Below are 53,390 nucleotides of genomic sequence, written 5' to 3' on the forward strand. Positions count from 1 at the left end.
GGGCCAGGGTGCCGATGTTGCCCGGGCTGGTGGGGCGGTCGAAGACCACGACCGGGCCGTGCGGCCGCGAGGAGTCGGCGAGGCGGGCCACGCCGTCGTCCGGCATCTCGACGACGGCCACGAGCTCGGCGCCGTCCTTGCCGCTGAGCCGGGCGTGCAGGTCGGGGGACAGCACCACGCGCTCCGCGTCGGTGCTCGCCCACAGCTCGTCGGACCAGGCCGAGCCGGCGCCGTCGGCGCGCAGCAGCGCCCGCACCGTCCAGCCCTCCTCGACCGCCCGGGTGATGGGGCGTACGCCCTGCACGAGGAGCTCACGGTTGCGGTGGCGCTTGGAGCGGTTGGTCAGCAGCGCCTCCCACTGCTGGAAGCGGGCGTTCTCGCGGGTGATGCGTAGGTCCTGCATCACGCGGTCCCGTCGGCGGGCCAGGTGAGCGGGTAGTCGTCGACAGCGGCGTCGTGCTTCTTGCCCAGCCGCTTGCGCGACTTCGCCGAGAGCCGGTCACCGAAGACGGTGCCGAGGGTGTGGTCGGTCTCGTGCTGCAGGCACCGGGCAAGCAGCCCGTCGCCCTCGAACGACACCGGCTGGCCGTCGAGACCCTGGCCGTCGACGCGCGCCCAGTCGGGGCGGGCGCACGGCTCGAAGGATCCCGGGAAGGACAGGCAGCCCTCGTCGTCGCTGTCCAAGTGGCGGTCCTTGCCCTCGGGGAGGGTGAGGACGGGATTGCAGACCACGCCGACGGTGTGGACGCCCTCGTCGTCGGGGCAGTCGAAGACGAACATCGCGACGTCCTCGCCGACCTGGCAGGCGGCCAGGCCCACGCCCTCGGCGGCGTACATCGTGGCGACCATGTCGGCGGCCAGCTGCCGCAGCGCGTCGTCGTACGCCGTCACCGCGGCCTGGGGCCGGTGCATGACCGGCGTGCCCCAGCGGGTGATGGCGCGCACCGCCCCGCCCTCGGGGAGCGGGCCGTGCGGGGCCTGCACGTCGGGCTGGTCGGCCCTGTGCTTCTCGGTGCTGGGCTCGTGGTCGGGCATGCGGTGGATCCTAGCCAGCGGGGGCCGGGTGACCCGCACCACGCAGGAGCCTCTGGCCAAAGGTGTAACTCGCAGTTACATTTGGGTCATGTCCCCCAAGTTCGGCCTGCGACCCGGAGGTCGCCACGGGCTGTCGTCCCGCGAGACCCGCGATCCCATCGGCTTCGCCGTCGCCGCCGTCAACCGGCTGGCCCAGAGCGACCTCATCGACCGCGTCGGGCTGCGCAAGCAGGCCGAGCAGGCGGTCTACTCCACGACCCGCAACGGCTTCCGCGCCGCCACGGCCGCCGGGCGCACCTTCGCCCGCGTGGGCCGCAGCACCGCGGGGGAGCGGCCCGCCGCCGCGGAGTCCCGCGGGGTCTTCGACCTGACCCCGACCGACGACGAGGCGATGCTGCTCGAGGTGGTGCGCGAGCTCGCCGACGAGCTCCTGCGCCCGGCCGCGTCGGCCGCCGACGCCGCCTGCGCCGCGCCCCCGGAGGTCCTCCTCGCCGCCCAAGAGGTCGGGCTGCCGGGCCTCGGCGTGCCCGACTCGCTCGGCGGCATCATGGAGGAGCGCTCGGCCATGGCCGGCGCCCTGGTCGCCGAGGCGCTCGCCCACGGCGACATGGGCCTCGCCGTCGCCACGCTCGCACCCGGCGCGGTCGCGACCGCGATCGGCCTGTGGGGCACCGAGGCCCAGCAGCAGACCTACCTCCCGGCCTTCACCGGCAACGACGTCCCGGCGGCCGCCCTCACGATCGCCGAGCCGACCGTCCTGTTCGACCCGTTCGCGCTGGCCACGACCGCGCTGCGCGACGGCGACGGCTTCGTGCTCGACGGCGTGAAGTCGGCCGTCGTGCGTGGCGCCGAGGCCGAGCTGTTCGTCGTCGCGGCCATGCTCGACGGCACCCCCGCCCTCTTCCTCGTGGAGTCAGGGGCTGACGGCCTCGAGGTCGAGGCCGACCCGTCGATGGGCGTGCGCGCGGCGGGGCTGTCGCGCCTGCACCTCACCGGCGTACGGGTCGGCGCGGACGCGCTGCTCGGCGACACCGAGGGCGTCGCCTTCCGCGAGTGCGTGCGCCTGTCGCGACTGGCGTGGTGCGCGCTCGCCGTCGGCACCGGGCAGGCCGTGCTCGACTACGTCACCGACTACGTCAACGGGCGCGAGGCGTTCGGTGAGCCGATCAGCCACCGCCAGTCGGTGGCGTTCATGGTCGCCGACATCGCCATCGAGGTGCAGGCCATGCGCCTGCTCACCTGGAAGGCGGCCTCGCGGGCCTCGCGGGGCCAGGACTTCTCCCGCGAGGTGGGGCTGGCCCGCCAGCTCTGCAGCGAGAAGGGCATGCGGATCGGCCTCGACGGCGTGCAGCTGCTCGGCGGACACGGCTTCGTCAAGGAGCACCCGGTGGAACGGTGGTACCGCGACCTGCGGGCCGTCGGCGTGATGGAAGGCGTGGTGATGCTCTGATGATCAACCTCGAGACCCCGAGGAAGCAGGCCGGCCTGGTCGACCAGGCCCACCAGCTGGCGATGAACATGCTGCGCCCGATCTCGCGCAAGTACGACCGCGCGGAGCACGACTACCCCAAGGAGCTCGACATGCTCGCCGCGCTGATCGACGGCGTGAGCGAGACGGGCGCGACCGGCGGCGCCGGTGCGGGCGGCGTACGCCGTGACGCCTCGGCCGAGGACGCCGGCAAGGTCCGCAACGGCGCCAACCTCGCCTCCGTGCTGTCCATCGCCGAGATGTGCTGGGGCGACACCGCCCTGCTGCTGTCGATGCCGCGCCAAGGCCTGGGCAACTCGGCGATCGCGTCGGTGGCCGACGAGGAGCAGCTCGAGCGCTACAAGGGCACGTGGGCCGCGATGGCGATCACCGAGCCCGGCACCGGCTCGGACTCGGCCAACATCACCACGACGGCCGTCAAGGACGGCGACCACTACGTCATCAACGGCGAGAAGATCTATGTCACCTCCGGCGACCGCGCCGACAGCGTGGTGGTCTGGGCGACCCTCGACAAGGAGCTCGGGCGGGCGGCGATCAAGTCGTTCCTGGTCCGCAAGGACAACCCCGGGCTCAAGGTCGAGCGGCTCGAGCACAAGCTCGGCATCCGGGCCTCCGACACCGCCGCGATCACCTTCACCGACTGCCGGGTGCCGGCCGAGGACCTCCTCGGCTCCCCGGAGATCGACACCAAGTCCGGCTTCGCCGGCGCGATGGCGACCTTCGACAACACCCGCCCGCTCGTCGCAGCGATGGCTGTGGGCTGCGCCCGCGCCTCGCTCGACCTCACCCGCGACCTGCTCGACCAGGCCGGCGTCGTCATCGACTACGACCGTCCCGCCCAGGCGCAGAGCGCCGCGGCGGCGACCTTCCTGCGGCTCGAGGCCGACTGGGAGGGCGCGAAGCTGCTGATGATGCAGGCGGCCTGGATGGCGGACAACCGCAAGCCCAACTCGCTCGAGGCCTCCATGGCCAAGGCCAAGGCCGGGCGTGTGGGCTCGGACGTCACGCTGTCGTGCGTGCAGCTGTGCGGCACGCTCGGCTACAGCGAGGCCGAGCTGCTCGAGAAGTGGGCCCGCGACTCCAAGATCCTCGACATCTTCGAGGGCACGCAGCAGATCCAGCTGTTGATCGTGGCGCGCAGGGTGCTCGGGCTGTCGAGCGCCGAGCTGAAGTAGGCCGGTCAGGAGACGGACTTGAAGGGGTCGTGCTCGGCGAGCAGCTTGTCGACGCGGGCCTGGTCGATGCGGTGGAAGACCCGTGCGTCCTCCTGCTGGTCGCGGATGACCTTCGCCAAGGTGAACGCGGAGGTCGTGAGGTAGAGGGTCCCGAGGGCGAGGAAGCCCTTGATCCAGGGATCGGCCTGCATGAAGTAGATCGCGACGAGCATCGCGAACAGCGAGGCGCCGAAGGAGATGGCGGCCTGGAGGGCGAAGGCGGCGGTGTTCTTGGCGGTGGAGTCGGTCTTGGAAGGCATGGCAGGAGCCTGCTCCCGCAGACGCCGGGCCGGACCTGTCGACGTACCCGACGTCGGGTGAGTACACCTCCTCAACCGCGCCGAGTACCTTCTCCGCATGCCGGACCAGCCAGCCCACATGTCGCCCGAGGAGTTCCGTCGCCACGGCCACGCCGCCATCGACTGGATCGCCGACTACTGGGCCTCGCTCGACGACCTGCCCGTGCGCGCCCAGGTCGCGCCCGGCGACGTACGCCGTCAGCTGCCCGCGTCGGCTCCCGAGCACGGCGAGCCCTTCGACGCCCTGCTGGCCGACCTCGACCGCGTGGTCGTGCCGGGACTGACCCACTGGCAGCACCCGCGCTTCTTCGCCTACTTCCCGGCCAACTCCTCCCCGGCCGCGATCCTCGGTGACCTGCTCTCCAGCGGCATCGGCGCGCAGGGGATGATCTGGGCGACCAGCCCGGCCGTGACCGAGGTCGAGCAGGTCGTCCTCGACTGGTTCGCCGAGGCGTTGGGCCTGCCGGAGGCGTTCCGCAGCGACGGGCCCGGCGGCGGCGTCATCCAGGACACCGCGTCGACGGCGACCTTCACCGCGCTGCTCTCCGCGCTGCACCGCGCCAGTGGGGGCGAGGTCCGAGCGCACGGCGTCGGCGACGTCCGGTGGCGGGTCTACGGCTCGACGCAGGCGCACTCGTCGCTCGTCAAGGCCGCCATGATGGCCGGGCTCGGCGAGCACGCGGTGCGCACCGTCGCCGTCGACCCCGTGACCCAGGCGATCGACGTCACCGCGCTGCACGAGGCGCTCCGCGAGGACATGGAGGCGGGCATGCGCCCGGTGATGGTGCACCTCGCCGCCGGATCGACGTCGACGGGCGCGATGGACGACATCGCCGCCGTCGCCGACGTCGTCCGCGAGTCGGGTGCGTGGCTGCACGTGGACGCCGCCTGGGCCGGCGTCGCTGCCGTGTGCCCCGAGCACCGCGACTTCCTCGCCGGCGTCGAGGCAGCCGACTCCTTCGTCACCAACCCCCACAAGTGGCTGCTGACGACCTTCGACTGCAGCACCTTCTGGGTGCGCGACCGCAGCGCGCTGACGGGTGCGATGTCGATCCTCCCCGAATACCTCCGCAACGCCGCCACCGAGTCGGGCGAGGTCGTGGACTACCGCGACTGGCACCCGCAGCTGGGCCGACGGTTCCGGGCGATCAAGCTCTGGGCGGTGCTGCGCACCTACGGGCTCGAGGGCCTCCGCGCCCACGTGCGCAGCGGCATCGCGCTCGCCGACCACGTCGCGGACCTGGTGCGCGCCGACGACCGGTTCGAGATGGTCACCGACCCGTCGCTCTCGCTCGTGGTGTTCCGGCTGCGGGCCGGCGACGAGCAGACGCTCGCGGCGATGGAGGCCGTCAACGCCTCCGGCGAGGCCTACCTGAGCCACACCACGGTCAACGGGCGCGCCGCGATCCGGCTCGCGGTCGGGAGCTGGCGCACCACGGAGGCGGACGTCGACCGCACCTGGCGGGCGCTGCAGGAGGCCGCGACCGCCCAGGGCTGACAGGGTGGAGGGCATGAAGCTCTTCGCCGACACGCCCCTGCGACGCACGCTCCAGGTCATCGCGGACCTCCTCTTCGTCGCCTGGCTGGTGCTCTGGGTGTGGATCGGCTCGGCGGTCCACGACGGCACGATGGAGCTCGCGGCACCGGCGCGGCAGACCGACTCGTCGGCGACGGCGATGGCCGACCAGCTCCGCGACGCCGGCGGCCGGCTCGGCGACGCGCCGCTGGTGGGCGACGAGCTCGCGGTGCCGTTCGACAAGGCGGCGGACGCCTCCGACGGGATCGCCGCGGCGGGGCGCGACACCGTCGACGCGGTCGAGCGGCTCGCGCTCCTGCTGGGGCTGTCGGTGGCCTTGATCCCGATCATGATCGTCTCGGCGATCCACCTCCCGCGGCGGTGGCGCTTCGTGCGGGAGGCCACGGCCGGGGCGAGGTTCATCGACGCCCAGGAGGACCTCGACCTCTTCGCGCTGCGGGCGCTGGCCAACCAGCCGATGCGCGTGCTGGCGAGGGTCAGCGACGACCCGGCCGGTGCGTGGCGGGCACGCGACCCCGAGGTCGTACGACGTCTCGCCGAGCTCGAGCTCGCCGACGTCGGGCTGCGGCCGAGGACGTGGCCGCCCGCGTAGAGTCAGCCCACGTGCAGTTCCTCGACGCGAGCCCCGGCCACGACCTGACCTACGACGACGTGTTCATGGTCCCGAGGGCCTCCGCCGTCGCGAGCCGCTACGACGTCGACCTGGCCACCTCCGACGGCACCGGGGCCACGCTCCCGCTCGTCGTGGCCAACATGACCGCGATCGCCGGTCGTCGGATGGCCGAGACCGTCGCGCGCCGCGGGGGCATCGCGGTGATCCCGCAGGACATCCCCATCCCGGTCGTGGCCGACGTGGTCGCCTGGGTCAAGCGCCGCCACCGCGTCTTCGACACCCCCATCGAGCTGCGTCCCGACCAGACGGTCGCCGAGGCGCTGTCGCTGATCCCCAAGCGTGCGCACAAGGCGGCCGTCGTCGTCGAGGACGGTCGACCGGTCGGGGTCGTGTCCGAGGCCGACTGCGCCGAGGTCGACCGCTTCGCCCAGGTCTCGACCGTGATGAACCGGGCGGTCGTGACCGTCGCCGCGACGACCGACCCGCGTGAGGCCTACGACGCGATCGAGCGCGCCAAGGCGCCGTTGGCCGTCGCGGTCTCGGAGTCCGGCGAGCTCGTGGGCGTCCTCACCCGGCTCGGCGCGCTGCGCGCCACGCTCTACACGCCCGCCGTCGACGCCGAGGGCGCCCTGCGCATCGCCGCCGCGGTCGGGGTCAACGGCGACGTGGAGGACCGAGCCGCCGAGCTGCTGCGCGCCGGCGTCGACTGCCTCGTCGTCGACACCGCCCACGGCCACCAGGAGCGGATGCTGCAGGCGCTGCGTGCGGTCCGGGCGCTCTCGCCGACCGTGCCGATCGTCGCCGGCAACGTCGTCTCCGCCGACGGCACCCGCGCGCTCATCGAGGCAGGTGCCGACATCGTCAAGGTCGGCGTCGGTCCGGGCGCGATGTGCACGACGCGGATGATGACCGGCGTCGGCCGCCCGCAGTTCTCCGCGGTGCTGGAGTGCGCCGCGGCCGCCCGCGAGCTCGGCAAGCACGTGTGGGCCGACGGCGGCGTACGCCACCCGCGCGACGTCGCGCTCGCCCTGGCCGCGGGCGCCTCGTCGGTGATGATCGGCTCGTGGTTCGCCGGCACGCACGAGTCGCCCGGCGACCTGATGCACGACGCCGACGGGCGCCCGTTCAAGGTGTCGTTCGGGATGGCCTCGGCGCGCGCCGTGGCCAACCGCACGTCGGGGGAGTCGTCCTACGACCGGGCACGCAAGGGTCTCTACGAGGAGGGGATCTCGTCGTCGCGGATGTACCTCGACCCCGACCGCCCGGGAGTGGAGGACCTCATCGACCAGATCTGCTCCGGGGTGCGCTCGGCGTGCACCTACGCCGGCGCCTCCGACCTCGCCGAGCTCCACGACCGCGCCCTGGTCGGGGTGCAGTCCGCCGCGGGGTTCCACGAGGGACGTCCGCTGGACAGGTCGTGGTGAGGGTGGAGCACGTCTTCGTCATGACCTACGGCCGGTCGGGCTCGACCCTGCTGATGGGCATCCTCAACTCGATCCCCGGGTGGCTGCTGCGCGGCGAGAACCGCCACGCGATGCGCCACCTCTACGACTTCCACCGCAGCGGCCTGGCCGAGAAGGCCCGCGTCGACCCCGAGCGCGCCAGCCAGCCCACGCACCCGTGGTTCGGCATCGAGGGCTTCCCCGAGGCCGCCTCGCTCCAGCAGATCCGCGCGCTGGCCGAGGCGACGCTGCTGCGGCCGGAGCCCGACACGCGGGTCAGCGGCTTCAAGGAGATCCGCTGGTACGACGCCGACCTGCCCGACTACGTCGCGTTCCTGCGCGAGGTCTTCCCCGGCGCGCGGTTCGTGGTCAACACGCGGCACCTGCCCGACGTCGCGGCCAGCAACTACTGGACGCACAAGGACGACCCGCTCGCGCAGGTGCAGGCGATCGAGGACAAGATCCTCACCGCCGCCGCGGGGCTCGGTGACGCCGCCTACCGCGTGCATTACGACGACTACGTCGCCCACCCCGGCGTGCTGCGTGGGCTCTTCGAGTGGCTCGGCGAGGACTACGACCAGGACGCCGTCGAGGCCGTCCTCGCCACCCCGCACTCACGCCGCGGCAAGCACCGTGGCTGAACGCTTCCTGGTGGTCTGCGCGACCGCAGCCGAGGCCGTCCACCTGCCCGCCGACCTGCCGCTGGTGGTGACGGGCATGGGCAAGACGGCCGCTGCCGTCGCGACCGCCCGAGCGCTGGCGGCGTACGACGACCTCGCGGGCCTCACCGTCCTCAACGTGGGCTCCGCCGGTGCCCTGCGCCCCGGGCTGACGGGGGTGTTCGAGCCGGGCGTCGTGCTCAACCACGACCTGAGCGCCGAGGCGATCCGGGCGCTCGGCCACGACCCGCAGGAGCGGATCGAGGTGGGGGAGTCCGACGTCGTGCTGGCCACCGGTGACGTCTTCGTCAGCGACCCCGCCGTCCGCGACGCGCTCGCCCAGCGCGCCCACCTCGTCGACATGGAGGGCTACGCCGTCGCCTACGCCGCCCGTGCCGCAGGCGTGCCCGTGCGGCTCGTCAAGCACGTCTCCGACGCCGCCGACGAGGGCGCGCTGGAGTGGGCCTCGCTCGTCGACGCGTCCGCCCGCGCGCTCGGGGAGCGGGTCCGGGAGCTCGTCGGGCGCTGATCCCGTCACACCCGCCAGCACGCTTTGGGGGGAGCCCGCGCGCGGCCGGGACCAGCAGGATGGGTCCGTGCTCCCCTCCTCGACACCGGTCGGCGACCTCGCCAGCACGGCCCCGCACCACCTGCTGCTGGGCCCGGACACGCACGGCGTCACGCACTACGCCGGTGAGGTCGCCGCGGCCACCGACGCGCTGGTCGTCCGTGACGCGGCGCGGCTCGCTCCCGGGTCCGCGGTGCACGTCCACGTCACCGACCGGCTGTTCGGTCGCTTGCCCGCCTCGGCCGCAGAAGCGGTGGAGGCGCTGGCCCGGCGCCTGCGGCTGACGGTGACCCTGCACGACGTCCCGCAGCCCACGGACGGACCGGTCTTCCACGCCCGCGCAGCGGCGTACGGCCGCATCGTGCGCGCGAGCCACGCCTGGGCGACGAACTCCTGGCACGAGCACGCCCTCGTCGACCGCTGGTGCGCCGCCGGTGCTCGGGGGACGGTCATCCCGCTCCCCATCGTGCGCACGAGCGGTGGCGCTCCCCGCGGCTGCCACGCCGTCGCGGACCCGGTGCTGGGCGTCTTCGGGTTCGTCTACCCCGGCAAGGGCCACCGGCAGGTGGTGCGGGCCGCGACCGCGCTGCGGCGCGGTGGTGTCCTCGCGAGCGTCCGGGTCCTCGGTGGCGCGGCCCCGGGCCACGACGACGAGGTCGACGTGCTGCTGGCCACGAGCGCAGCGCGCGGCGTGCCCGTCGAGGTCACCGGACGCGTCCCCGACGCCGAGCTGGACCGCACGCTGCGGCAGGTGAGCGTGCCGGTGGTCGCCCATCGCAACGTGTCGGCGTCGGCGAGCATGAACTCGTGGATCGCCGCCGGCCGGCGTCCCCTCGTCCGCGACGGCGTCTACGCCCGCGAGATGGCAGCGCTGCGCCCCGGGACCGTCACCCTGTTCGACGACGCGAGCCTGGTGCCGACGCTCGCCACCGCGCTGCGCGACCCCGACTCCACGTGGCTCGCTCCCGGGACCGACCTCGGTCCCCACCTCCAGGAGACGGCGGCGGCCTACCGCACCTGGTGGGCCACGGTGCACCGATGAGCCTGCCGCCGTGGGGCACCAGCGTGCCCGGCAACCGGTGGGACCTGGCGCCCACCGGCGCGCCACGGCGGAGCGTGTCGGTGGTCGTCACGCACTACGAGCAGCAGGCCGAGCTCGACCGGACGCTGGCGGCGCTGCGTCGTCAGACCCGGCCGCCCGACGAGGTCGTGGTGGCCGACGACGGGTCCCGCTCGGCGCCGAGGGTCCCGTCGGGCGTGCGGCTGGTGCGGCAGCCCGACCACGGCTTCCGCGCGGCGGCGGCCCGCAACCTCGGCGTCGCCGCCACCACCGGTGACGTGCTGGTGCTCCTCGACGCCGACACCCACCCCGAGCCGCGGTTCGTCGAGCGGATCGTAGCGCTCCCGGAGTCCCTGCCAGAGGCCTTGGTCGTCGGACGTCGACGTCACGCCGACCTCAGCGGCACCGACATCGAGGTGGCCGTCGAGGAGGTCGCACCTGCCCTGGAGCTGCCGGAGCCCGGCTGGCTGCGGGAGGCCTACGACGACACCCGCGACCTGCTCGACGCCGACGGCTCCGGCCACCGCTTCGTCATCAGCGCCGTCCTCGCGTGCAGTCGCTGGTGGTACGACGAGATCGGTGGCTTCGACGAGTCCTTCCGGTCCTACGGTGGTGAGGACTGGGAGGTCGCCCACCGCTCGTGGACCGCGGGTGGCCTGCTCGCGCACCGTCGCGACGCCGTCGCGTGGCACGACGGCCCGCACGCCGGGGCGCGTCCCCGCGACGCCGACGCCGACCTGGCCGGCCTGGCCGAGACCGTCAACGTCGCCGACCGGACCACGGCTCCCGGCACCACGTGGCGCGGGCTGCTCCGCGGTCCGGCCGAGGTCGTGGTGACCTGCGCGCCCACGCTGCAGGCGGTGGAGCTGCTCGTCACCGTCGACTCAGTCCTCGCCGCGCTCCCGCGCGCCGCGGTCAGGCTCGGTCGCGAGCACCGCGACCTGGTGGGTGAGGACCCCCGGGTGCTGTCGGCCGACGACCCGGTGGCCGCCTCCGCGCGCGTCCACGTCGACGTACGCCGCGGCCTGAGCGGGGACGCGACCGCGTGGTCCGCGCTGGTGGCGGGCCTCGACGGCACCGTGGCCCGACGGTCCGTCGCCGACGGGTGCGCGGAGCTTCAGGACCTGCGCCTGCTGCGGCGCGCGCAGCGCTGGGCACGACCCGGGCTCGCGCCGACCGGGACACCGCTGGTGACGGGCCTGCGTCCGTGGACGGGCGAGACCAGCCTCGAGGCCTGGCTCGGCGGATGGTCGGGGCGCTGAGCGTCCCGACCACCGCCTAGCGTGAGGTGTTGGCAGTGCGTCCCTTGGTGACGCCGACGAAGGCCTGCGTCACGTCGTCGTCGCGCTCGACGCGCCACACCAGCGCGATCGTCGTCGGCTCGAGGTCGGTGACCACCCGCACGACGACGTCCTTGCGCTGGTGCAGCCGCGCGACCGACATCGGCAGGATCACCACCCCGGTGCCGGCTGCGACCGTCTCGATCGCCTCGTGCTCGGTCATCGGCGGCCACGCCAGCTGGTCGGCCGTGGGCGTCCAGCCGCTCGGGTGCGGGCGCACGAGCTGCTCGTCGACGAGGTCGGCGGTGGTGACCTCCTCGTCGGCGGCAGCCAGCAGGTGCTCGCGCGAGGCGACCGCCACCTGCAGCTCGTCGTAGAGCCGCACGCAGTGCAGGCCGTCCTGGTCGACGGGCAGCCGCACGATCGCCATGTCGAGGCTCCCGTCGCGGACGCCGTCGGTCTGCTCGGCCTCCGTGGTCGGCACCAGGTGGAGCGACTCGCGTCGGCGGTCGCGCCAGTGTCGCGCCCACTTGTCGGGGGTGGAGCCGGTCACGAAGCCGACGCGGAGGGGGGCGATCATGCGGTCGAGCCTAGGCGGCTCAGGCCTTCGAGCTCTTCTCGACCTGCCCGCTCTCGACCGACAGCACGAAGTCGTCGCCGTGCTCGGTGACGCCGGTGATGACGGCGGCCTCGACGGCCTCGATGGCGTACTTGCGACGCACGACCATCGGGTCCTGGGCCAGGTCCTTCACCAGCGCGACTGCGAGCCCGATCATGATGACGACGAACGGGAGCGCCGCGATGACCGTGATGGTCTGCAGGCCGCTGAGCGCGTCCTCGCCGCCGACGAGGAGCATCACCGCGGCGACCGCGCCGGTCGCGACGCCCCAGAAGATGACCGTCGGGCGGCTCGGGTGGATCGTGCCGCGCTCGGAGAGCGAGCCCATCACGATGGAGGCGGCGTCGGCGCCGGAGACGAAGAAGATGCCGACCAGGATCATCACGACGACCGACGAGACGGTCGCGAGCGGGTAGGCCTCGAGGGTGCTGAAGAGCTGGTTCTCCAGGCCGCCGGCGCCGGCGATGTCGGTGCCCTTCTTCTGCAGGTCGATGGCGGCGCCGCCGAAGATGCAGAACCACACGACGCTGACCAGGCTCGGCACGAGCAGCACGCCGGTGACGAACTGGCGGATGGTGCGACCGCGCGAGATGCGGGCGATGAACATGCCCACGAACGGCGTCCACGAGAGCCACCAGGCCCAGTAGAAGACGGTCCAGGCCGAGAGCCACTCGCTGGTCTCCGAGCCCTCGGCGGCGGTGCGTGCGGCCATCATCGGCAGGTCCGCGACATAGCTGCCGATGGACGTCGGCACGAGGTTGAGGATGAAGACGGTCGGGCCGACGATGAAGACGAAGAGCGCGAGCGCGACGGCGAGCACCATGTTGATGTTGGACAGCCACTGGATGCCCTTGGCCACGCCGGACACGGCGGACAGCACGAAGGCGGCGGTGAGCACGGCGATGATGCCGACGAGCACGGCGTTGCCGGTGTCGCCGAGGCCGGCGACGATCTGCAGCCCGGACTCGATCTGCAGCGCGCCGAGGCCCAGCGAGGTGGCGGAGCCGAAGAGTGTCGCGAAGATGGCGAACATGTCGATCGCCTTGCCGCCGAGGCCGTGCGCGTGGCGGCCGAGGAGGGGCTCGAAGGCGGAGCTGATCAGCTGCAGGCGGCCCTTGCGGTAGACGCCGTACGCCACCGCGAGACCCACGACGGCGTAGATCGCCCACGGGTGGAGCGTCCAGTGGAACATCGTGGTCGCCATCGCGTTCTGCGCGGCCTCGGGGCCACCGGCCTCACCGGTGCCGGGCGGCGGGGTGACGAAGTGGGTGATCGGCTCGCTGACGCCGTAGAACATCAGGCCGATGCCCATCCCGGCGCTGAACATCATCGCGACCCACGAGATGGTCCGGAACTCCGGCTCCTCGTCGTCGCGCCCGAGGGGGATGTTGCCGAACTTGCCCAGCGCCAGCCAGATCACGAAGACCACGAAGACGCTCGAGGTGAGCACGAAGAGCCACCCGGTCTTCTCCATCGTCCAGGTGAGGCCGGTCGCGGAGGCGTCGGCGAGGCTGTCGGTGCTGACGAAGCCCCAGACGAGGAACGCCAGGCTGACGACGGCGGTGACGCCGAAGACGAGCTTGTCCAGGCCCTTCTCGCGAGGCACGCTGGGCTCGATGGCGCTGTCGAGGGCCGGGTGCGGCTCGTCGACGGGGTCGGGTGCGGGCAGGTCGCGGGGATGCTCGATTCCTGTGGCCATCCCTCGACCAAAGCGAAGTCCCGCCGCTGCTGGCAAACCGGGAGTACGTCGCCTCGCTCACGACGAGAGCAGGCTCACACGCGTGCGCGGCTCAGTCCGCGTCCACGAGGTCGCCGGGCACGAGCGAGCGCGCCCAGGTCCTGGCCCGCTCCACCTCGCCCTCGCGCAGGGGCCCGGCGACGTCGTCGACGTAGAACGACTCGACGCCGATGACGTGGCCGAGGTGGTGGCGCGCCACCACCTTGCTCGCGGCCTTCGCCGCCGATCCGGGCAGGTGCCGCACCTTGGCGATGCGCGTGTCGAACGCGGCCACGGCCACGTGGGGGCTCGGGGGTAGGCCGTCGAGCCACTCGCGGATGCCTAGGGCCTCGTGGTCAGGGCCCGCGCCCTGCGTGACCGCGTCGTGGCGGGTGGTGGCCCGGCTCATCGAGAACGCGTGGGTCGGCCCGCCGACGACCAGGAGGTCGACGTCGGGCGGCAGGGGCGTGGGGGCGTCGACGACGTCGACCACCTCCACCGGGCCGGGCAGGTCCGGGGTGATGGCGTGGGCGACCGTCCGGGTGTTGCCGAACATCGACTCGTGCACGACGAGCGTGGTCATGGCGTGGGTCCTTCCTGGAGGGGGAGCGTGGATGGGAGGGGAGGGGCGGCGAGCGAGCGGAGCCACCGCTCGACGAGCCAGCCGCTCAGGCCGAGCAGCAGGAGGCTGGGGCCGGCGTCGGGGCCGAGGTGGACGTCGTCACCGGTCGCCAGCGCGACCACCGGCCCTGCCCACAGGGCGGTGAACAGGGTGACGACCTTGATGAGCGCGACCACGGCCAGCGCCGGGCCGGCGCGGTGCCCGCGGAGCAGGAGTGCACCGATGGTCACCAGGAGCGGGAGGACGATCGCCAGGTCGAGCCAGAAGACCGGGTAGGGCGTGCCGCCCACGCCCTCCGGGTCGGGTCGGGCGCCGCCCAGCGCGAAGGGAAGGAGGGCAGAGAGCCACAGGCCGGCGAACAGCACGCCCGTGACGACGAGCATCCAGCCGGTGCCGCGCCTCAGCCGCCGCGACGCGGTGGACGGGGGAGGGCTCGCGGCCATCCGGACCAGGCCGCTCACGAGCCCGGCGCCGGACAGCGCGACGATCGCCACGTAGACGAGGAACACCCGGTTCATCGGCACGCCGCTGACGTAGATGAGGTAGCTGTAGGCCAGGTAGCCGAGCAGGCCCAGCCGCACCAGCTCCAGTCGCACCGACGCGGGCCGCATCGCGAGGACGGCGAGCAGGACCGCGACGACGATGCTGCAGGCGTCCTGGGCGCGGGCGCCGAGCACGGTGGCGTCGGGGAGCGCGCGATAGGCGTGGTCGGCGAGGAGGCCGTACGCCGACGCCGCCAGCACGGCCGGGACGAGGGCGACGGTCGTCCAGAGGTGGGAGCGCGACGGTCCCGGGGACACCAGTGGGGGCGAGGACGTCCCCGACGCCCGCGGACGGGGCGCGGGTGGCGTCGCGAGCGCGGGCCAGTCGGCGCGGGCGCTCGGCACCAGCACCGCCAGGGCGGGCACGCTCCACAGCCAGAAGCCGACACCGAACGACATCAGCAGGACGTGGAACACGATGACGCCCACCCAGCCGACGCGCGCCGCGTGCGCTCCGCGCAGCAACAGGACACCGAGGGTGACCTCGCCGGCACCGAGCAGGAGGATCCACGCCAGCGGGTGCGCCGTCACCACCTCGCGCCACGCGTCGGTGACGAACGACGACCACGACCCGTCCGCGAACGTGCGGTAGGTCTCGGGGTCCCCGAGGACGATGCCGGCGTTGATGCCGCCCATCACGAGGTAGAACCCGCCGACGAAGCGTCGTACGGCAGCGGTGCCCACGTCCTGCCGGTGGGCGCGGGCGACCGTGGCGCCGCGTTCGATCGTGGTGCTCACAACGTCCTCCTGGCCCCAGCCTCGTCCGGTGCGGACCGGCGGGTCAGGGGCGGAGGTCGCGGCAGGCGGGGGACCTAGGTCCCGGGCTTGCCGGCGTCGGCGTAGGACGCCACGACCGACACGTTGAGCGGGAAGTCGACGGGGAAGTCGCGGAAGAGGAGCGAGCCCGCACCCGTCGCCGCCTCGGTGACCTCGGCCGCCACCGCGTCCGCGAGCTCCGCAGGCGCGTGCACGACGACCTCGTCGTGCAGGAAGAACACCAGGTGCGGGCGCTCGTCGAGCTCCCCTGCGCCGCCGAGGCGCCAAAGGCGGTTGCGCAGGTCGGCGATCCAGCACAGGGCCCACTCGGCGCCCGTGCCCTGCACCACGAAGTTGCGGGTGAACCGGCCGTGCGCGCGGCGTCGCCGGTCGAGGGCATCGAGGTCGTCGGGTGGCGCGTCCGGCCCCTCCTGCCACCTTCCGGGCGAGGCGCCGAGCGCCGGGCTCCCGCGGCCGAGCAGCGTGCGCACCACCTGACCGCGCTCCCCGGCCCGGGCGGCCTCGTCGACCAGGCCGAAGGCCGCGGGGTAGCGACGGGTCAGGCCGGCGACCATGCGTCCGCTCTCGCCGCTGGTGGCGCCGTACATCGCGCCGAGCAGGCCGAGCTTGGCGTCCTGCCGGGTCGCGACCGCGCCGTCGTCGACCATCCCCTGGTAGAGGTCGGCGCCGCGGGCCGCCCGCGCGAGGGCGGTGTCGCGGCTCATCCCGGCCAGCACCCGCGGCTCGAGCTGGGCCACGTCGGCCACCACGAGGACCCAGCCCTCGTCGGCGACGGCCGCCGAGCGCACCTGCATCGGGAACGACAACGCGCCCCCGCCGTTGGACGACCAGCGCCCGGTCGCCGATCCCGCCGGCTGGTAGGACGGACGGAACCGGCCGCGGCTGACCCACTCGTCGATCCACGCCCAGCCGTTGGTCTGGAACAGGTGCGCCAGCTTCTTGTAGCGCAGCAGCGGCTCGACCACCTCGTGGTCGACCGCACGCAGCGACGAGGCCCGGGTGTCGTCGACCTCGATGCCGGCGCGGCGCAGCGCCGCGAGGAGCTCCGGGCGGGAGTCCGGGTTGAGCCCCGGTGCGGCGAGCAGGCGGCGTACGTCGTCGGCGGCCGACTCCAGCAGTCGCGGCCGTGCCCCACGGGGCGGGCGCGGGCCGAGCAGCTCGACCAGCAGCCGCTCGTGGACGTCGGTGCGCCACGGCACGCCCGCGTGCGTCATCTCCGCCGCCGCGAGCGCGCCGGAGGACTCCGCTGCGACCAGCAGCCCGAGCCGCCGGCCATCGGCGGAGGCGGCGATCGCTGCGAGCTGGCGGGCGTCCTCGACGTCCGCGCGCAGGTGCTCGGCGGTGTCGTCGGCACCGAAGAGGGTGGGCTCGGTGGCCACCGCGGGACCGAGCCGGTCCCAGCGATCGGCGTCGTCCCCGTCGAGCAGGCCTGCGTCGACGGCAGGCGCGCGCCGCAGGATCCGCCTCGCGAGCCGGAGGTCGTGGCAGCGCGTCACCCTCACCCCCGCCGCGAGGAGCGGGGGATACCACCGGGCGGTGTCGTCCCAGACCCATCGCGGCGCCGGGCCGGGACCTGCCTCGCGCTCACCGACGAGCGACGGCAGGTCGTCGAGCGGCACGGTCTGCTCCTCGCCGTCGCCGGTCAGCAGCACCAGGTCGCCCGGCAGGCGCGAGAGCTGGACCCGGGTCATGGGGACACCCTCCCGCACGCCACCGACGTCCGCGCGTCCTTGGTCGACCCGGATGATGGTCGGGTGCTGCACCGACATCCGTTCCTGAGCCTGATGACGCTCCTCTACCTGGGCTTCGTCGGGCTCGTCACCCTGACGCCCGGCTCCGAGCAGCCCGACTACTCCGCGCTGGCCGCGCGGGTGCTGGCCCGCCTCGAGCGCTACCCCGACCTCGAGCCGCTCACCAGCCGGCTGAGCGTCGAGCGCGTCGAGTTCCTCGCCAACGTCGGGCTCTTCGTCCCCGTGGGCGTCTTCCTGCTCCTGCTCGTCGGCGCCCGGCTGTGGCTCGTCGCGCTCGCTGCCGGGATCGTGCTCACCTCGATGATCGAGAGCGTCCAGCGCGAGATCCCCGGGCGCGTGCCCGACCCCCGCGATGTCGCGGCCAACTCGATCGGCACCTTCGTCGGCATCGCGCTCGCGCTGGTGCTGACGCTCCCCGCCACGCTGCGCAGACGCCGCGCGCGCTCGGCCTGAGCGCCCCCGGGCGCCCGCCGGTGGGCCCCGCGAGCCCGGGCCCATCGACCCTGCCGGTGCGGCACCCGGCTTCCTAGCGTGGAGCCATGGCGACCCTCCACACCTCTCTGACCTTCCTCGGCGCCGTCGACACCGTCACGGGCAGCCGCTTCCTGCTGCAGGCAGGTGGCACCCGGGTCCTGGTCGACGCCGGTCTCTACCAGGGCCTGAGCGCGCACCGCCGGCGCAACTGGGAGACGTTCCCGGTCGACCCCGCCACCATCGACCACGTGGTGCTGACGCACGCACACCTCGACCACACCGGCTACCTGCCGCGGCTCGTCAAGGACGGGTTCACCGGCACGGTGACCTGCACGCGTGGCACCGCTGAGCTGGCCGAGATCGTGCTGCGCGACAGCGCGCACCTGCAGCAGGAGGACGCGAGGTGGGCCAACACGGCAGGCTTCTCCAAGCACAGCCCGGCACTGCCGTTGTACGACGACCGCGACGTCGGCCGGGCGCTGGAGCTCCTCGCGCCCGTCGAGCTCGGGTCGCCGGTGAGGCTGGCTCCCGGGGTGAGCGTCACGCTGTCCTCGGCCGGCCACATCCTCGGATCCGCGTCGGTGCAGGTGCGGGCGGGGGAGTCCAGCGTCGTCTTCAGCGGCGACCTGGGCCGTCCCGCGCACCCGCTCCTGCTGCCGCCGGCGGACCCTCCCGCAGCGGACACCCTGGTGGTCGAGTCGACGTACGGCGACCGGGCGCACCCCGTGCCCGACCCCGACGTGCTCGCCGACGCCATCTGCCGCACCATCGACCGGGGCGGCTCCCTGCTGCTGCCGGCCTTCGCGGTCGACCGCACCGAGCTCGTGCTGCTGGAGCTCCGGCGGCTGATGGGCGCCGGCCGCATCCCCGAGGTGCCGATCTTCGTGGACAGCCCGATGGCGCTGGCGGCGCTGGAGGTCTACCGGCGGGCGGCCGCGCGCGGCTCGGCCGAGCTGCGCGCCGAGGCGCGGAGCCTCATGGCCGACCTCGACGTCGGCGTCCACGCCGTGCACGACGCGGAGGGCTCGATGCGGCTCAACCGCCCCGGCAAGCCCAGCCTCGTCATCTCCGCCTCCGGCATGGCCTCCGGCGGCCGCGTCCTGTACCACCTGGCCCACCAGCTGCCCGAACGGCGCAACACCATCGTGCTCACCGGCTACCAGGCGGCCGGCACTCGTGGGCGCCAGCTCGCCGAGGGAGCCCGGCAGGTCAAGATCCACGGGCGCTACGTCCCGGTGCGGGCCGAGGTCGTCAGCGTGCCCGACTTCTCCGTGCACGCCGACGCCCAGGAGACGATCGACTGGCTCGCGCGGGCGCCGCGCCCGCCGCGCACCGTGTACGTCGTCCACGGCGAGCCCGATGCGGCGGCCGCCCTGGCGGGCCGCATCTCCTCCGAGCTCGGCTGGACCGCCGTGGTCCCGTCCTACCGCGAGCGGGTGCTGGTCGCCTGAGCGGAGCCGGGGCGGGAGGAGGCGGTGAAATGAAGAAAAGGCTCCGTGGAGCCGGAGCCTTCTCAGTGTCCGAGGGGGGACTTGAACCCCCACGCCCTAATACGGGCACTAGCACCTCAAGCTAGCGCGTCTGCCAATTCCGCCACCCGGACGAGTGCGGTGGAACAGTAGCAAAACCCCCACCCCCACAGTGAATCGGGGCGGGTGCTCACCACTGGTGCAGGATGGACGGCATGGACCAGACGCACTCCGACCGCTCGCAGGACCGCTCCTACGACCCCGCGGCCGAGGTCGTGCGGCTGTGCCAGGAGCTCATCGCCATCGACACCTCCAACTACGGCACCGATGACGGACCGGGGGAGCGCAAGGCGGCCGAGCACGTCGCCACCCTGCTCGACGAGGTCGGCATCGAGAGCCAGGTCATCGAGGGCCGGCCCGGCCGGGCCAACGTGGTCGCACGCTGGGGTGGCGGCGACGGCCGCGCTCCTCTGCTGCTCCACGGCCACCTCGACGTCGTACCTGCCGAGGCGTCGGACTGGCAGGTCGACCCGTTCGCCGGGGAGATCAAGGACGGCCAGGTCTGGGGCCGCGGCGCGGTCGACATGAAGGACTTCGACGCGATGCTGCTCAGCGTCGTGCGCGCGCGTGCCACCGCGGGCGCCGCACCCGATCGCGAGGTGGTGCTGTGCTTCACCGCCGACGAGGAGGCCGGAGGCCACCACGGCGCCGGGATCCTCGTCGACGAGCACGCCGACCTCTTCGCCGACTGCAGCGAGGCCGTGGGTGAGGTGGGCGGGTTCTCCGCCACCGTGCGCGGACGCCGGGTCTACCTCATCGAGGCGGCCGAGAAGGGCATGGCGTGGATGCGACTCACTGCCCGAGGCCGTGCCGGCCACGGCTCGATGATCAACGACGACAACGCCGTCACCCGGCTCGCCGGCGCCGTCGCCCGCATCGGCGCCCACCAGTGGCCGGTGCGGCTGACCCCGACCATGGAGGTCCTGCTCGCGACGGTCGCCGAGCTCGCCGGCACCGAGGCGACCCCCGACAACGCCGAGGCCCTCGTCGAGGAGTTCGGCGACGCCGCCCGGATGCTCGGCGCGGTGATCCGCAACACCGCCAACCCCACGATGCTGCGGGCAGGCTACAAGACCAACGTCATCCCCACCGATGCCCAGGCCACCGTCGACGGCCGCTTCCTGCCCGGCTACGAGGACGAGTTCTTCGCCACCCTCCACGAGCTCGCCGGCGACGGCATCGAGATCGACTTCGAGTCCAAGCAGGACCCGTGGGAGACGCCGTACGACGGCGACCTGGTGACCGCGATGAGCCGCAGCCTGCTCGCCGAGGACCCCGACGCCCTGGTCGCGCCCTACCTGATGAGCGGCGGCACCGACGCCAAGCACTTCCGCAGGCTCGGCATGCGCTCCTACGGCTTCGCGCCGCTGCGCCTGCCCGCCGACCTCGACTTCACCGCCCTCTTCCACGGCGTCGACGAGCGGGTGCCGGTGGACGCGCTGGAGTTCGGCGCCCGGGTCTTCGACCGGTTCCTCGACCAGGTCTGAGGTGCCGCCTGCCGCACCCCCGGAAGTGTTGCGCACGTCACGGCCGGACACCCGCGAGGGAATGCGCGGCGCTGTGGCACAGTTGCGACCACGAAGAGCTTGCGTGCTCTGGGGGCGGTGGAACTCCGCACCGGCGGTCACAGTCCGCGACCCGACCACCGCCAGTGGCCGGTTGACCAGGTGGAAATCCTGGACCGACGGTCACAGTCCGGATGAGAAGTGCACGCTGACGAGCTCCGCGACCGCGCCTTCCGGGTGCGGCCGGTCCCGTCGCCCGCCCCCCTGAGTCCACCCACGGACCGGAGGCGGAGATGACGACCAGCGAGGCGGAGCGGCTCGCGATGCAGCGCGCGCTGGCCATCGCGGCCACGCCCGGCGTGCCGATGGGACCCAACCCCCGCGTCGGTTGCGTGCTGCTGGCGCCCGACGGCTCGACGATCGCCGAGGGCTTCCACCGCGGAGCCGGCACCCCGCACGCCGAGGCCGCCGCGCTGGCCGAGGCCGGCGATGCGGCCCGGGGCGCGACCGCGGTCGTCACCCTCGAGCCGTGCAACCACACCGGGCGCACCGGTCCCTGCAGCGAGGCGCTCCTCGCGGCCGGCGTACGCCGTGTCGTGTTCGCCCAGCCCGACGCCAACCCGGTCGCCGTGGGCGGCGCCGGACGGCTCCGCGAGGGCGGCGTCGAGGTCGTCGGCGGCGTCATGATCGAGGAGGCCCAGGCGCTCAACCGGGCGTGGACCTTCGCGATCGCGCGCCGGCGCCCGTTCGTCACGTGGAAGTTCGCGACGACGCTCGACGGCCGCAGCGCAGCAGCCGACGGCACCAGCCGGTGGGTCTCCAGCCGTGCCGCCCGGCTCGACACCCACCGCCTGCGCGCGCTGTGCGACACCATGCTCGTCGGCACCGGGACCGTCCTGGTCGACGACCCCGAGCTCACCGTGCGCGACGAGGTCGACGAGCCCGTGACCGACCAGCCGCTGCGCGCGGTGATGGGCCTGCGCGACCTGCCCGCCGACCGACGGGTCCTCAACGACCGCGCCGAGACCGTGCACCTGCGCACCCGCGACCCCCACGAGGCGCTGGCGCGGCTGCACGAGCTCGACCGCCAGCACGTCTTCCTCGAGGGCGGGCCGCAGCTCGCCGGGGCGTTCCTGACGGCCGGGCTCGTCGACGAGGTCGTCACCTACGTCGCGCCGATGCTGCTCGGGTCGGGCGCCAGCGCGGTGGCCGACCTCGGCGTCGCCACGATCGCCGACGCGGTGCACCTCCACGTCACCGACGTCACCGTGCTGCGGGGGCACGACGGCGAGGACACCAACGTGCGCCTCACCATGAGGCCGACCACCCTTCCCAGGAGGACCTGATGTTCACCGGAATCGTCGAGGAGCTCGGCACCGTCGCCGAGGTCACCGACCAGGGCGACGCGATCCGCCTCACCATCGAGGCAGGCACCGTGCTCGAGGGCACCGGCCTCGGCGACTCGATCTCGGTCAACGGGTGCTGCCTCACCGTCGCCGAGCTCGGCGAGGGCCGGTGGACCGCCGACCTGATGCAGGAGACCCTCGACAAGACCTCCCTGGCCGCGGTGACGCCGGGCGACCGGGTCAACCTCGAGCGCGCGGTCACCGTCGACAAGCGCCTCGGCGGTCACATCGTCCAGGGCCACGTCGACGGCGTCGGCGAGATCATCTCCCGCTCCCCGAGCGAGCACTGGGACGTCGTCGAGGTCTCGCTCCCGCCCCACCTCGCGCGCTACCTCGTCGACAAGGGCTCGATCACCGTCGACGGCGTGAGCCTGACCGTGGTCGAGGCCGGCGAGGCCAGCTTCACCGTCAGCCTCATCCCCGAGACCCTCGCCCGCACGACGCTCGGCAGCCGCCGGCCCGGCGACCTGGTCAACCTCGAGGCCGACGTCATCGCCAAGCACGTCGAGAAGCTGCTCGGCGGCTACCTCCCGACTCCCACCACCACCCCGAACGACGAGGAAGAATGATGTCCCTGCTCGAATGGCTCATCCACGGCACCATCCCGGTGCCCGGCGGCGAGCTCGGTGCCCGCGAGGTGATCGGCAACCTCTTCGGCCTCGCCAGCGCGATCCTCGGCATGAAGCGTCTGCTGTGGGCCTGGCCCATCGGGCTGGTCGGCAACGTCCTGCTCTTCACCGTCTTCGCGACCGGCGAGCTGTCCGGCCAGATCGACGAGCCCCTGTGGGGCCAGGCCGGCCGGCAGGTGTTCTTCGCCGCCGTGTCGCTCTACGGGTGGTGGCGCTGGTCGCGCCTGCGCGACGCCGGCGGCGCCTCCGACGGCGGCGCGATCGCCCCCCGGTGGGCGACCGGCGCCGAGCGGGTCCAACTGCTCGTGCTGGGTGTCGTCGGCTACGCAGCGGCGTACGTCCTGCTGACGCGCGTGCTCGGCTCGTGGGGCCCGGTCACCGAGGCCTGGATCCTCGCCGGCTCGATGCTCGCGACCTACGGCATGGCCCGTGGCTGGGTGGAGTTCTGGCTGATCTGGATCCTGGTGGACGTCGTCGGGGTCACGACCCTCGTGCAGGCCGGCTACTACCCGACCGCCGGGATGTACCTCTTCTACGCCGTGTTCGTGGTGATCGGCTTCGTGGTGTGGCTGCGGGCCAGCCGGACCGTCGTCGACACCCCCGAGACCAAGGAGACGGTGTCGGCATGAGCGCGCCCACCGACAGCGGCACCCGGGTCCGCCTCGACCCGGTCGAGCGGGCCATCGCCGACATCGCCGCGGGGAAGGCCGTCGTGGTCGTCGACGACGAGGACCGCGAGAACGAGGGCGACATCATCTTCGCCGCCGCCAAGGCGACCCCCGAGCTGATGGCCTTCACGATCCGCCACTCCAGCGGCGTCATCTGCGTGCCGATGCCGGCCGACATGCTCGACCGGCTCGAGATCCCGCTCATGACGCCCCACAACAAGGACCGGCTGCGCACGGCGTACACCATCTCGGTCGACGCCCGCGACGGCGTCACCACCGGCATCAGCGCCGCCGACCGCGCCCACACCGCACGCACGCTCGCCGACTCCGCGACCGAGCCGTGGGAGCTCACCCGTCCGGGCCACGTCTTCCCCCTGCGCTACCGCGAGGGCGGGGTCCTGGTGCGGCGTGGGCACACCGAGGCAGCCGTCGACCTGGCCGTGCTCGCCGGGCTCACCCCGGCCGGCGTGCTCGTCGAGGTGGTCAACGACGACGGCACCATGAAGCGCTCGCCCGAGCTGCGTGAGTTCGCCGACGAGCACGGCCTCGCGATGATCTCGATCGAGGACCTCGTGCGCTACCGCCGGCGCCACGAGCGCCACGTGGAGCGGGTCGCCGAGACGCGCCTGCCCACCAGGCACGGCGAGTTCACCGCCTTCGGCTACCGGATCACCATCGACGGCAGCGAGCACGTCGCGCTGGTGCACGGCGACATCAGCGGCGACGAGCCGGTGCTGGCCCGGGTGCACAGCGAGTGCCTGACCGGCGACGTCTTCGGCAGCGAGCGCTGCGACTGCGGCCCCCAGCTCGACGAGGCGCTGGAGCGCATCGTCGCCGAGGGCAGGGGAGTGGTGGTCTACCTGCGCGGTCACGAGGGCCGCGGCATCGGGCTCGTCGCCAAGCTGCAGGCCTACCAGCTGCAGGACGGCGGACGCGACACGGTCGACGCCAACCTCGACCTCGGCCTGCCCGCCGACGCGCGCCACTACGGCACCGCCACCCAGGTGCTGCGCGACCTCGGCATCTCCTCGGTGCGGCTGATGACCAACAACCCCGACAAGACCGCCAGCCTCGAGGACTTCGGGATCGACGTGGCCGAGCGGGTGCCGCTGACGCCCCGCCCCAACGACCACAACCTCACCTACCTGCTGACCAAGCGCGACCGGATGGGCCACGACCTGCCCGGACTGAGCGGCACCGAGACCGAAGGAGGTGCCCAGTGAGTGGCGCCGGAGCACCCACGTCCCAGCCCTTCGACGCCGGCGACCTGCGGGTCGCGGTCGTCGCGGCGAGCTGGCACACCCAGGTCATGGACGGACTCGTCGGCGGCGCCGAGCGCGCCCTGGCGGCGTACGGCATCAGCGAGCCGGAGGTCATCCGCGTGCCGGGCACCTTCGAGCTCCCGGTCGTGGCCGCCGCGCTGGCCCGCGAGGGCTACGACGCCGTGGTCGCCCTCGGCGTCGTGATCCGCGGTGGCACGCCCCACTTCGACTACGTCTGCTTGGCCGCCACCGACGGGCTGACGCAGGTCAGCGTCGACCACGCGGTCCCGGTCGGCTTCGGTGTCCTCACCTGCGACACCGAGCAGCAGGCCCTCGACCGCGCCGGGCTCGAGGGCTCGGTCGAGGACAAGGGCTGGGAGGCCACCGCGGCCGCCCTCGACACCGCGAGGGTGCTGCGGGGGCTGCGCGCGCGGTGACCCGCGGCCGCGGTCAGGACGTGCGGTCGTTGCCGGCCTGCAGCCGGTCGATGTGCTCCGAGGCCTCGGCCTTGGTGAGGTCGCCCGGCAGCTCCTCGCCGGCCTCGCGGGCCAGCGTGTCGAGATAGCTGCGCTGCGCGCCGGTCATCGGCTCGTCGCCGGTGACCCACTCCTCGGGGTCCTTGCGCGTGCTGTCGCCCTGCGGGCCGCCGAGGGTCTCCCCGGTGGTGGGCCGGTCGTCCGAATGCGTGTTCGATTCAGTCATGCTGCGACTGTACGTCGCGCCACCGACTGCGCAACCCTCCCGCGGGGTGGTCCGCCACCGGGACCCCCGACCGGCGCCCGCGCGCTGCGCCGTAGGCTTGCCCCTCGTGAAGACGTTCGAGGACCTGTGGGCCGAGCTGTCCACCAAGGCTCAGGAGCGCCCCGAGGGGTCAGGCACCGTCGCCCAGCTGGACGCCGGCGTCCATGCCATCGGCAAGAAGCTCCTGGAGGAGGCCGCCGAGTCCTGGATGGCCGCCGAGCACGAGGGCAAGGACGCGACGGCACTGGAGATCAGCCAGCTGCTCTACCACGCGCAGGTGCTGATGCTCGCCTCCGGCCTGACCCTCGACGACGTCTACGCACACCTGTGAGAGAACCGGTGAACCCCGCATGACCCTCCGCATCGCCGTCCCCAACAAGGGGTCGCTGTCCCAGGCCGCGACCGACATCCTGCGCGAGTCAGGCTACCGCCAGCGCAGCGACTCCAAGGAGCTTGCGCTCGTCGACTCCGAGAACGACGTCGAGTTCTTCTACCTGCGCCCGCGCGACATCGCGCTCTACGTCGGCGAGGGCACGCTCGACGTCGGCATCACCGGCCGCGACCTGCTGCTCGACTCCGGCGCCAAGGCCGACGAGGTCATGGACCTCGGGTTCGGCCGCTCGCGCTTCCACTTCGCGGGCCCCGCCGGGCGCTACTCCACTGTGAAGGACCTCCAGGGCCTGCGGGTCGCGACGTCGTACGTCGGTGTGGTCGAGGACTACCTGTTCCGCCACGGCATCGACGCGACCGTCACCCGCCTCGACGGCGCCGTCGAGACGAGCATCCAGCTCGGCGTCGCCGACGTCATCGCCGACGTGGTCGAGACGGGCTCGACCCTGCGGGCAGCCGGGCTGGCGACCTTCGGCGAGGTGATCCTCGAGTCCGCGGCCGTGCTCATCACGCGCGGCGGGGTGGTCCACGACGACTTCGAGATCTTCCGCCGTCGCATCGAGGGCGTGCTGGTCGCCCGCAGCTACGTGATGATGGACTACGACATCGAGCGCGCCCACCTCGAGCAGGCGACCGAGCTCGCCCCGGGGCGCGAGGGCCCGACCATCTCCCCGCTCGGCAAGGCCGACTGGGTCGCGGTGCGGGTGATGGTTCCCCGCGCCGGCTCGCAGCGGCTCATGGACGAGCTCTACTCCCTCGGCGCCCGGGCGATCCTGCTCACGGACATCCATGCCTGCCGGCTCTGAGCCGCCCCGCCCCGGCGCGGCGCCCTTGCCGTCGCTGCCGCACACGTGGCGCCCGATGGGCGTGCGCTATGCCGTGGTGGGGTTCGGGTCGATGCTCTTCATCGTGTGCGCGGCCGCGTGGTTCGGCTTCGACGACTCCGTGCGCGAGCGGTTCGACGTGCTGCAGCGGCTCACCGTGCTGGCGATGGGCGCCGCGCTCGTGGCGTGCGGCTGGGCGCTCGGTCGAGCCCGCGTGACGGCCGAGATGGAGGCGTTGGTCGTGGTCAACGGCTTCCACACCCGACACCTCGCGTGGGAACAGGTGCTCGCCATCCACCTGCCCGAGGGCGCCCCCTGGGCCACCCTCGACCTGGCCGACGGCACCACGATCTCGGTGATGGCACTCCAGGGGTCCGACGGCCGCCGCGCGCGTGACGGCGTACGCCAGCTGCGGGCGTTGATCGACCGGCAGGCGCCTGCCGTCTAGCGGTCTTTCGCCGCGTCCTGCTGCAGGGCGTGGATGCCCCACGACACCGACAGCTCGTCGCCTGCCGATCCGGCCGGGGCGAGCGTGACGAGGTCGGTCCCGGAGTTGAAGGCGTCGGCGGGAGCGGTCATCGGCTCGACCGCGATGCCGGGGCGCCCGCCGTCGGAGGGCGGGGTGAAGATCTGCAGCCACCGGTGTCGCTCGTCCACCCACAGCGCGACGCCGCGGCCGGTCGCGGGGTCCACGAGCGTGGTGGTGGCGCGGCCGTCCTCGTGCTCGAGCGCGCCGAACCCGTCGTCGAGGACCGTGTCGCCGATGCGGCGTGCGGTGGTGAAGTCGTGGGGGCCGGACACGGGCTCGGTGCCCGTCGGCAGCTGCCGGTCGTCGGCGACGAGCCGGGTGCGCGCCGGCAGCCGCAGCTCGAGGTCCTCGATCGCGTCGCCCACGGCCAGGTAGGGGTGCGCGCCGCTCGCGCACGGCGCCGGCTCGGGCGCCAGGTTGGTCGTCGTCTGGGTGACCACGAGCCCGTCGGCGGACAGGTCGTAGAGCACGTGCAGGTCGAGCGTCCAGGGATAGCCGCTCTGCGCCATCACGCGGTAGGTCAGCGACACCGAGGTGCCGGTGTGCTCCTCCACCGTCCACGCCGCCCAGCGGGCCAGCCCGTGCGAGGCGTTGCCGTGGCCGGGGTCGCTCAGCGCCAGCTGCAGGTCCCGACCGCCGAAGGAGTAGCGGCCGTCGCGGATGCGGTTGGGCCACGGCATCAGCAGCTGGCCGCGCCCGCCGCCCGACATCTCGTCCTCGCCGAAGCCGTCGACGAGCGCCCGTCCGTGGTGGGCGAGCGTGCGCAGGGCCGCGCCGCTCTCGGTGACGACCGCGACGTAGCCGGCCGCGGAGATCTCGTACTGCTCACCGCTGGGAAGGACCATGCCGGTCACCCTAGACAGCACTAGCGTTCCTCCATGGTCTTCACCACGCGGGACCTCGGTCCCGATGACGCGGAATCCCTCGCCGGCCTGATGAGCCGCATCGAGGCGGACCACCCGACCGGCTTCTGCCTGGCCGAGAGGGAGGTCGTCGAGCTCATGACCGACCTGCCCGACAGCATCTTCTCGGGCGCCTACGACGGCGCCGCGCTCGTCGCCTACACGACCGTCCTGCCCGGCCGTCCCCACGACGCCGGCCAGCGGTTCACCCTGTTCGGCGACGTCGATCCCCAGCGCCTGGGGGAGGGGATCGGTACCCAGATGCTCGCCCGCTCGCTCGACCGGGCGCGGACGATCCACGCGCATGACGCCCCGGGCCGCCCGGCCCGCTATGCCAGCCAGGCCCTCGCCGGGCGCACCGACCAGGCCGACCTGCTCCTCTCGGCGGGCCTGTCGCCGGGCCGCCACAGCTTCCTCATGCGCGCACCGCTGGCAGGCGACGTGCCCGACCTCGTGTGGCCTGCCGACGTGACGGTGTCCGCGTTCGACCCGGCGGACGCCGAGGAGCTGCGCGTGGCGCACAACGCCGCCTTCGCCGACTACCCGGACGGCAGCCCGTCCGACCCGGACTTCTGGCAGGCATTCATGATCGGAGCCTCGCACGCGCGCCACGACCTCTCCCTGGTGGCGCGCGGCCCGGACGGCGGGGTCGCGGCCTACGTCTTCGCGCACGAGTACGCCGTACCGCTCGCGCCGGGGCCGGGTCGCGAGGCCTACGTGCCGTTTGTCGGCACGCTGCCCGCCCACCGCGGCCGTGGCCTGGCCTCCTCGCTGCTGGCCGGCGTGCTGGCGCGGTGCCGGGAGCAGGGCTACGACCGGGCGACCCTCAACGTCGACACCGCCAACCCCACCGGGGCGCTGGGCATCTACGAGCGGGCCGGCTTCGAGCAGGTCTACCGCCAGGACTTCTTCCACCTGGAGGAGCCGGGCGACGAGGTCCTCGCCGAGTAGGGCTCACTCGTCGGTGGTGACGACGACGTCGGCGCGCCCACGCGTGCCGAGCCGGGCGAAGAGCTCGTCCTCGTCGAGGCGCCACTGCAGCCACTGCGGGCGCATCGCCTCGCCGTCGCGGGCCATCCCGCGCGCGAGGCGGAGGTCGCTGTCGGCCTCGACCCACGCCAGGCAACCGACCGCCGGTGCGATCGCCGGCGACCAGGAGCCCACGCCCTCGAGCACCAGCAGCCCACCGGGGGCGACGGAGTGCCACTCGGCCCAGTCGTCCGCCGCCCAGTCCCAGCGACGCCACGCGCCGGCGCCGCCGGACACCATCGGCGTGACCAGCCGCTCCACCGACTCCGCCAGCCCGGGGAGGCCCCGCCAGCCCTGCAGCATCTCGTCGCAGTGCACCACCTGCGCGTCCGGCACGAGGTCCGCGAGCGCCGCGGCCAGGGTCGTCTTGCCCGACCCGGCCGGACCGTCGACGCACACCAGCCTGCCGGCGCCCAGCGTCGGCGGCTGAGAGGTCACTCGCGCGACGACGCGGGCCGCCACCTGTCGCGGGTCAGAAGGCACGGTCGCAGCCGCGGTAGGACGGCACCACCTCGGTGACCGACTCGCCGCGCACCAGGTGCACGTCGCGCACGTGCTCGAAGAGCTCGCCGGACTTGGCGTGCCGGAACCAGACCAGGTCGCCGATGGCGAGCAGGGCGGCCGGGTGGCCGGTCAGCGGGGTCTGCACCTCGCCGGCGCCCTCGAGGCCGGTCAGGTGCAACCCCGGCGGTGCCCACGGCACGGGGGAGCGGTCCGCGCCGGTGGCACCGCTGGCGACGAGGCCACCGCCGTGGACGGTCGCCAGGGAAGGACTGGGCTTGCGGGTGACCCGCAGCCCGAAGTACGCCGCCGGGCGGGGGGTGAAGGAGGCGATGTGGTCGAAGATCCCGGGCACCAGGAGGCCCGACCCCGCAGCGATCTCGGTGACGGCACCGTCGGCTGCCGTGGCCTCGACCGAGCCGGAGCCACCACCGTTCCAGAACTCCAGCTCGACCACGCGTGCGAGGGCCTCGGAGATCTCGCGCCGTCGGACCTCGAGCTGGGCCATCGACGCCTGCTTCAGGCGGCGCACGAGCAGCGACTTGGTGCGCTGGTCCGGCACGTCGTCCTGCACCCCGGCGACCTGGCCCTCGTAGGTCATCACGCCGACGAGCCGGAAGCCGTCGCGCTCGACCACGCGCCGCGCCAGGGCGACCACGTCGGAGGTGTCGAAGAGAGGGGAGCGCTTGGGCCCGATGTGCTGCCCTCCCAGCCGCAGTCCGGCATCGACGTCGAGCGCCACCCGCACGGGCGACGATCCCGGGGTGCGCACGGAGTCGATCACGTCGAGGTGCGCGACGTCGTCGACCATCACGGTGATCGCCGCGGCCGCCGACGGCGACGCCACCAGGCGACCGAGTGCTGCGGTGTCCACCGACGGGTAGGCGACCACGATGTCGTCGCTGATCCCGGTGTCGTGGAGCCACAGGGCCTCGGCGACGGTGAAGGCGAGGACGCCGGAGAACCCCTCACGGGCCAGGGCCCGCTCGATGAGCGCCGGCACCCGCAGCGACTTCGACGCCACCCGCACCGGCTTGCCCGCGGCCCGGCGGACGAGGTCGTCGGCGTTGGCCTCGAAGGCCTCGAGGTCGACGACCGCGATCGGGGTGGCGGGAGGCTCCGGCAACGCGCCGACGGCGGCGTTCAGCCGCGACCACAGCCGGTTGCGGTCGACGAAGTGGTCGCTCACTCGATGCCGCGCTTGCGCAGCAGCGCCTCGATGTCGGCGAGCTCGTCGTCGACGGGGGAGCCCTTGGCGCCCGCTCGCCCGGACGACGCCGGCGGCAGGGCCCCCGGCTCGGCGGCGCGTCCCCGGCCGGTGCGCTGGGCGCGACCGAGCTGGCGGTCGCGCAGGAAGCCGCTGACCAGGAAGAGCAGGACCGCGAGGCCGGCGAGGCCGACCCCGCTCCAGGTGCGTACGTCGAAGACCAGCCCGGTGGCCCAGCCGGTGACCGAGCCGGCGATGTCGACGACCATCTCGAGCGTCCCGGTCAGCCAGGCGGCAGCGGGCAGCAGCGTGAAGCCCAGGGCGCGCAGGCCGTTGGCGGCGCCGCGACGGCCGAACGCGATCCAGGTCCAGATGCCGCCCGCGACGGTCAGGGCGACGGTCAGTGCGGCCCACGTAGTCCCATCCACGCCCCCAGAGTCCCACAGCGCGCCACGGCTGGAGGACAATGGCGGCGTGCCCCACGACCACGCCGACGCCCAGCCCGACTCCGCGGGCGAGGCGCTCGTGCGCACGATCCCCGACCCGGGCTTCGCCGACGACAGCGGCGCGGCCGACCCGCGCGTTCGCCGGGCGCTCGACGACCACCGGGCCGGCACCGCCTCGTCCGGCGCGGTGCTGTCGGTCCTGCAGGACGCGCGTCTCCTCGTGCCCGTGGTGGCAGTCCTGGGTGAGGTGGAGCTCGACGAGCAGGGGCTGGCCCACGACAAGTCCTCCGACATGGCCGCGGTCCTCGTGCGGGCCGCGGACGGGAGCACCGGTCTGCTGGCCTTCACCTCCACCGAGACCATGGCGCGCTGGGACCCGCAGGCGCGGCCCGTGCCGGTGACGGCGGCCACCGCGGCCACCGCGGCGGTGCAGGACGGGGCCGAGGCCCTGCTGGTCGACCTCGCCGGCCCCGCGACGTACGTCGTCGACGGCGACGACCTCGCCCGGCTGGCTTCGGGCTGGCGACTGGTCGCCATCGGGGACGGGGTGGGGGACGGTGCGGGGGCGGGGCACGGCTGGATTGGCCCCTCGACGGAATGATCGGCTAACCTTCGGTGTTGACCGATCAGTGTCGCCATGCACCACCCAGATCCACCGGCGTCACCGATCCCGCCAAGCGGAGGCAGCAGCACCGTCTCCCACCCGCACCGATCGCCCTGCACCACAGATCGTCGGGTCCCGGTCCACGCGTCACCACTGTCGCCCGAGGACACGTCCTGGAGCAACAGCAGTGCGCAGCACTTCACCCCGAGAGGGGCGGCGTGTGATGACTGGCTCCCGCTTGGCACCAGCGGGAGCCATCGTGCATTTCGGGCCACGACCCGGCGCGAGGGGCTCCCACCCACCCGAACCACTGGAGGACCCATCAGCACCGAGCTGCGCATCAACGAGCGGATCCGCGTACCCGAGGTCCGGCTCGTCGGACCCAACGGCGAGACCGTTGGGATCGTGCCGACCGACCAGGCACTCAAGCTGGCCCAGGAGGCCGACCTCGACCTCGTCGAGATCGCCCCGCAGGGACGCCCCCCGGTCTGCAAGCTCATGGACTACGGCAAGTTCAAGTACGAGAACGCCCAGAAGGCTCGCGAGTCGCGACGCAACCAGACGAACGTGATCATCAAGGAGATGAAGCTTCGTCCCAAGATCGACAAGCACGACTACGAGACCAAGAAGGGTCACGTCGTGCGGTTCCTGGGCGCCGGCGACAAGGTCAAGATCACGATCATGTTCCGCGGTCGCGAGCAGCACCGTCCCGAGCTGGGCTTCCGCCTGCTGCAGAAGCTCGCCGAGGACGTGCAGGAGCTCGGCTTCGTCGAGTCCTCGCCCAAGCAGGACGGCCGCAACATGACCATGGTCATCGGCCCGCACAAGAAGAAGGCCGACGCCAAGATCGACGCCGACGCCGCCCGCGCCACCAAGGCGCAGGCCCGTGCCGACGCCAAGGCCGAGGAGGACGCGGAGCGCGAGGCAGCGCACGCGGCCGGCCCCGTGGCGCAGAAGAAGGAGCGTCGCCGCTCCGAGAACCTGGACCCCGAGATCGAGGCGTGAGCTCGGCTCACGACTCGCTCTTGCACTCACCCCGAACCACACGCACAAGGAAGTTGAGGCAGACATGCCGAAGAACAAGACCCACTCGGGCGCGAAGAAGCGCTTCAAGGTGACCGGCTCGGGCAAGATCATGCGTCTGCAGGCCGGCCGGAAGTCCGGTGCTGCGTTCGCGTCCGCGCCGACCACCGGGAGCCGCAAGAAGCACCGCCGCAACGCCGGCATGGTCGAGCTCGAGAAGGGCGACGTCTCGCGCGCCAAGAAGATGCTCGGCATCTGAGCCTCATCCCCCTGGTGGCCCAGCCGCCGTCCGTCTTCATCCCCTGCACCAAGGAGTACCACCATGGCACGCGTCAAGCGCGCAGTGAACGCCCAGAAGAAGCGTCGTACCACCCTCGAGCGCGCCAGCGGTTACCGCGGCCAGCGCTCGCGCCTCTACCGCAAGGCCAAGGAGCAGGTCACCCACTCCCTGGTCTACAGCTACAACGACCGCCGCAAGAACAAGGGCAACTTCCGCAAGCTGTGGATCCAGCGCATCAACGCCGCAGCCCGCGCCAACGGCATGACCTACAACCGCTTCATCCAGGGCCTCGGCCTGGCCGGCATCGAGGTCGACCGCAAGATCCTCGCCGACCTCGCCGTCAAGGACGCCGCTGCCTTCACCGCGCTGGTCGAGGCCGCCAAGGCCGCGCTGCCCGAGGACGTCAACGCGCCCAAGGTCTCCGCCTGATCTCTCCGCTGGTCGAGGAGGTCGCGCAGCGACCGTCACGAGACCACGGTAGGCACCTATGAGCGAGCCCCTCACAGTCGGGAACACCCGCGTCAAGGAGGCTCGCAAGTTGAGCCGCCGCTCGGTACGCACCGAGCGGCGGCTCTTCCTCGCTGACGGCCCGAAGGCCGTCGAGGGTGCCCTCGGCGTCGACAGCTGCGTCGTGGAGGTCTTCGCCACCCCGGCAGCCGCCCGCGACCACGCGGCCCTCCTCGCGTCGGCGACCATCACCCTCGTCGACGAGCGGGCACTGGCCTCCTTGTCCGACTCGGTGAGCCCGGCCGGGCTGGTGGCCCTGTGCCGTCACGTCGACGCGCCGCTCGAGCACGTCGTACGAGCCTCCCCGCGGCTGCTCGCGATCTGCGCCGACGTGCGCGACCCGGGCAACGCCGGCACCGTCATCCGCACCGCCGACGCCGCAGGAGCCGACGCCGTCGTGCTCGCCGGGCAGTCGGTCGACGCCTACAACCCCAAGACCGTGCGCGCCACGGTCGGGAGCCTGTTCCACCTGCCGCTCGCGGTGGAGGCCGACCCCGCGGTCGCCGTGCGCGCCGCGCAGGCGCGCGGGCTCACGGTGCTGGCCGCCGACGGCGCAGGTGAGGTCGACCTCTTCGAGGCCGACCTGTCCGGTCCGACCGCGTGGCTGTTCGGCAACGAGGCGTGGGGGCTGCCCGAGGAGCTCGCCGCCCTGGCCGACCACAGGGTGGCCATCCCCATCCACGGGCGTGCGGAGAGCCTCAACCTCTCCACCGCGGCCGCCGTCTGCCTCTACGCCAGCGCGCGCGCCCAGCGCGCCGGCGGCGGTCCCGCGTGATCCTCATCGACCCGCCGGCGGTGCCGCGCTGGGAACGGCTCTGGTCGCACCTGGCCAGCGACACGTCGTACGACGAGGCGCACGCGTTCGCGGCCGCCCACGGCATCCCCGCACGCGGCTGGGACCGTGACCACTACGACGTCCCGGCCGACTTCTACGACGCCATGGTCGCCGCCGGCGCCGTCCCGGTGACGTCGCGCGAGCTGGTGGCCGCCCTGCGCGCCGCGGGCCTGCGGCGCCCGAAGGCCGCCTCGCGCGACTAGGGTTGCCGCCGTGATGGACGAGGGCGGCAGACGGGTCGGCAGCACGCCCAGCAGGTTGCGCTCGCTCGCCGACTTCTATCCCGACGGGATCCTCGGCGCCACCCGCAACGGCGTCGTCACCATCCTCAACGCCCAGGGCGCGGCCCTGCTCGGCGTCGACCCGGCCCACGCGCTCGGGATGCCGCTGGCCGACGTCCTCCGGCTGCTCGACCAGGACGGCCGCACCTGGCTCGACGTGAACCGCCCCTTCGAGAGCATCTCGATCGTGCGCGCGGTGCCCGAGCAGTCCTGGCTCAGCGCCGCGGGCGAGGAGGTCCTCACCACGGCCACCCTCATCCGCGACGACCGGCTCGGCCCGGTCGCCGGCATCGCGGTTGGCCTGCGCAGCGGGCGAGGTCGCGCCCGCCTCGACCGCGACCGGTCCGACCTGGTGGCCACCGTCGCCCACGAGCTCCGGTCGCCGCTCACGGGGGTCAAGGGCTTCGTCCAGGCGCTGCTCAACCGGTGGGACAAGCTCACCGACGACCAGCGCAAGCTGATGCTGACGACGGTGAACGCCGACGCCGACCGCCTCGCGCGCCTGATCGCCGAGCTGCTCGACGTGGCCCGCATCGACACCGGTCGCCTCCAGCTCTACCCGCGCGAGTCGTCCGCCGAGGTGCTGGTGCGCCGCGTGGTGGAGTCCATCGAGGCCGGCACCGCACGCGAGGTCGTCCTCGAGGTGGAGGACGACCTGCCCGAGGTGTTCGCCGACCCCGACAAGTTCACGCAGGTCGTCACCAACCTCGTGGAGAACGCGGTACGCCACGGCCAGGGCGTCGTGCGCGTGCAGCTGGCCGCGCTGCCGAGCCTGCCCGGCGTACGCATCACCGTCGACGACGAGGGCGAGGGCATCCCGGTCGAGCTGCGGCGGCGGGTGTTCACCAAGTTCTGGACCACGGGCGAGTCGGGCGGCACCGGGCTCGGGATGTACATCGTGGGCGGGCTGTCGCGGGCTCACGGCGGCCTGGTGACGATCGAGGACGCCCCCGGTGGCGGAGCGCGCGTGATGGTCGACTGGCCCAGCGTCGACCTGCGCCAGGACTGACCTCCACACAACCTCCACGAGTCGTCCCCGCCTCCCGCGCCTGCGGGCTCCTAGGGTCGGAGCATGACCACGGGGACGGACCATCAGCGCACCGCGCTGGTGGTGGAGGACGAGCACACCATCAACGAGGCGCTCGCGCAGCGCCTGCGGGCCGAGGGCTACATCGTCGAGCAGGCCTTCGACGGCCCCACCGCGGTCGACCTCGCGCGGACGTCGCGGCCCGACGTCGTGCTGCTCGACGTGATGCTGCCGGGTCTCGACGGACTCGAGGTCTGCCGCCGGATCCAGGCCGACCGGCCCGTGCCCGTGCTGATGCTGACCGCGCGCGACGACGAGGCCGACGTCCTGGTCGGCCTCGGCGTCGGAGCCGACGACTACCTCACCAAGCCCTTCTCGATGCGCGAGGTCGTGGCCCGGGTCTCGGCGCTGCTGCGGCGGGTGGAGCGCGCCGAGGCGCTGGCCGCCGAGCGTCCCGCCACGCTCGAGGTCGGCGCGGTGCGCATCGACCCCGGCGCACGTCGTACGACCGTGGCGGGCGAGCCGGTCCACCTGACGCCCACCGAGTTCGACCTCCTGCTGTGCCTGGCCCGCGAGGCCGGGCAGGTGCTCAGTCGCGAGCGGCTGCTGCGCGAGGTGTGGGACTGGGGCGACGCGTGGGGGAGCGCGAGCGCCTCCCGCACCGTCGACAGCCACGTCAAGGCGTTGCGCAGCAAGGTGGGTGCGGCGCGCATCCGCACCGTGCACGGTGTCGGCTACGCGCTCGAGGACCTCGCGTGAGCTCCCTCGACGCCGTCTCCAGCCTCAAGACCAGGCTCGGCCTCCTCGTCGCGGCATCGGTCGTGACCGCGGTGCTTCTCACCCTCCTCGGCTCCGCGGCCGACGTGTCGCCGCTGCTGGTGCTGCCGGTGAGCGTCGCGCTCGCGCTGGGGGTCACCCAGCTCCTCGCCGCAGGCATGGTGGCGCCGTTGCGTCGGATGACCGAGGTGGCGGGCGCGATGGCGCGCGGCGACTACTCCGGTCGGGTGTCGACGACCTCGAACGACGAGGTCGGCCGCCTCGCCGTCGCGTTCAACAAGATGGCCGAGGACCTCGCCACCGTCGACCGCGAGCGACGCGACCTGATCGCGACCGTCTCACACGAGCTGCGTACGCCGCTCACGGCGATGACCGCGCTGCTCGAGAACCTCGCGGACGGCGTCGTGCCGGCCGACGCCGACCACCTCGCCGCCGCGCTCCGCGAGGCGCAGGGCCTCGGCCGCCTGGTGGACGACCTGCTGCAGCTGTCCCGGCTCGAGGCCGGCGTGGTCCACCTCGACCACCAGGACCTCGGCCTGCGGGCGCTCGTCGACGAGGCCGTGGCGCAGGTGCGGACCGCCGGCCGGCCCGCGCGCTTCGACGTCCGGGTGGATGACGACCTGCTGGTGCGGGCCGACCCGGCACGGCTGCGCCAGCTGGTCGTCAACGTCCTCGACAACGCGGGCCGCCACGCGCCCGGCGAGACGCCTGTCGTGGTGACCGCCGGCGGGTCGTCGGCCGGCTGGTGGCTCGAGGTCGCCGACGCGGGTAGGGGAGTGGCCCCGGCCGACCGGGAGCGCGTCTTCGAGCGCTTCGGCACCGACGGGGCCGGCGGCACCGGGCTCGGCCTCGCCATCTCGCGATGGGTCGCCCAGCTCCACGGGGGCACCCTGCGCTTCCTCGACCCCGCCTCCGGCCGCGGCGCCCGGCTCCGGCTCGACGTGCCGTCCATGGCCGCGACACCAGCCCGGACGGCGCACCCGATCCCTGACCCGAGCCCCAGCGAGGAGCCCACCATGACGACCACCACGCCCCCGCCCGCACCCGCACCGCCGGCCCGGCCCCAGCCTGGTCTCGACGCGCTCTTCGGCCGCTTCTGGCCCGAGCACGGCGTCCCGGCCGGACTGCGCACGGTCCTGGCCGCCGCGGCGGCCGGCGTCGTCGCCGGCATCGCGCTCTCCTTCACCGCCGTCGGCATCACCTGGACCGTGACCGCCGTCGCCGCCGGCGCGGCTGCCCTGCTCACCGCGCGCCGGCGTCGCGAGCCGTGGACCCTCGCGTGCGCCGCACTCGCCCTCCTGCTGGTGCTCCCGATGACGCTGCTCGACGCGTGGTGGATGCAGATGCTCGGCCTGGTCGCTGCGACCGCGGTCTTCCTGTGTGGCGTGACCGGCGCTCGCACCATGCCCGGCTTCGTGCTCGCCGGACTCTCCTGGCCCCTCGCGTCGCTGCGCGGGCTGCCGTGGTTCGGACGGTCCCTGCGCCTGGCCGGCACGGGAGCGCGCACGCCCGCCGTGGTCCGTACGACCGCGTGGTCGCTGCTCGGGCTCGGGGTGTTCGGCGCGATCTTCGCCAGCGCGAACCCGGTCTTCGGCTCGTGGGTCGACCAGCTCGTGCCCAACCTGAGCTTCAACGACCTCGTCGGGCGCGCCTTCCTCGCCTGCTTCGTCTTCGCCACCACGCTCGGCGCTGCCTACCTCGCCCTCAACCCGGCCGACGTCGAGGTGCTCGGCGGACGCCGGCCCGCGCCGCTGGCCAACCGCTTCGAGTGGCTGGTCCCAGTCCTCGTCGTCGACGCGGTGTTCCTCGCGTTCATCGCCGCCCAGGCGCGCGCGCTCATCGGTGGGCGCGACTACATCGAGGCCACGACGGGCCTGACCTACGCCGACTTCGTCCACCAGGGCTTCGGTCAGCTGACGCTGGCGACCGCGCTGACCGTCCTCGTCGTGTGGGTGGCCTCGCGGCGGGTCGCCGACACCTCGACCGACCGTCGGTGGCTCCTGGCTGCCGTCGGCCTGCTGTGCGCGCTGACGCTCCTGGTGGTCGCATCGGCGCTGCGCGGGATGAGCGTCTACCAGGACGCCTACGGCTTCACCACGCTCCGGCTCTTCGTCGACGTCTTCGAGGGCTGGCTCGGCTTCGTCGTGCTGGCGATCATGGTCGCCGGTGCGGCGGGGATGGGGCGCTGGCTGCCGCGCATCGCGCTCGTGTCCGGTGCGCTCGCGCTCGTCGGTCTCGCGGCGATCAACCCGGACGCGTGGGTCGCCGGCCGCAACCTCGACCGCTACGAGGCCACGGGCAAGCTCGACCTGCGCTACCTCGAGACCCTCTCGGCCGACGCTGCGCCGGTGATCGTCGAGCGACTGCCCGAGGAGGTCTCGGGCTGCGTTCTGCGGGTGCTGTCGTACAACTCGATGGCGTCCGAGGTGCTGGACGACGCTCGGGCCTGGAACCTCGGACGGGCCCGCGCCGAGGACGCGCTGGCCCGCATCGACATCCCCGTCAACGGTCGCGACGACGAATGCGGGGGCGTGTGGGCGACCTTCGGCGGGTAGAGTCGCGCCCGTGGACACGAGCTTGCGATTTCTGCGCCCCGGACCTGGTCCGTCGGGCAGCTGACGTCGTGGGTCCGGGGAGTGCCCCGTCCGACCCGATGCTCATCCTCATCTCACCTCGGAGGCGACCTGCTGTCGCCTAGGAAGGGAGCCATGTCCGGCCCCAACACCGACTACGACCCCGTCGAAGTGACCCCGCTCAAGGCCGACCAGGTCGAGGCGATGCGCGAGGCGGCCCTGGCCGCGATCGCCGACGCCGCCGACCTCGACGCCCTCAAGCAGGTGCGCCTCGACCACAACGGGGACCGATCCCCCCTCGCCCTCGCCAACCGCGAGATCGGGGCGCTGCCGCCGCAGGCGCGCAAGGAGGCCGGCCAGCGCGTCGGTCAGGCGCGCGGTGCGATCAACCAGGCGCTGGCGGCGCGGCAGGCCGTGCTCGAGGCCGAGCACGAGCAGCGGATGCTCGCCGAGGAGACGGTCGACGTCTCCCTCCCCACCACGCGTCGTCGCCGCGGCAGCCGCCACCCGCTGACCCTCCAGTCGGAGCTGATCGCCGACCTGTTCGTCGCCATGGGCTACGAGGTCGCCGAGGGTCCGGTCGTGGAGGCGGAGTGGCTCAACTTCGACGCCCTCAACCTCGGTCCCGACCACCCGGCGCGCACCATGCAGGACACCTTCTGGACCGAGCCGGCCGAGGACCACGTCGTGCTCCGCACCCAGACCTCCCCGGTGCAGGCGCGCACGATGCTGACCCGCAAGCCCCCGATCTACGTCGTGTGCCCGGGGCGCGTGTTCCGCACCGACGAGTACGACGCCACGCACTCGCCGATGTTCCACCAGGTCGAGGGCCTCGTCGTCGACGAGGGCATCACCATGGCCCACCTCAAGGGCACGCTCGACCACTTCGCCTCGCAGCTCTTCGGCGACGGCATCACCACGCGCTTCCGCCCGTCCTACTTCCCCTTCACCGAGCCCTCGGCCGAGGTCGACGTGAGGTGCTTCGTCTGCCGCGGGGTGGACTCAGCCTCGTGCCGCACCTGTCGCGGCGAGGGCTGGATCGAGTGGGGCGGCTGCGGCGTGGTCAACCCGCGCGTCCTCATCGCCTGCGGTGTCGACCCCGAGGTCTACAGCGGCTTCGCGTTCGGCATGGGCATCGACCGCTCGTTCATGTTCCGCCACGGCCTGGAGGACCTGCGCCCGCTCTTCGAGGGCGACGTCCGGTTCAGCAGCGCCTTCGGCACCGAGATCTGAGAGGGGAGAGCAGCGATGAAGGCACCCCTGTCCTGGATCCTGGACCACATCGACGTTCCCGCCGGCACCACCACGGAGCACATCACCGACCGGCTCACGCTCACCGGCCTCAAGCTCGAGGCCATCGAGAGCCCCGGTCGCGACATCACCGGTCCGCTCGTCATCGGCCGTGTCCTCACGATGGAGGCCGAGCCGCAGAAGAACGGAAAGACCATCAACTGGTGCACCGTCGACGTGGGTGACGCCAACGGGACCGGTGAGCCGCAGGGCATCGTCTGCGGCGCCCACAACTTCAAGCCGGGCGACCTCGTCGTCACGGTGCTGCCCGGCGGCGTGCTGCCCGGCGGCTTCGAGATCGGCGCGCGCAAGACCTACGGCCACCTGTCCGCCGGCATGATCTGCTCGTCGCGCGAGCTCGGCCTCGGCGACGACCACGACGGCATCATCGTGCTGCCCGCGGACGCCGGCACGCCCGGCCAGGACGTACGCCCCGTGCTCGGGCTCGACGAGGAGACCATCGAGCTCGAGATCAACCCCGACCGGGCCTACGCCCTGTCGATCCGCGGCATCGCTCGCGAGGTGCTGGTGTCCGTCGAGGGAGCGAGCGGCTTCCGCGACCCCGCGCTGCGTGACACCCCGCCCGCCGACGACCTCGGCCACCCCGTGGTGGTGGAGGACGCCGAGGGCTGCCCGGTCTTCGTCGCCCGGCGGGTCAGCGGCTTCGACCCGTCGGCGCCCACCCCGGACTTCATGGTCCGGCGGATCACCGCCGCGGGCATGCGCCCGATCTCGCTCGCCGTCGACGTCACCAACTACGTCATGCTCGAGACGGGTCGCCCCATCCACGGCTACGACGCCGACAAGGTGCGCGGCGCCCTCGTCGTACGCCGTGCGCGCGACGGCGAGCGGCTGACCACCCTCGACGGCACCGAGCGCCGGCTCGACCCGGGCGACCTGGTCGTGTGCGACGACTCGGGCATCATCGGGCTCGGTGGGGTCATGGGCGGCGAGACGACCGAGATCTCCGGCTCGACGACCTCGGTCCTCGTCGAAGCCGCCCACTGGGACGCGGTGTCGATGTACCGCACCGGCCGCCGGCACAAGATCACCTCCGAGGCCGGCAAGCGCAACGAGCGCGGCGTCGACCCGACCATCTGCGAGGCCGCGGCCGACCGGGTCGTCGAGCTGCTCGTCGAGCACGGCGGCGCCACGGCCGAGCCGGGCGTGACCGTGGTCGGCACGCCGCCGGCGCAGCCGGTCGTCGAGGTCGCCGGTGACCTGGCGGCCCGGGTGTCGGGCATGCCGATCACCGAGGAGCGCAGCGTCGAGTGCCTGCGCGCCGTCGGGTGCGAGGTGACCGGCTCGGGGACCCTGTCGGTGACCCCGCCGCCGTGGCGCCCCGACCTCACCGACGCGCAGGACTTCTCCGAGGAGGTCATCCGTCTCGTCGGCTACGACCGCGTGCCCTCGGTGCTGCCGACGCCGCCGTCGGGTCGAGGGCTGACCCGCGCCCAGCAGCTGCGCCGCCGGGTCGGCCGCACGCTCGCCGGTGAGGGCTTCGTGGAGGTGGTGAGCTTCCCGTTCGTCGGCGCGTCCGACCTCGACGCCCTCGGCCTGCCCGCCGACGACCCGCGTCGCGACGTGCTCGAGCTGACCAACCCGCTCAGCGCCGAGGCCGGTTCGATGACGACCACGCTCCTGCCGGGCGTGCTCCGCGCCGCCGGCAAGAACGTCGGGCACGGCAACGCCGACGTCGCGCTCTTCGAGACCGGCACGGTCACGCTCCCGCGCCACGCCGGTCCGGCGGCGATCCTGCCCGTCGACCGGCGTCCGACTGCCGAGGAGCTCGCGGCGCTCGACGCGGCCCTGCCGGCCCAGCCGCTGCACCTCGCGGTCGTCGCCGCGGGTGACGCCTCGTCCGGCGGCTGGTGGGGCGAGGCTCGACCAGTCTCGTGGGCCGACGCCGTCGAGGCGGTGCGGTCGGTCACCGACGCGCTCGGGCTCGACGTCACCGCGGCTGCCGCCGAGGTGGCCCCGTGGCACCCCGGTCGCTGCGCGGAGCTGTCGGTCGACGGCGAGGTCGTCGGGCACGCCGGCGAGCTGCACCCGACGGTGTGCCAGGCCTTCGGGCTGCCCAAGCGCTCCGTCGCCGCCGAGGTCGACCTCGACCTGCTCATCTCGCGGGCCGTGCACCTGCGGCAGGCGCCCGCGTTCTCGTCCTACCCCGTCGCGAAGGAGGACGTCGCGCTCGTGGTCGACGCCGCGGTGCCGGCTGCCGACGTGGAGGCCGCGCTGCGCGAGGGTGCTGGCGAGCTGCTCGAGTCGATCCGCCTCTTCGACGTCTACACCGGCGACCAGGTCGGTGAGGGCAAGAAGTCGCTGGCCTACGCCCTGCGCTTCCGGGCGCCGGACCGCACCCTCAAGGAGGGCGAGGCGGCGACCGCGCGCGACGCCGCCGTGGCCCTGGCCGCTCAGCAGACGGGCGCCGTCCAGCGCGCCTGAGCTGACCCTGGCACCCCGCCACTGGCCCTTGAGTCTCCAGGAGACTCAAGGGCCAGTGTCGTCACTGCCTCAGTCGATCGGCGAGCCCACGACCGCCCGGAAGCGCGCCAGCACGCCCTGGTCCCCGGCCGTCGAGATGTCTGCGTCCTTACCCCGGTTCCACAGCCACAGGTCGAGGACGGCGGCCGTCCCGTCGACGACGACGTCGGGCTCGACGTCGTCGTCCGGAGCCTCCACGACGTGGAAGTCCTCCTCGTCGGCGTACGTCGTCCCGCTGTCGGGGTCGGTGCCGGAGAAGACGCCGAAGCGCAGCCAGAACGCCTGCCCGGTGTCGGTGACGTCGACGCGCACCGTCTCCTCACCCGGCGCCCAGCTGCCCCAGGGCGGGCACCCGCCGTACATCACGTCGAGCACCTCGTGCACCCCGTCGCCGGCCAGGACGGCATCGACCTCCGAGGCTGCACCGGCCACCTGTTCCGCGTCCACGCGGTGGATGAGTGCCTCGTGTGCCTGACGGCGCAGGATGAATCCCACCGTGTGGTCGTCGGACCAGTTCCACGCCTCGTCGGCCGGGTCGGCGCCGTCGAGCACGCGGGCCAGCTGCGCGGACCACTCGTCGTACGCCTCCAGCAGGTCGGCGTACGCCTCCGGGCGGGGCGGGTCGACCTCCTCGGGTCGCTCCGGCCTGGCGACGAGCACCTCTGCCCACCAGCGCTGCACGGTCGCCAGGTGCCACAGCAGGTCGGCGGCGTCCCAGTCCGGGCAGGCCGGCACCCGTGCCGCGGGGTCGCACCGGGCCAGCACCTCGCGGAAGCGCTGCGACTCGGAGCGGAGGTGGTCGAGGTAGACGTCGGGGGACAGGCGGGTGTGGAGTGGGGTCACCCCTGCACCGTAGGGGAGCGGACCGGCCGCACGCCTTCGCCTTTCTGCCCCGATGCGCGCAATCATGCACAGCAATGTATAGTCATGCACATGTCCGTGACAGTCGCCGTTGCCGGAGCCAGTGGGTACGCCGGGGGAGAGGTCCTGCGCCTGCTGCTGGGCCACCCCGACGTCACGATCGGCGCCGTCACCGCGGGGTCCAACGCCGGCGAGCGGCTCGGGCTCCTCCAGCCGCACCTCCTGCCGCTGGCCGACCGGGTGCTCTCCGACACCACGCTCGAGGAGCTGGCCGGTCACGACGTCGTCTTCCTCGGCCTGCCGCACGGGCAGTCCGCCGCGATCGCGCAGGCGCTCGGCGACGACACCGTCGTGATCGACTGCGGCGCCGACTTCCGCCTCACCGACGCCTCGGAGTGGCAGGCGTTCTACGGCGGCGAGCACGCCGGCTCGTGGCCCTACGGGCTGCCCGAGCTCCCGGGCCAGCGCGACCTGCTGCGCGGTGCGCGTCGGATCGCGGTGCCCGGCTGCTACCCGACGGTCTCCACCCTGGCGATCGTCCCCGCGCTCGCCGCCGGGCTCGTCGAGCCCGACGTCACCGTCGTCGCCGCCTCCGGCACCAGCGGCGCCGGCAAGGCCGCCAAGCCGCACCTCCTCGGCAGCGAGGTGATGGGCAACGCCAGCGCCTACGGCGTCGGCGGCACCCACCGCCACACCCCCGAGATCGTGCAGAACCTCAGCGGCGTCCTCGGTGCCCCGGTCGCCGTCGGATTCACCCCGCTCCTGGTGCCGATGTCGCGCGGCATCCTCGCCACGGTGCAGGCCCCGCTCCTCGATGGCACCACGGCCGAGGCGGTCCGCGCCGCCTACGAGACGGCGTACGCCGACGAGCCGTTCGTGCACCTGCTGCCCGAGGGCCAGTGGCCGCAGACCCAGTCGGTGCTCGGGTCCAACGCCGTGCAGGTGCAGGTCGCGCTCGACGAGCGCGTACGACGACTCGTGGCGGTGGCCGTGGTCGACAACCTCGCCAAGGGCACCGCCGGCGCCGCCGTCCAGTGCATGAACCTCGCCCTGGGTCTCGACGAGGCCACCGGGCTCTCCACGATCGGACTCGCACCATGAGTGTCACCCACCCCACCGGCTTCACCGCCGCAGGCGTCGCAGCAGGGCTCAAGTCCTCCGGCGCCAAGGACCTCGCCCTCGTCGTCAACCAGGGCCCCGCCTTCGACTCCGCCACCGTCTTCACCTCCAACCGCTGCAAGGCCAACCCGGTGCTGTGGAGCCAGGAGGTCGTCAAGGACGGCGTCGTGCGTGCCGTCGTGCTCAACTCCGGCGGTGCCAACTGCTACACCGGCCCCGAGGGCTTCCAGACGACGCACGCCGTGGCCGAGAAGGTCGCCGAGGGGCTGGGCATCGGCGCGATCGACGTGGTCGTGTGCTCGACCGGTCTCATCGGCCTGGCCAACGACCGCGACGACCTGCTCGCCGGCGTGCAGGCCGCGACCGCCGCGCTGTCGGCCGACGGCGGCACGGACGCGTCCGAGGCCATCATGACGACCGACTCGGTCAGCAAGAACGTCGTCGTCGAGGGTGCCGGATGGTCGATCGGCGGGATGGCGAAGGGTGCCGGGATGCTCGCGCCGGCGCTCGCCACGATGCTCGTCGTCCTCACCACCGACGCCGTCGTCCCGGCCGCCGAGCTCGACGCTGCGCTGCGCGCCGCGACCCGGGTCAGCTTCGACCGGCTCGACTCCGACGGGTGCATGTCCACCAACGACACCGTCACCGTCATGGCGAGCGGTGCCAGCGGCATCACGCCCACGCCGGAGGACTTCACCCTCGCCCTGACCCAGGCCTGCACCGACCTGGCCATGCAGCTGCTCAAGGACGCCGAGGGCGCCGACCACGAGATCGCGATCACGACGCTGCACGCGGCCACCGAGGACGAGGCGGTCGAGGTCAGCCGCAGCGTCGCGCGCAGCAACCTGTTCAAGGCGGCCGTCTTCGGCAACGACCCCAACTGGGGCCGCGTCCTCGCCTCGATCGGCACGACACAGGCGCAGTTCGACCCCGCCGACCTCGACGTCGCGATGAACGGCGTCTGGGTGTGCCGTAGCTCGACTCCCGCCGAGGATCCCGCCGGCGTCGACCTCGAGCCCCGCGAGGTCAGCGTCACCATCGACCTCAAGTCCGGCGACGCGCGCGCCACCGTCTGGACCAACGACCTCACGCACGCCTACGTCCACGAGAACAGTGCCTACAGCTCATGACGATCCCTGAGACCAGCCAGAACCCACGCCGCCCCGACCCGGCCAAGGCGCGCACGCTCGCCGCCGCGCTGCCGTGGCTCAAGCGCTACCACGGCCAGACGATCGTGGTGAAGTACGGCGGCAACGCGATGACCGACGAGTCGCTCAAGGTCGCCTTCGCCGAGGACATCGCCTTCCTGAGGTTCGCCGGGTTCAAGCCCGTCGTCGTCCACGGCGGCGGGCCGCAGATCTCCCGGATGCTCGACAAGCTCGGCATCGAGTCGGAGTTCCGCGGCGGGCTGCGCGTGACCACCCCCGAGGCGATGGACGTCGTGCGGATGGTGCTGGTCGGCCAGGTGCAGCGCGAGCTCGTCGGGCTGATCAACCAGCACGGGGCGCTGGCCGTGGGCCTGTCCGGCGAGGACGCCGGCCTGTTCACCGCCGAGGCGACCAACACCGTCGTCGACGGCGAGGAGGTCGACCTCGGCCTGGTCGGCGAGGTCGCCCGCGTGCGGCCCGAGGCCGTGCTCGACCTCATCCAGGCCGGCCGGGTGCCGGTCGTCAGCTCGGTGGCGCCCGACGTCGACGGCGTGGTCCACAACGTCAACGCCGACACCGCCGCCGCTGCCCTGGCCATCGCGCTCGGCGCCGAGAAGCTGCTGGTCCTCACCGACGTCGAGGGCCTCTACCGCGACTACGGCAACTCCGACGACCTGATCCAGGAGATCAGCCCCGAGGCGCTCGGCGAGATGCTGCCGTCGCTCGACGCCGGCATGGTCCCCAAGATGCGCGCCTGCTACGAGGCGGTCACCGGGGGAGTGCCGCGCGCCACCGTCGTCGACGGCCGCGAGCCGCACGCCGTGCTGCTCGAGATCTTCACCGACGAGGGAGTCGGCACCCAGGTGCTGCCCGGCGTCGCCACCCGCATGCGCAAGCCCTACGCCAGCGAGGAGCTCTCGTGACCACCCTGCAGGAGCGCTACACCGGCGCGGTGATGAACACCTTCGGCCCGCCCGCCCTCGCGCTGGCCCGCGGCCGCGGCGCACACGTCTGGGACACCGACGGCAAGGAGTACGTCGACCTGCTGGCCGGCATCGCCGTCAACGCGCTCGGCCACGCACACCCCGCGCTGGTGGACGCGGTGACCACCCAGCTCTCGACCCTGGGCCACGTCTCCAACTTCTTCGCCACCGAGCCCCAGGTGAGCCTCGCCGAGCGGCTCACCGGCCTCCTCGGCTGGGACGATGCCCGGGTCTTCCTCAGCAACTCCGGCGCCGAGGCAAACGAGGCGGCGTTCAAGCTGACCCGCCGCACCGGCCGCACCCGGGTCGTCGCCGCTGAGGGCTCGTTCCACGGCCGCACGATGGGCGCGCTCGCGCTGACCTCCAAGGCCGCCTACCGCGAGCCGTTCGAGCCGCTGCCGGGCGAGGTCACCTTCGTCCCCTTCGACGACGTGAGCGCCCTCGAGGCGGCCGTCGACGAGACCGTGGCCGCCGTCGTGCTTGAGCCGATCCAGGGCGAGGCCGGCGTCGTCGTGCCCGCACCCGACTACCTCGCGGCCGCCCAGCGGATCGCCCACGACCACGGTGCGCTGCTGTGGCTCGACGAGGTGCAGACCGGGATCGGCCGCACCGGCGCGTGGTTCGCCCACCAGCTGCTCGAGGGCGTCGCGCCCGACGTCGTGACGCTCGCCAAGGGCCTCGGCGGGGGCATGCCCATCGGCGCCACCGTCGCCCGGGGAGGCGCCGCGACGCTGCTCCAGCCCGGCAACCACGGCACCACCTTCGGCGGCAACCCGGTCGCCTGCGCGGCCGCCCTCGCCGTCCTCGACACCATCGAGTCCGAGTCGCTGCTCGCGGCGAGCGTGCAGCGCGGCGACCAGCTCGCCGGCCTGCTCGCCCGCCACACCGGGGTCGTCGAGGTGACCGGAGTCGGCCTCATGCGCGGCGCCGAGCTCGACGGGCCGTACGCCGCCCAGGCCGTGGCCGCGGCCCGTGACGCGGGCTTCATCCTCAACGCCACCGGCCCGACCAGGCTGCGCCTCGTGCCGCCGCTCGTCATCACCAGCGACGACCTCGACGCGCTCGACGCCGCCCTTCCGCACGTCCTCGACACCGCTCGCGCCGCAGCCCAGGAGAGCACTCCATGACCCGCCACTTCCTCCGCGACGACGACCTCTCCCCGGCCGAGCTGCTCGAGGTCCTCGACCTGGCCGACGCCATGAAGGCCGACCCGTTCGGCCACAAGCCGCTGACCGGGCCGCACACGGTCGCGCTCGTCTTCGACCGCCCCACCCTGCGCACCCAGGTGTCCTTCGCAGCCGGGATCGCCGAGCTCGGCGGCAACCCGATGACGGTCGACGGCGGACTCGCCGCGATGGGGTCGCGCGAGGGCGTCGAGGACGTCGCGCGCGTCCTGGGCCGCCAGGCGGCCGCCATCGTGTGGCGCACCGCCCACCAGAGCGACGTCGTGACGATGGCCGAGCACGCCGGCGTGCCCGTCCTCAACGCCCTCACCGACGAGTTCCACCCGTGCCAGCTGCTCGCCGACCTCCAGACGGTGCGCGAGCACAAGGGCCGCCTCGCCGGCGTCCGGGCCGCCTTCGTCGGCGACGGCGCGTGCAACATGGGCAACTCCTGGTTCCTCGCCGGAGCGGCCGCGGGGATGCACGTCGTGGTCGGGGCGCCCGAGGGCTTCCACCCCGACCCCGACGTGGTCGCCAAGGCCCGCGAGGTCGCGCAGGGCACCGGGGGATCGGTGGAGCTGACCACCGACCCCGTCGAGGCGGTCACCGGAGCCGACGTCGTCGTCACCGACTCGTGGGTCAGCATGGGCCGTGAGGAGGAGGCGGGCGACCGGATGCGCGTCTTCCCGCCCTACGGCGTCACCGAGGAGCTCCTCGCCCACGCCGCCGCCGACGCGATCGTGATGCACTGCCTGCCGGCCTACCGCGGCAAGGAGATCGCAGAAGCCGTCATCGAAGGCCCCCAGTCGGTCGTCTGGGACGAGGCCGAGAACCGCCGTCACGCCCAGAAGGCCGTGCTCACCTGGCTGCTGGAGAAGTCGTCATGAGCGCCGTGACACCCCTGACGAAGAGCGCCCGTCACCAGCGGATCATCGACATCGTCACCGCCCACCCCGTGCGCTCGCAGACCGAGCTCGCCGAGCTGCTCAGCGACCACGGCGTGCGCGTCACCCAGGCCACGCTGAGCCGCGACCTGGTCGAGCTCGACGCCGTCAAGGTGCGCGGCGCCAATGGTGCCCTCGTCTACGCCGTGCCGTCCGAGGGGGGCGACCGCACCGTCTCCGCGCCCCGCGAGAGCGCCGCCGGCCGTGACCGGCTGGCCCGCCTGTGCGCCGAGCTGCTCGTCAGCGCCGAGGCGAGCGCGAACCTCGTGGTGCTCCGCACCCCGCCCGGCGCCGCGCAGTTCCTGGCCTCCGCGTTCGACAAGGCCGACCTGGGTGACATCCTCGGCACCATCGCCGGCGACGACACGCTCCTGGTCATCGGTCGCGACCCGCTCGGCGGCGACGCGCTCGCGCAGCGGTTCCTCGACCTGGCCAACCACCCGCACGACGTCACCCCCCACCCCGAAAAGGACTCCCAGTGAGCAAGGTCCTCACCTCCCTCCCCGTCGGCGAGCGCGTCGGCATCGCCTTCTCCGGAGGCCTCGACACCTCCGTGGCGGTCGCCTGGATGCGCGCCAAGGGGGCGGTGCCGTGCACCTACACCGCCGACATCGGGCAGTACGACGAGCCCGACATCTCCGGTGTGCCCTCGCGTGCCATGCAGTACGGCGCCGAGCTGGCCCGCGCGGTCGACTGCCGCTCGCAGCTGGTGGAGGAGGGCCTCGCCGCGCTGGCGTGCGGTGCCTTCCACATCCGCTCGGGCGGTCGCGTCTACTTCAACACCACGCCGCTGGGCCGTGCGGTCACCGGCACGATGCTGGTGCGCGCGATGCACGACGACGACGTCAACATCTGGGGCGACGGCTCGACCTTCAAGGGCAACGACATCGAGCGGTTCTACCGCTACGGCCTGCTCGCCAACCCCGACCTGCGCATCTACAAGCCGTGGCTCGACGCCGACTTCGTCACCGAGCTCGGCGGGCGGCACGAGATGAGCGCCTGGCTCACCGAGCGGCAGCTGCCCTACCGCGACAGCCAGGAGAAGGCGTACTCCACCGACGCCAACATCTGGGGAGCCACGCACGAGGCCAAGACGCTCGAGCACCTCGACGTGTCGCTGGAGACCGTCGAGCCGATCATGGGCGTGAAGTTCTGGGACCCGAGCGTGTCGATCGAGACCGAGGACGTCACGATCCGCTTCCACCAGGGCCGTCCGGTCGCCATCAACGGCACGACGTACGACGACGCGGTCGCGCTGGTCCACGAGGCCAACACCATCGGCGGGCGCCACGGCCTCGGCATGTCCGACCAGATCGAGAACCGCATCATCGAGGCCAAGTCGCGCGGCATCTACGAGGCGCCGGCGATGGCGCTGCTGTTCATCGCCTACGAGCGGCTGGTCAACGCGATCCACAACGAGGACACCGTCGCGCAGTACCACAACGAGGGCCGCAAGCTCGGTCGCCTGCTCTACGAGGGCCGCTGGCTCGACCCACAGGCGCTGATGATCCGCGAGTCCGTCCAGCGCTGGATCGCCTCGCTGGTCACCGGCGAGGTCACCCTGCGGCTGCGCCGCGGCGAGGACTACTCGGTGCTGCGCACCGACGGCCCGGCGTTCTCCTACCACCCCGACAAGCTGTCGATGGAGCGCACCGACAACGCCGCCTTCGGTCCCGTCGACCGCATCGGCCAGCTCACCATGCGCAACCTCGACATCGCCGACTCGCGCGCCAAGCTCGAGCTCTACGCCGCCCAGCCGCTCGACCAGGGCCAGGTGCTCGTCGAGAACGGCACGCTCTTCGGGGCCATCGAGTCCGGCGGCTACGACCGAATCACCGACAACCCGGTCGCCGACGGTGCGACCGACGAGAGCGCGCTCGAGAGCGCCGCGATGGAGTTCGGGACCGACTGATGGGGGAGCAGGGCACCACCAACGAGGGCGCGCTCTGGGGCGGTCGCTTCGCCAGCGGTCCGTCGCCGGAGCTCCAGGCGTTGTCCCGGTCGACGCACTTCGACTGGCAGCTGACGCCGTACGACCTCGCCGGGTCGCGCGCGCACGCCAACGCGCTGCATCGCGCCGGCCTCCTCACCGAGGCCGACCACACCGAGCTCCTGCGGGGGCTGTCGGTGCTGGGGGAGCGCTACGCCGCCGGCGAGCTGCACCCCTCGCCCACCGACGAGGACGTCCACGGTGCCCTGGAGCGGCTGCTCCTCGACGAGGTCGGTCCAGAGGTGGGCGGGCGCCTGCGGGCGGGGCGCTCGCGCAACGACCAGGTGGCGACGCTGTTCCGCGCCTACCTGCGCGACCACGCCCGCACCATCGCCGGACTGGTCCTCGACCTCGTCGACGTGCTGGGCGCGCAGGCCGCCGACCACCTCGACCCCGCCGGCACGAGCACCGTCATGCCCGGTCGCACCCACCTGCAGCACGCGCAGCCGGTCCTGCTGTCGCACCACCTGCTCGCCCACGCCTGGCCGCTGCTGCGCGACGTCGAGCGGCTGCGCGACTGGGACGCCCGCGTCGCCGGCGACTCGCCCTACGGCTCGGGTGCGCTCGCCGGGCAGACGCTGGGCCTGGACCCGGTGGCCGTGGCCGACGAGCTCGGCTTCACCGGCTCCTCGGCCAACTCCATCGACGGCACCGCCTCCCGCGACTTCGCCGCGGAGTTCGCCTTCGTCACCGCGCAGGTGGGGGTCGACCTGTCCCGGCTCGCCGAGGAGGTCATCCTCTGGACCACGCGTGAGTTCGACTTCGCGACGCTGCACGACTCGTGGTCGACGGGGTCGAGCATCATGCCGCAGAAGAAGAACCCCGACATCGCCGAGCTGGCGCGGGGCAAGTCGGGTCGCCTCATCGGCAACCTGTCGGGCCTGATGGCCACCCTCAAGGGCCTGCCGCTGGCCTACAACCGCGACCTCCAGGAGGACAAGGAGCCGGTCTTCGACTCCGTCGAGACCCTCGAGGTGCTCCTGCCCGCGGTGACCGGCATGGTCGCCACGCTGACCTTCCACCGCGAGCGGATGGCCGAGCTCGCTCCGCAGGGGTTCTCGCTCGCGACCGACGTCGCCGAGTGGCTCGTACGCCAAGGTGTCCCGTTCCGCGACGCCCACGAGGTCGCCGGTGCGTGCGTACGTCGCTGCGAGGAGCTCGGCTGCGACCTGCCCGACCTCGACGACGCCCAGCTCGTCGCGATCTCGCCCGCCCTGACCCCGGACGTGCGCTCGGTCCTCACCGTCGAGGGGTCCGTCGGCTCCCGCTCCGGTCGCGGCGGCACTGCGCCTGTGCGCGTGGCCGAGCAGCTCGACGAGCTGCGCGCGGCGAGCGCTGCGCACCGTGGCCGCCTGGGCTGAGGGCGACCCGCTCGAGGTCGCCCCGCGCCTGCTCGGCGCCGTGCTCACCCACGGCGGGGTCTCGGTGCGCCTCACCGAGGTGGAGGCCTACGCCGGCCCCGACGACCCGGGCTCGCACGCGTTCCGTGGGCAGACGGCGCGCAACGCCGCCATGTTCGGCCCGCCGGGACACCTCTACGTCTACTTCGTCTACGGCATGCACCACTGCGCCAACCTCGTCACCGGTCCGGTGGGGGACCCGGGTGCCGTCCTGCTCCGCGCTGGCGAGGTGGTGGGCGGTCACGAGGTCGCACGGTCGCGTCGCCCGGGCGTCAGCGACCGCGACCTGGCGCGGGGCCCAGCGCGCCTCTGCCGCGCGCTGGGCATCGACCTGTCCGACAACGGCGTACGCCCCGAGCTCGCGCCGGGGGAGCAGGTGGTCCAGATCAGCACCGGCCCACGGGTCGGGCTGCGTCTCGCGGCGGACCGGGAGTGGCGGTTCTGGATCACCGCAGATCCCACCGTCAGCGCCTACCGGCCGGCCGCACCTCGTCCCGCAGGCCGCTGACCTGCGGTTATGCGTGGAGGGCACCCCCGGTTTGTCAGGACGGGCGGAGGTCGTCTAATGTTTCACCTGTCGCCGCAAGCGGCGCCGCTCCTGGCCAGAAGGTCAGCTGAGTCGGAAACCAGCTGCGACCACCGAAGCACGAAGATCCGCTCAGTTTGACGCGGACCGGAGCGCCCGGTAAGTTTCTGCAGGTTGCCCCGCGACCAGACCAGCCGAGCTGGCGAGGAACGGGTGCGTCTGATACTTGAGAACTCAACAGTGTGTTTGATTAGTCGACGAATTAGTTTGTTATGCCCCGTTGACGTCATGGCTGCCTTTGGGTGGTGG

At 73.1% G+C, this 53,390-nt stretch carries 55 protein-coding genes, 1 tRNA gene and 1 riboswitch (1 of these 57 running past the window's edge); of the genes, 41 read left to right on the plus strand and 15 right to left on the minus strand.

Annotated features, from left to right (window positions below; translation table 11 throughout):
• Together ASG76_RS17550 and def are read right to left on the minus strand one after the other, a co-directional pair.
• A protein-coding gene (locus tag ASG76_RS17550; protein WP_056606517.1) for a TrmH family RNA methyltransferase crosses the window boundary here: on the minus strand, nt 1–403 show its 5' portion. It extends 389 nt beyond the left edge of the window; 403 of the gene's 792 nt are visible here — the first part of the coding sequence; it begins with the start codon at nt 401–403; its stop codon lies off the left edge, out of view.
• Nucleotides 403–1,035 carry a peptide deformylase gene (gene def, locus ASG76_RS17555; RefSeq protein ID WP_056606520.1) on the minus strand — a complete coding sequence of 211 codons (633 nt, stop codon included), beginning with the start codon at nt 1,033–1,035 and terminating at the stop codon, nt 403–405. The genes ASG76_RS17550 and def overlap by 1 nt, the downstream gene beginning before the upstream one ends.
• Before the next feature lie 88 nt (nt 1,036–1,123).
• Here def and ASG76_RS17560 point away from each other — a divergent pair, with 88 nt between their 5' ends.
• Together ASG76_RS17560 and ASG76_RS17565 are read left to right on the plus strand one after the other, a co-directional pair.
• Nucleotides 1,124–2,485, plus strand: a complete 1,362-nt coding sequence (locus ASG76_RS17560; RefSeq protein WP_056606523.1) for an acyl-CoA dehydrogenase family protein — start codon at nt 1,124–1,126, stop codon at nt 2,483–2,485.
• Nucleotides 2,485–3,699, plus strand: coding sequence for an acyl-CoA dehydrogenase family protein (locus ASG76_RS17565; RefSeq protein ID WP_056606526.1), 1,215 nt, complete (start codon nt 2,485–2,487; stop codon nt 3,697–3,699). The genes ASG76_RS17560 and ASG76_RS17565 overlap by 1 nt, the downstream gene beginning before the upstream one ends.
• 5 nt (nt 3,700–3,704) lie before the next feature.
• On the opposite strand, the gene ASG76_RS17570 is transcribed toward ASG76_RS17565, so the two are convergent.
• Nucleotides 3,705–3,998: a YiaA/YiaB family inner membrane protein gene (locus tag ASG76_RS17570; protein ID WP_056606529.1), complete on the minus strand. Its 294-nt coding sequence runs from the start codon at nt 3,996–3,998 to the stop codon at nt 3,705–3,707.
• Between the two features lie 97 nt (nt 3,999–4,095).
• On the opposite strand from ASG76_RS17570, the gene ASG76_RS17575 reads away from it, so the two are divergent.
• The 7 genes from ASG76_RS17575 (at nt 4,096) to ASG76_RS17605 (ending at nt 11,178) form a co-directional block, all read left to right on the plus strand.
• A complete protein-coding gene (locus tag ASG76_RS17575) occupies nt 4,096–5,535 on the plus strand; it encodes a pyridoxal phosphate-dependent decarboxylase family protein (protein ID WP_200948232.1) in 1,440 nt (479 codons plus the stop codon).
• A 13-nt stretch (nt 5,536–5,548) separates the two neighbouring features.
• Nucleotides 5,549–6,166 (plus strand): hypothetical protein, encoded by a 618-nt coding sequence (locus ASG76_RS17580; protein WP_056606535.1) that lies wholly within the window; start codon nt 5,549–5,551, stop codon nt 6,164–6,166.
• Between the two features lie 11 nt (nt 6,167–6,177).
• The gene (locus ASG76_RS17585) at nt 6,178–7,611 is read left to right on the plus strand and encodes a GuaB1 family IMP dehydrogenase-related protein (protein ID WP_056606694.1); all 1,434 of its coding nucleotides are present in this window, start codon (nt 6,178–6,180) and stop codon (nt 7,609–7,611) included.
• On the plus strand, nt 7,608–8,270 hold the full coding sequence (locus tag ASG76_RS17590; RefSeq protein WP_157559188.1) for a sulfotransferase: 663 nt from the start codon (nt 7,608–7,610) through the stop codon (nt 8,268–8,270). The genes ASG76_RS17585 and ASG76_RS17590 overlap by 4 nt, the downstream gene beginning before the upstream one ends.
• Complete coding sequence (locus ASG76_RS17595; RefSeq protein ID WP_056606541.1) at nt 8,263–8,817, plus strand: nucleosidase; 555 nt, start codon at nt 8,263–8,265, stop codon at nt 8,815–8,817. Before ASG76_RS17590 ends, ASG76_RS17595 begins: the two co-directional genes overlap by 8 nt.
• Nucleotides 8,818–8,884: 67 nt before the next feature.
• Nucleotides 8,885–9,898, plus strand: a complete 1,014-nt coding sequence (locus ASG76_RS17600; RefSeq protein ID WP_056606544.1) for a glycosyltransferase family 1 protein — start codon at nt 8,885–8,887, stop codon at nt 9,896–9,898.
• The gene (locus ASG76_RS17605) at nt 9,895–11,178 is read left to right on the plus strand and encodes a glycosyltransferase (RefSeq protein WP_082587655.1); all 1,284 of its coding nucleotides are present in this window, start codon (nt 9,895–9,897) and stop codon (nt 11,176–11,178) included. Before ASG76_RS17600 ends, ASG76_RS17605 begins: the two co-directional genes overlap by 4 nt.
• Nucleotides 11,179–11,194: 16 nt before the next feature.
• On the opposite strand, the gene ASG76_RS17610 is transcribed toward ASG76_RS17605, so the two are convergent.
• The 5 genes from ASG76_RS17610 to ASG76_RS17630 all read right to left on the minus strand — a co-directional run bounded on the left by ASG76_RS17610 (nt 11,195) and on the right by ASG76_RS17630 (nt 17,164).
• On the minus strand, nt 11,195–11,776 hold the full coding sequence (locus ASG76_RS17610) for a LysR family substrate-binding domain-containing protein (protein WP_056606549.1): 582 nt from the start codon (nt 11,774–11,776) through the stop codon (nt 11,195–11,197).
• Nucleotides 11,777–11,795: 19 nt separating this feature from the next.
• Entirely contained in the window at nt 11,796–13,514 is a 1,719-nt protein-coding gene (locus ASG76_RS17615) for a BCCT family transporter (RefSeq protein WP_056606551.1), read from the minus strand.
• A gap of 91 nt (nt 13,515–13,605) precedes the next feature.
• On the minus strand, nt 13,606–14,115 hold the full coding sequence (locus ASG76_RS17620; protein ID WP_056606554.1) for a flavodoxin family protein: 510 nt from the start codon (nt 14,113–14,115) through the stop codon (nt 13,606–13,608).
• On the minus strand, nt 14,112–15,434 hold the full coding sequence (locus tag ASG76_RS19455; protein WP_200948233.1) for a hypothetical protein: 1,323 nt from the start codon (nt 15,432–15,434) through the stop codon (nt 14,112–14,114). Before ASG76_RS19455 ends, ASG76_RS17620 begins: the two co-directional genes overlap by 4 nt.
• Before the next feature lie 74 nt (nt 15,435–15,508).
• On the minus strand, nt 15,509–17,164 hold the full coding sequence (locus ASG76_RS17630) for a bifunctional 3'-5' exonuclease/DNA polymerase (protein ID WP_056606698.1): 1,656 nt from the start codon (nt 17,162–17,164) through the stop codon (nt 15,509–15,511).
• Nucleotides 17,165–17,227: 63 nt separating this feature from the next.
• Between ASG76_RS17630 and ASG76_RS17635 the strand changes: the two genes are divergently transcribed.
• Nucleotides 17,228–17,677: a VanZ family protein gene (locus tag ASG76_RS17635; protein ID WP_157559189.1), complete on the plus strand. Its 450-nt coding sequence runs from the start codon at nt 17,228–17,230 to the stop codon at nt 17,675–17,677.
• 86 nt (nt 17,678–17,763) lie between these two features.
• Nucleotides 17,764–19,149 carry an MBL fold metallo-hydrolase RNA specificity domain-containing protein gene (locus ASG76_RS17640; RefSeq protein WP_056606560.1) on the plus strand — a complete coding sequence of 462 codons (1,386 nt, stop codon included), beginning with the start codon at nt 17,764–17,766 and terminating at the stop codon, nt 19,147–19,149.
• Nucleotides 19,150–19,215: 66 nt separating this feature from the next.
• Here the strand turns inward: ASG76_RS17640 and ASG76_RS17645 are convergent.
• Nucleotides 19,216–19,301, minus strand: a tRNA-Leu gene (locus tag ASG76_RS17645).
• Between the two features lie 81 nt (nt 19,302–19,382).
• Here ASG76_RS17645 and ASG76_RS17650 point away from each other — a divergent pair.
• The 6 genes from ASG76_RS17650 to ribH all read left to right on the plus strand — a co-directional run bounded on the left by ASG76_RS17650 (nt 19,383) and on the right by ribH (nt 25,134).
• The gene (locus ASG76_RS17650) at nt 19,383–20,714 is read left to right on the plus strand and encodes a M20/M25/M40 family metallo-hydrolase (RefSeq protein ID WP_056606563.1); all 1,332 of its coding nucleotides are present in this window, start codon (nt 19,383–19,385) and stop codon (nt 20,712–20,714) included.
• A 99-nt stretch (nt 20,715–20,813) separates the two neighbouring features.
• A riboswitch (FMN riboswitch) is annotated at nt 20,814–20,943 on the plus strand.
• An 82-nt stretch (nt 20,944–21,025) separates the two neighbouring features.
• Complete coding sequence (gene ribD / locus ASG76_RS17655) at nt 21,026–22,078, plus strand: bifunctional diaminohydroxyphosphoribosylaminopyrimidine deaminase/5-amino-6-(5-phosphoribosylamino)uracil reductase RibD (RefSeq protein ID WP_056606565.1); 1,053 nt, start codon at nt 21,026–21,028, stop codon at nt 22,076–22,078.
• A complete protein-coding gene (locus ASG76_RS17660; RefSeq protein ID WP_056606568.1) occupies nt 22,078–22,707 on the plus strand; it encodes a riboflavin synthase in 630 nt (209 codons plus the stop codon). The genes ribD and ASG76_RS17660 overlap by 1 nt, the downstream gene beginning before the upstream one ends.
• Complete coding sequence (gene pnuC, locus ASG76_RS17665) at nt 22,704–23,396, plus strand: nicotinamide riboside transporter PnuC (protein ID WP_200948234.1); 693 nt, start codon at nt 22,704–22,706, stop codon at nt 23,394–23,396. Before ASG76_RS17660 ends, pnuC begins: the two co-directional genes overlap by 4 nt.
• On the plus strand, nt 23,393–24,658 hold the full coding sequence (locus ASG76_RS17670) for a bifunctional 3,4-dihydroxy-2-butanone-4-phosphate synthase/GTP cyclohydrolase II (RefSeq protein WP_056606570.1): 1,266 nt from the start codon (nt 23,393–23,395) through the stop codon (nt 24,656–24,658). Before pnuC ends, ASG76_RS17670 begins: the two co-directional genes overlap by 4 nt.
• Complete coding sequence (gene ribH, locus ASG76_RS17675) at nt 24,655–25,134, plus strand: 6,7-dimethyl-8-ribityllumazine synthase (RefSeq protein WP_056606574.1); 480 nt, start codon at nt 24,655–24,657, stop codon at nt 25,132–25,134. Before ASG76_RS17670 ends, ribH begins: the two co-directional genes overlap by 4 nt.
• 13 nt (nt 25,135–25,147) lie before the next feature.
• Here ribH and ASG76_RS17680 read toward each other — a convergent pair whose 3' ends face one another.
• On the minus strand, nt 25,148–25,399 hold the full coding sequence (locus ASG76_RS17680) for a DUF3072 domain-containing protein (RefSeq protein WP_056606578.1): 252 nt from the start codon (nt 25,397–25,399) through the stop codon (nt 25,148–25,150).
• Nucleotides 25,400–25,505: 106 nt separating this feature from the next.
• Here ASG76_RS17680 and ASG76_RS17685 point away from each other — a divergent pair, with 106 nt between their 5' ends.
• From ASG76_RS17685 to ASG76_RS17695, 3 genes are read left to right on the plus strand one after another with little or no spacing between them, the layout of a single operon-like run.
• The gene (locus ASG76_RS17685) at nt 25,506–25,769 is read left to right on the plus strand and encodes a phosphoribosyl-ATP diphosphatase (protein ID WP_056606704.1); all 264 of its coding nucleotides are present in this window, start codon (nt 25,506–25,508) and stop codon (nt 25,767–25,769) included.
• 19 nt (nt 25,770–25,788) lie between these two features.
• A complete protein-coding gene (gene hisG, locus ASG76_RS17690; RefSeq protein ID WP_056606581.1) occupies nt 25,789–26,634 on the plus strand; it encodes an ATP phosphoribosyltransferase in 846 nt (281 codons plus the stop codon).
• A complete protein-coding gene (locus tag ASG76_RS17695; protein ID WP_056606584.1) occupies nt 26,618–27,100 on the plus strand; it encodes a PH domain-containing protein in 483 nt (160 codons plus the stop codon). Before hisG ends, ASG76_RS17695 begins: the two co-directional genes overlap by 17 nt.
• Here ASG76_RS17695 and ASG76_RS17700 read toward each other — a convergent pair.
• On the minus strand, nt 27,097–28,026 hold the full coding sequence (locus ASG76_RS17700; RefSeq protein WP_056606707.1) for an aldose 1-epimerase family protein: 930 nt from the start codon (nt 28,024–28,026) through the stop codon (nt 27,097–27,099). The genes ASG76_RS17695 and ASG76_RS17700 overlap by 4 nt on opposite strands.
• 33 nt (nt 28,027–28,059) lie before the next feature.
• Between ASG76_RS17700 and ASG76_RS17705 the strand changes: the two genes are divergently transcribed.
• Nucleotides 28,060–29,034 (plus strand): GNAT family N-acetyltransferase, encoded by a 975-nt coding sequence (locus ASG76_RS17705; RefSeq protein ID WP_056606587.1) that lies wholly within the window; start codon nt 28,060–28,062, stop codon nt 29,032–29,034.
• 3 nt (nt 29,035–29,037) lie between these two features.
• Here ASG76_RS17705 and ASG76_RS17710 read toward each other — a convergent pair whose 3' ends face one another.
• The 3 genes from ASG76_RS17710 to ASG76_RS17720 are packed head-to-tail and all read right to left on the minus strand — an operon-like array spanning nt 29,038 to nt 31,248.
• Nucleotides 29,038–29,550, minus strand: a complete 513-nt coding sequence (locus tag ASG76_RS17710) for a 4-amino-4-deoxy-L-arabinose transferase (RefSeq protein ID WP_235529717.1) — start codon at nt 29,548–29,550, stop codon at nt 29,038–29,040.
• Between the two features lie 34 nt (nt 29,551–29,584).
• Nucleotides 29,585–30,802 carry an amino acid deaminase/aldolase gene (locus ASG76_RS17715; protein ID WP_200948235.1) on the minus strand — a complete coding sequence of 406 codons (1,218 nt, stop codon included), beginning with the start codon at nt 30,800–30,802 and terminating at the stop codon, nt 29,585–29,587.
• Complete coding sequence (locus ASG76_RS17720) at nt 30,799–31,248, minus strand: hypothetical protein (RefSeq protein WP_056606593.1); 450 nt, start codon at nt 31,246–31,248, stop codon at nt 30,799–30,801. The genes ASG76_RS17715 and ASG76_RS17720 overlap by 4 nt, the downstream gene beginning before the upstream one ends.
• A gap of 46 nt (nt 31,249–31,294) precedes the next feature.
• On the opposite strand from ASG76_RS17720, the gene ASG76_RS17725 reads away from it, so the two are divergent.
• The 11 genes from ASG76_RS17725 to pheT all read left to right on the plus strand — a co-directional run bounded on the left by ASG76_RS17725 (nt 31,295) and on the right by pheT (nt 42,908).
• On the plus strand, nt 31,295–31,867 hold the full coding sequence (locus ASG76_RS17725) for an SseB family protein (RefSeq protein WP_235529721.1): 573 nt from the start codon (nt 31,295–31,297) through the stop codon (nt 31,865–31,867).
• A 342-nt stretch (nt 31,868–32,209) separates the two neighbouring features.
• Entirely contained in the window at nt 32,210–32,875 is a 666-nt protein-coding gene (gene infC, locus ASG76_RS17730; protein ID WP_321164097.1) for a translation initiation factor IF-3, read from the plus strand.
• Nucleotides 32,876–32,939: 64 nt separating this feature from the next.
• Complete coding sequence (locus ASG76_RS17735; RefSeq protein WP_056606600.1) at nt 32,940–33,152, plus strand: large ribosomal subunit protein bL35; 213 nt, start codon at nt 32,940–32,942, stop codon at nt 33,150–33,152.
• 63 nt (nt 33,153–33,215) lie between these two features.
• The gene (gene rplT, locus ASG76_RS17740) at nt 33,216–33,602 is read left to right on the plus strand and encodes a 50S ribosomal protein L20 (protein WP_056606603.1); all 387 of its coding nucleotides are present in this window, start codon (nt 33,216–33,218) and stop codon (nt 33,600–33,602) included.
• Between the two features lie 58 nt (nt 33,603–33,660).
• Entirely contained in the window at nt 33,661–34,455 is a 795-nt protein-coding gene (locus ASG76_RS17745) for a TrmH family RNA methyltransferase (protein ID WP_056606606.1), read from the plus strand.
• Nucleotides 34,452–34,718 carry a DUF4031 domain-containing protein gene (locus ASG76_RS17750; protein ID WP_056606609.1) on the plus strand — a complete coding sequence of 89 codons (267 nt, stop codon included), beginning with the start codon at nt 34,452–34,454 and terminating at the stop codon, nt 34,716–34,718. The genes ASG76_RS17745 and ASG76_RS17750 overlap by 4 nt, the downstream gene beginning before the upstream one ends.
• 13 nt (nt 34,719–34,731) lie before the next feature.
• The gene (locus ASG76_RS17755) at nt 34,732–35,805 is read left to right on the plus strand and encodes a PAS domain-containing sensor histidine kinase (protein ID WP_056606612.1); all 1,074 of its coding nucleotides are present in this window, start codon (nt 34,732–34,734) and stop codon (nt 35,803–35,805) included.
• A 63-nt stretch (nt 35,806–35,868) separates the two neighbouring features.
• Nucleotides 35,869–36,582, plus strand: a complete 714-nt coding sequence (locus tag ASG76_RS17760) for a response regulator transcription factor (RefSeq protein WP_056606614.1) — start codon at nt 35,869–35,871, stop codon at nt 36,580–36,582.
• Nucleotides 36,579–39,155: a DUF4153 domain-containing protein gene (locus ASG76_RS17765; protein ID WP_056606617.1), complete on the plus strand. Its 2,577-nt coding sequence runs from the start codon at nt 36,579–36,581 to the stop codon at nt 39,153–39,155. The genes ASG76_RS17760 and ASG76_RS17765 overlap by 4 nt, the downstream gene beginning before the upstream one ends.
• 153 nt (nt 39,156–39,308) lie before the next feature.
• Entirely contained in the window at nt 39,309–40,406 is a 1,098-nt protein-coding gene (gene pheS / locus ASG76_RS17770; protein WP_056606620.1) for a phenylalanine--tRNA ligase subunit alpha, read from the plus strand.
• Between the two features lie 15 nt (nt 40,407–40,421).
• On the plus strand, nt 40,422–42,908 hold the full coding sequence (gene pheT, locus ASG76_RS17775) for a phenylalanine--tRNA ligase subunit beta (RefSeq protein WP_056606623.1): 2,487 nt from the start codon (nt 40,422–40,424) through the stop codon (nt 42,906–42,908).
• Nucleotides 42,909–42,977: 69 nt separating this feature from the next.
• Here the strand turns inward: pheT and ASG76_RS17780 are convergent, their stop codons facing one another.
• The gene (locus ASG76_RS17780; RefSeq protein ID WP_056606626.1) at nt 42,978–43,790 is read right to left on the minus strand and encodes a maleylpyruvate isomerase family mycothiol-dependent enzyme; all 813 of its coding nucleotides are present in this window, start codon (nt 43,788–43,790) and stop codon (nt 42,978–42,980) included.
• Nucleotides 43,791–43,880: 90 nt separating this feature from the next.
• Between ASG76_RS17780 and argC the strand changes: the two genes are divergently transcribed.
• From argC to ASG76_RS17825, 9 genes are read left to right on the plus strand one after another with little or no spacing between them, the layout of a single operon-like run.
• The gene (gene argC / locus ASG76_RS17785; RefSeq protein ID WP_056606715.1) at nt 43,881–44,909 is read left to right on the plus strand and encodes an N-acetyl-gamma-glutamyl-phosphate reductase; all 1,029 of its coding nucleotides are present in this window, start codon (nt 43,881–43,883) and stop codon (nt 44,907–44,909) included.
• Nucleotides 44,906–46,057: a bifunctional glutamate N-acetyltransferase/amino-acid acetyltransferase ArgJ gene (gene argJ / locus ASG76_RS17790; protein WP_056606628.1), complete on the plus strand. Its 1,152-nt coding sequence runs from the start codon at nt 44,906–44,908 to the stop codon at nt 46,055–46,057. Before argC ends, argJ begins: the two co-directional genes overlap by 4 nt.
• Nucleotides 46,054–46,998, plus strand: coding sequence for an acetylglutamate kinase (gene argB / locus ASG76_RS17795; RefSeq protein WP_056606631.1), 945 nt, complete (start codon nt 46,054–46,056; stop codon nt 46,996–46,998). Before argJ ends, argB begins: the two co-directional genes overlap by 4 nt.
• Nucleotides 46,995–48,185, plus strand: a complete 1,191-nt coding sequence (locus tag ASG76_RS17800) for an acetylornithine transaminase (protein ID WP_056606634.1) — start codon at nt 46,995–46,997, stop codon at nt 48,183–48,185. Before argB ends, ASG76_RS17800 begins: the two co-directional genes overlap by 4 nt.
• Nucleotides 48,182–49,108: an ornithine carbamoyltransferase gene (gene argF, locus ASG76_RS17805; protein ID WP_056606637.1), complete on the plus strand. Its 927-nt coding sequence runs from the start codon at nt 48,182–48,184 to the stop codon at nt 49,106–49,108. Before ASG76_RS17800 ends, argF begins: the two co-directional genes overlap by 4 nt.
• On the plus strand, nt 49,105–49,647 hold the full coding sequence (locus ASG76_RS17810) for an arginine repressor (RefSeq protein ID WP_056606640.1): 543 nt from the start codon (nt 49,105–49,107) through the stop codon (nt 49,645–49,647). The genes argF and ASG76_RS17810 overlap by 4 nt, the downstream gene beginning before the upstream one ends.
• Nucleotides 49,644–51,077: an argininosuccinate synthase gene (argG, locus tag ASG76_RS17815; protein ID WP_056606643.1), complete on the plus strand. Its 1,434-nt coding sequence runs from the start codon at nt 49,644–49,646 to the stop codon at nt 51,075–51,077. The genes ASG76_RS17810 and argG overlap by 4 nt, the downstream gene beginning before the upstream one ends.
• Nucleotides 51,077–52,516, plus strand: coding sequence for an argininosuccinate lyase (gene argH, locus ASG76_RS17820; RefSeq protein WP_056606646.1), 1,440 nt, complete (start codon nt 51,077–51,079; stop codon nt 52,514–52,516). The genes argG and argH overlap by 1 nt, the downstream gene beginning before the upstream one ends.
• Nucleotides 52,500–53,063 (plus strand): DNA-3-methyladenine glycosylase, encoded by a 564-nt coding sequence (locus ASG76_RS17825; RefSeq protein ID WP_200948236.1) that lies wholly within the window; start codon nt 52,500–52,502, stop codon nt 53,061–53,063. The genes argH and ASG76_RS17825 overlap by 17 nt, the downstream gene beginning before the upstream one ends.
• Nucleotides 53,064–53,390: the final 327 nt, after the last annotated feature.

Source organism: Nocardioides sp. Soil774 (genome assembly GCF_001428125.1).
Taxonomy (GTDB): Bacteria; Actinomycetota; Actinomycetes; order Propionibacteriales; family Nocardioidaceae; genus Nocardioides.

What these genes read in the sequence shown, in the direction of transcription:
- argH (WP_056606646.1), top strand. Translation starts at nt 51,077, where the DNA reads ATGGGGGAGCAGGGCACCACCAACGAGGGCGCGCTCTGGGGCGGTCGC.
- pheT (WP_056606623.1), top strand. Translation starts at nt 40,422, where the DNA reads ATGAAGGCACCCCTGTCCTGGATCCTGGACCACATCGACGTTCCCGCC.
- ASG76_RS17660 (WP_056606568.1), top strand. Translation starts at nt 22,078, where the DNA reads ATGTTCACCGGAATCGTCGAGGAGCTCGGCACCGTCGCCGAGGTCACC.
- argC (WP_056606715.1), top strand. Translation starts at nt 43,881, where the DNA reads ATGTCCGTGACAGTCGCCGTTGCCGGAGCCAGTGGGTACGCCGGGGGA.
- ASG76_RS17745 (WP_056606606.1), top strand. Translation starts at nt 33,661, where the DNA reads ATGAGCGAGCCCCTCACAGTCGGGAACACCCGCGTCAAGGAGGCTCGC.
- hisG (WP_056606581.1), top strand. Translation starts at nt 25,789, where the DNA reads ATGACCCTCCGCATCGCCGTCCCCAACAAGGGGTCGCTGTCCCAGGCC.
- argF (WP_056606637.1), top strand. Translation starts at nt 48,182, where the DNA reads ATGACCCGCCACTTCCTCCGCGACGACGACCTCTCCCCGGCCGAGCTG.
- ribD (WP_056606565.1), top strand. Translation starts at nt 21,026, where the DNA reads ATGACGACCAGCGAGGCGGAGCGGCTCGCGATGCAGCGCGCGCTGGCC.
- pnuC (WP_200948234.1), top strand. Translation starts at nt 22,704, where the DNA reads ATGATGTCCCTGCTCGAATGGCTCATCCACGGCACCATCCCGGTGCCC.
- ASG76_RS17570 (WP_056606529.1), bottom strand. Translation starts at nt 3,998, where the DNA reads ATGCCTTCCAAGACCGACTCCACCGCCAAGAACACCGCCGCCTTCGCC.
- ASG76_RS17575 (WP_200948232.1), top strand. Translation starts at nt 4,096, where the DNA reads ATGCCGGACCAGCCAGCCCACATGTCGCCCGAGGAGTTCCGTCGCCAC.
- argJ (WP_056606628.1), top strand. Translation starts at nt 44,906, where the DNA reads ATGAGTGTCACCCACCCCACCGGCTTCACCGCCGCAGGCGTCGCAGCA.
- ASG76_RS17580 (WP_056606535.1), top strand. Translation starts at nt 5,549, where the DNA reads ATGAAGCTCTTCGCCGACACGCCCCTGCGACGCACGCTCCAGGTCATC.
- pheS (WP_056606620.1), top strand. Translation starts at nt 39,309, where the DNA reads ATGTCCGGCCCCAACACCGACTACGACCCCGTCGAAGTGACCCCGCTC.
- ASG76_RS17640 (WP_056606560.1), top strand. Translation starts at nt 17,764, where the DNA reads ATGGCGACCCTCCACACCTCTCTGACCTTCCTCGGCGCCGTCGACACC.
- ASG76_RS17650 (WP_056606563.1), top strand. Translation starts at nt 19,383, where the DNA reads ATGGACCAGACGCACTCCGACCGCTCGCAGGACCGCTCCTACGACCCC.
- ASG76_RS17680 (WP_056606578.1), bottom strand. Translation starts at nt 25,399, where the DNA reads ATGACTGAATCGAACACGCATTCGGACGACCGGCCCACCACCGGGGAG.
- ASG76_RS17605 (WP_082587655.1), top strand. Translation starts at nt 9,895, where the DNA reads ATGAGCCTGCCGCCGTGGGGCACCAGCGTGCCCGGCAACCGGTGGGAC.
- ASG76_RS17810 (WP_056606640.1), top strand. Translation starts at nt 49,105, where the DNA reads ATGAGCGCCGTGACACCCCTGACGAAGAGCGCCCGTCACCAGCGGATC.
- ASG76_RS17560 (WP_056606523.1), top strand. Translation starts at nt 1,124, where the DNA reads ATGTCCCCCAAGTTCGGCCTGCGACCCGGAGGTCGCCACGGGCTGTCG.
- ASG76_RS17755 (WP_056606612.1), top strand. Translation starts at nt 34,732, where the DNA reads ATGGACGAGGGCGGCAGACGGGTCGGCAGCACGCCCAGCAGGTTGCGC.
- ASG76_RS17670 (WP_056606570.1), top strand. Translation starts at nt 23,393, where the DNA reads ATGAGCGCGCCCACCGACAGCGGCACCCGGGTCCGCCTCGACCCGGTC.
- def (WP_056606520.1), bottom strand. Translation starts at nt 1,035, where the DNA reads ATGCCCGACCACGAGCCCAGCACCGAGAAGCACAGGGCCGACCAGCCC.
- ASG76_RS17760 (WP_056606614.1), top strand. Translation starts at nt 35,869, where the DNA reads ATGACCACGGGGACGGACCATCAGCGCACCGCGCTGGTGGTGGAGGAC.
- ASG76_RS17610 (WP_056606549.1), bottom strand. Translation starts at nt 11,776, where the DNA reads ATGATCGCCCCCCTCCGCGTCGGCTTCGTGACCGGCTCCACCCCCGAC.
- argB (WP_056606631.1), top strand. Translation starts at nt 46,054, where the DNA reads ATGACGATCCCTGAGACCAGCCAGAACCCACGCCGCCCCGACCCGGCC.
- ASG76_RS17630 (WP_056606698.1), bottom strand. Translation starts at nt 17,164, where the DNA reads ATGACCCGGGTCCAGCTCTCGCGCCTGCCGGGCGACCTGGTGCTGCTG.
- ASG76_RS17620 (WP_056606554.1), bottom strand. Translation starts at nt 14,115, where the DNA reads ATGACCACGCTCGTCGTGCACGAGTCGATGTTCGGCAACACCCGGACG.
- ASG76_RS17705 (WP_056606587.1), top strand. Translation starts at nt 28,060, where the DNA reads ATGGTCTTCACCACGCGGGACCTCGGTCCCGATGACGCGGAATCCCTC.
- rplT (WP_056606603.1), top strand. Translation starts at nt 33,216, where the DNA reads ATGGCACGCGTCAAGCGCGCAGTGAACGCCCAGAAGAAGCGTCGTACC.
- ASG76_RS17615 (WP_056606551.1), bottom strand. Translation starts at nt 13,514, where the DNA reads ATGGCCACAGGAATCGAGCATCCCCGCGACCTGCCCGCACCCGACCCC.
- ASG76_RS17700 (WP_056606707.1), bottom strand. Translation starts at nt 28,026, where the DNA reads ATGGTCCTTCCCAGCGGTGAGCAGTACGAGATCTCCGCGGCCGGCTAC.
- ASG76_RS17565 (WP_056606526.1), top strand. Translation starts at nt 2,485, where the DNA reads ATGATCAACCTCGAGACCCCGAGGAAGCAGGCCGGCCTGGTCGACCAG.
- ASG76_RS17695 (WP_056606584.1), top strand. Translation starts at nt 26,618, where the DNA reads ATGCCTGCCGGCTCTGAGCCGCCCCGCCCCGGCGCGGCGCCCTTGCCG.
- ASG76_RS17735 (WP_056606600.1), top strand. Translation starts at nt 32,940, where the DNA reads ATGCCGAAGAACAAGACCCACTCGGGCGCGAAGAAGCGCTTCAAGGTG.